The 55,859-nt window shown below is 70.5% G+C and carries 52 protein-coding genes and 1 riboswitch (1 of these 53 only partly in view); of the genes, 26 read left to right on the forward strand and 26 right to left on the reverse strand.

The genetic code is table 11. From position 1 onward, the window contains the following. Positions 1–170 precede the first annotated feature (170 nt). Both ABZW11_RS02240 and ABZW11_RS02245 read right to left on the reverse strand, forming a co-directional pair. The gene (locus tag ABZW11_RS02240; RefSeq protein WP_355411688.1) at positions 171–419 is read right to left on the reverse strand and encodes a hypothetical protein; all 249 of its coding nucleotides are present in this window, start codon (positions 417–419) and stop codon (positions 171–173) included. 77 nt (positions 420–496) lie between these two features. Next, positions 497–697: a hypothetical protein gene (locus ABZW11_RS02245; protein WP_355411690.1), complete on the reverse strand. Its 201-nt coding sequence runs from the start codon at positions 695–697 to the stop codon at positions 497–499. A gap of 215 nt (positions 698–912) precedes the next feature. On the opposite strand from ABZW11_RS02245, the gene ABZW11_RS02250 reads away from it, so the two are divergent. Beyond that, positions 913–2,145, forward strand: a complete 1,233-nt coding sequence (locus tag ABZW11_RS02250) for a hypothetical protein (protein WP_355411692.1) — start codon at positions 913–915, stop codon at positions 2,143–2,145. 280 nt (positions 2,146–2,425) lie between these two features. Here the strand turns inward: ABZW11_RS02250 and ABZW11_RS02255 are convergent, their stop codons facing one another. Continuing rightward, entirely contained in the window at positions 2,426–3,451 is a 1,026-nt protein-coding gene (locus ABZW11_RS02255) for a helix-turn-helix domain-containing protein (protein ID WP_355411694.1), read from the reverse strand. Between the two features lie 70 nt (positions 3,452–3,521). Here ABZW11_RS02255 and ABZW11_RS02260 point away from each other — a divergent pair, with 70 nt between their 5' ends. Beyond that, on the forward strand, positions 3,522–4,478 hold the full coding sequence (locus tag ABZW11_RS02260) for an NADP-dependent oxidoreductase (protein WP_355411696.1): 957 nt from the start codon (positions 3,522–3,524) through the stop codon (positions 4,476–4,478). Here the strand turns inward: ABZW11_RS02260 and ABZW11_RS02265 are convergent. Continuing rightward, positions 4,468–5,943 (reverse strand): serine/threonine-protein kinase, encoded by a 1,476-nt coding sequence (locus ABZW11_RS02265; protein ID WP_355411698.1) that lies wholly within the window; start codon positions 5,941–5,943, stop codon positions 4,468–4,470. The two genes, ABZW11_RS02260 and ABZW11_RS02265, sit on opposite strands and share 11 nt — an antisense overlap. Continuing rightward, positions 5,933–7,228 carry a DUF4407 domain-containing protein gene (locus ABZW11_RS02270; RefSeq protein WP_355411700.1) on the reverse strand — a complete coding sequence of 432 codons (1,296 nt, stop codon included), beginning with the start codon at positions 7,226–7,228 and terminating at the stop codon, positions 5,933–5,935. Before ABZW11_RS02270 ends, ABZW11_RS02265 begins: the two co-directional genes overlap by 11 nt. A 177-nt stretch (positions 7,229–7,405) precedes the next feature. On the opposite strand from ABZW11_RS02270, the gene ABZW11_RS02275 reads away from it, so the two are divergent. The 6 genes from ABZW11_RS02275 to ABZW11_RS02300 all read left to right on the forward strand — a co-directional run bounded on the left by ABZW11_RS02275 (position 7,406) and on the right by ABZW11_RS02300 (position 14,567). Beyond that, entirely contained in the window at positions 7,406–8,755 is a 1,350-nt protein-coding gene (locus ABZW11_RS02275; protein ID WP_355411702.1) for a hypothetical protein, read from the forward strand. Between the two features lie 14 nt (positions 8,756–8,769). Continuing rightward, positions 8,770–9,726: a hypothetical protein gene (locus ABZW11_RS02280; RefSeq protein WP_355411704.1), complete on the forward strand. Its 957-nt coding sequence runs from the start codon at positions 8,770–8,772 to the stop codon at positions 9,724–9,726. Continuing rightward, positions 9,726–11,807, forward strand: coding sequence for a hypothetical protein (locus ABZW11_RS02285; protein ID WP_355411706.1), 2,082 nt, complete (start codon positions 9,726–9,728; stop codon positions 11,805–11,807). Before ABZW11_RS02280 ends, ABZW11_RS02285 begins: the two co-directional genes overlap by 1 nt. Before the next feature lie 303 nt (positions 11,808–12,110). Next, positions 12,111–13,721 carry a DNA recombination protein RmuC gene (rmuC, locus tag ABZW11_RS02290; protein WP_355411707.1) on the forward strand — a complete coding sequence of 537 codons (1,611 nt, stop codon included), beginning with the start codon at positions 12,111–12,113 and terminating at the stop codon, positions 13,719–13,721. Positions 13,722–13,887: 166 nt separating this feature from the next. After that, on the forward strand, positions 13,888–14,145 hold the full coding sequence (locus tag ABZW11_RS02295; RefSeq protein ID WP_355411709.1) for a hypothetical protein: 258 nt from the start codon (positions 13,888–13,890) through the stop codon (positions 14,143–14,145). A gap of 137 nt (positions 14,146–14,282) precedes the next feature. Continuing rightward, a complete protein-coding gene (locus ABZW11_RS02300; RefSeq protein ID WP_355411711.1) occupies positions 14,283–14,567 on the forward strand; it encodes a hypothetical protein in 285 nt (94 codons plus the stop codon). Between the two features lie 325 nt (positions 14,568–14,892). Here the strand turns inward: ABZW11_RS02300 and ABZW11_RS02305 are convergent, their stop codons facing one another. Next, entirely contained in the window at positions 14,893–15,261 is a 369-nt protein-coding gene (locus tag ABZW11_RS02305) for a hypothetical protein (protein ID WP_355411713.1), read from the reverse strand. Between the two features lie 60 nt (positions 15,262–15,321). Here ABZW11_RS02305 and ABZW11_RS02310 point away from each other — a divergent pair, with 60 nt between their 5' ends. After that, on the forward strand, positions 15,322–16,050 hold the full coding sequence (locus ABZW11_RS02310; RefSeq protein ID WP_355411715.1) for an aminoglycoside phosphotransferase family protein: 729 nt from the start codon (positions 15,322–15,324) through the stop codon (positions 16,048–16,050). 90 nt (positions 16,051–16,140) lie between these two features. On the opposite strand, the gene ABZW11_RS02315 is transcribed toward ABZW11_RS02310, so the two are convergent. After that, positions 16,141–16,773 carry a TetR/AcrR family transcriptional regulator gene (locus tag ABZW11_RS02315; RefSeq protein WP_355411717.1) on the reverse strand — a complete coding sequence of 211 codons (633 nt, stop codon included), beginning with the start codon at positions 16,771–16,773 and terminating at the stop codon, positions 16,141–16,143. A 95-nt stretch (positions 16,774–16,868) separates the two neighbouring features. On the opposite strand from ABZW11_RS02315, the gene ABZW11_RS02320 reads away from it, so the two are divergent. The 3 genes from ABZW11_RS02320 to ABZW11_RS02330 are packed head-to-tail and all read left to right on the forward strand — an operon-like array spanning position 16,869 to position 20,174. Continuing rightward, the gene (locus tag ABZW11_RS02320) at positions 16,869–18,263 is read left to right on the forward strand and encodes an MFS transporter (protein WP_355411719.1); all 1,395 of its coding nucleotides are present in this window, start codon (positions 16,869–16,871) and stop codon (positions 18,261–18,263) included. Beyond that, positions 18,260–19,504, forward strand: a complete 1,245-nt coding sequence (locus tag ABZW11_RS02325) for an FAD-dependent monooxygenase (RefSeq protein WP_355411721.1) — start codon at positions 18,260–18,262, stop codon at positions 19,502–19,504. Before ABZW11_RS02320 ends, ABZW11_RS02325 begins: the two co-directional genes overlap by 4 nt. A 4-nt stretch (positions 19,505–19,508) precedes the next feature. Beyond that, positions 19,509–20,174 carry an AIM24 family protein gene (locus ABZW11_RS02330; RefSeq protein WP_345409575.1) on the forward strand — a complete coding sequence of 222 codons (666 nt, stop codon included), beginning with the start codon at positions 19,509–19,511 and terminating at the stop codon, positions 20,172–20,174. Here ABZW11_RS02330 and ABZW11_RS02335 read toward each other — a convergent pair. From ABZW11_RS02335 to ABZW11_RS02345, 3 genes are all read right to left on the reverse strand, one after another. Then, positions 20,171–21,202 carry a cellulose binding domain-containing protein gene (locus ABZW11_RS02335; protein ID WP_355411723.1) on the reverse strand — a complete coding sequence of 344 codons (1,032 nt, stop codon included), beginning with the start codon at positions 21,200–21,202 and terminating at the stop codon, positions 20,171–20,173. The genes ABZW11_RS02330 and ABZW11_RS02335 overlap by 4 nt on opposite strands. Before the next feature lie 108 nt (positions 21,203–21,310). Beyond that, entirely contained in the window at positions 21,311–22,150 is an 840-nt protein-coding gene (locus ABZW11_RS02340) for a universal stress protein (RefSeq protein ID WP_355411725.1), read from the reverse strand. A 9-nt stretch (positions 22,151–22,159) separates the two neighbouring features. Continuing rightward, a complete protein-coding gene (locus ABZW11_RS02345) occupies positions 22,160–22,510 on the reverse strand; it encodes a hypothetical protein (RefSeq protein WP_355411727.1) in 351 nt (116 codons plus the stop codon). 90 nt (positions 22,511–22,600) lie between these two features. Next, positions 22,601–22,713: riboswitch (TPP riboswitch) on the forward strand. Between ABZW11_RS02345 and thiC the strand changes: the two genes are divergently transcribed. Next, entirely contained in the window at positions 22,706–24,250 is a 1,545-nt protein-coding gene (thiC, locus tag ABZW11_RS02350; RefSeq protein ID WP_355411729.1) for a phosphomethylpyrimidine synthase ThiC, read from the forward strand. Its footprint overlaps the riboswitch before it by 8 nt. Before the next feature lie 7 nt (positions 24,251–24,257). On the opposite strand, the gene ABZW11_RS02355 is transcribed toward thiC, so the two are convergent. The 6 genes from ABZW11_RS02355 to ABZW11_RS02380 all read right to left on the reverse strand — a co-directional run bounded on the left by ABZW11_RS02355 (position 24,258) and on the right by ABZW11_RS02380 (position 29,147). Further along, entirely contained in the window at positions 24,258–25,109 is an 852-nt protein-coding gene (locus ABZW11_RS02355; protein ID WP_355411731.1) for an SDR family oxidoreductase, read from the reverse strand. A 40-nt stretch (positions 25,110–25,149) separates the two neighbouring features. After that, positions 25,150–26,109 (reverse strand): glycine betaine ABC transporter substrate-binding protein, encoded by a 960-nt coding sequence (locus tag ABZW11_RS02360; protein ID WP_355411733.1) that lies wholly within the window; start codon positions 26,107–26,109, stop codon positions 25,150–25,152. Further along, positions 26,106–26,882: an ABC transporter permease gene (locus tag ABZW11_RS02365; RefSeq protein ID WP_355411735.1), complete on the reverse strand. Its 777-nt coding sequence runs from the start codon at positions 26,880–26,882 to the stop codon at positions 26,106–26,108. Before ABZW11_RS02365 ends, ABZW11_RS02360 begins: the two co-directional genes overlap by 4 nt. Continuing rightward, positions 26,879–28,066 carry a betaine/proline/choline family ABC transporter ATP-binding protein gene (locus tag ABZW11_RS02370; RefSeq protein WP_355411737.1) on the reverse strand — a complete coding sequence of 396 codons (1,188 nt, stop codon included), beginning with the start codon at positions 28,064–28,066 and terminating at the stop codon, positions 26,879–26,881. Before ABZW11_RS02370 ends, ABZW11_RS02365 begins: the two co-directional genes overlap by 4 nt. Beyond that, positions 28,059–28,724 carry an ABC transporter permease gene (locus ABZW11_RS02375; RefSeq protein WP_355411739.1) on the reverse strand — a complete coding sequence of 222 codons (666 nt, stop codon included), beginning with the start codon at positions 28,722–28,724 and terminating at the stop codon, positions 28,059–28,061. The genes ABZW11_RS02370 and ABZW11_RS02375 overlap by 8 nt, the downstream gene beginning before the upstream one ends. A 255-nt stretch (positions 28,725–28,979) precedes the next feature. Then, entirely contained in the window at positions 28,980–29,147 is a 168-nt protein-coding gene (locus ABZW11_RS02380) for a hypothetical protein (RefSeq protein WP_355411741.1), read from the reverse strand. Positions 29,148–29,388: 241 nt separating this feature from the next. Between ABZW11_RS02380 and ABZW11_RS02385 the strand changes: the two genes are divergently transcribed. From ABZW11_RS02385 to ABZW11_RS02410, 6 genes are all read left to right on the forward strand, one after another. Then, on the forward strand, positions 29,389–30,798 hold the full coding sequence (locus tag ABZW11_RS02385) for an ATP-binding protein (protein ID WP_355411743.1): 1,410 nt from the start codon (positions 29,389–29,391) through the stop codon (positions 30,796–30,798). Beyond that, positions 30,795–31,457 (forward strand): response regulator transcription factor, encoded by a 663-nt coding sequence (locus tag ABZW11_RS02390; RefSeq protein WP_355411745.1) that lies wholly within the window; start codon positions 30,795–30,797, stop codon positions 31,455–31,457. The genes ABZW11_RS02385 and ABZW11_RS02390 overlap by 4 nt, the downstream gene beginning before the upstream one ends. 118 nt (positions 31,458–31,575) lie before the next feature. Beyond that, positions 31,576–32,121, forward strand: a complete 546-nt coding sequence (locus ABZW11_RS02395; protein ID WP_355412026.1) for a DUF4956 domain-containing protein — start codon at positions 31,576–31,578, stop codon at positions 32,119–32,121. Beyond that, entirely contained in the window at positions 32,121–33,092 is a 972-nt protein-coding gene (locus ABZW11_RS02400; RefSeq protein ID WP_355411747.1) for a polyphosphate polymerase domain-containing protein, read from the forward strand. The genes ABZW11_RS02395 and ABZW11_RS02400 overlap by 1 nt, the downstream gene beginning before the upstream one ends. A gap of 251 nt (positions 33,093–33,343) precedes the next feature. After that, positions 33,344–34,279: an alpha/beta fold hydrolase gene (locus tag ABZW11_RS02405; RefSeq protein ID WP_355411749.1), complete on the forward strand. Its 936-nt coding sequence runs from the start codon at positions 33,344–33,346 to the stop codon at positions 34,277–34,279. Between the two features lie 208 nt (positions 34,280–34,487). Next, positions 34,488–35,117, forward strand: coding sequence for a DUF6879 family protein (locus ABZW11_RS02410; protein WP_355411751.1), 630 nt, complete (start codon positions 34,488–34,490; stop codon positions 35,115–35,117). A 10-nt stretch (positions 35,118–35,127) separates the two neighbouring features. On the opposite strand, the gene ABZW11_RS02415 is transcribed toward ABZW11_RS02410, so the two are convergent. From ABZW11_RS02415 to ABZW11_RS02435, 5 genes are all read right to left on the reverse strand, one after another. Continuing rightward, complete coding sequence (locus ABZW11_RS02415; protein WP_355411753.1) at positions 35,128–36,351, reverse strand: acyl-CoA dehydrogenase family protein; 1,224 nt, start codon at positions 36,349–36,351, stop codon at positions 35,128–35,130. 69 nt (positions 36,352–36,420) lie between these two features. Continuing rightward, positions 36,421–37,275, reverse strand: a complete 855-nt coding sequence (locus ABZW11_RS02420; protein ID WP_355411755.1) for an oligopeptide/dipeptide ABC transporter ATP-binding protein — start codon at positions 37,273–37,275, stop codon at positions 36,421–36,423. A 188-nt stretch (positions 37,276–37,463) separates the two neighbouring features. Then, entirely contained in the window at positions 37,464–39,377 is a 1,914-nt protein-coding gene (locus ABZW11_RS02425; protein WP_355411757.1) for a dipeptide/oligopeptide/nickel ABC transporter permease/ATP-binding protein, read from the reverse strand. After that, positions 39,370–40,308, reverse strand: a complete 939-nt coding sequence (locus ABZW11_RS02430; protein WP_355411759.1) for an ABC transporter permease — start codon at positions 40,306–40,308, stop codon at positions 39,370–39,372. The genes ABZW11_RS02425 and ABZW11_RS02430 overlap by 8 nt, the downstream gene beginning before the upstream one ends. Continuing rightward, positions 40,305–41,930, reverse strand: coding sequence for an ABC transporter substrate-binding protein (locus ABZW11_RS02435; protein ID WP_355411761.1), 1,626 nt, complete (start codon positions 41,928–41,930; stop codon positions 40,305–40,307). Before ABZW11_RS02435 ends, ABZW11_RS02430 begins: the two co-directional genes overlap by 4 nt. Before the next feature lie 107 nt (positions 41,931–42,037). Here ABZW11_RS02435 and ABZW11_RS02440 point away from each other — a divergent pair, with 107 nt between their 5' ends. After that, on the forward strand, positions 42,038–42,715 hold the full coding sequence (locus ABZW11_RS02440) for a TetR family transcriptional regulator (RefSeq protein ID WP_355411763.1): 678 nt from the start codon (positions 42,038–42,040) through the stop codon (positions 42,713–42,715). An 8-nt stretch (positions 42,716–42,723) separates the two neighbouring features. Here the strand turns inward: ABZW11_RS02440 and ABZW11_RS02445 are convergent, their stop codons facing one another. Genes ABZW11_RS02445 through ABZW11_RS02460 form a run of 4 tightly spaced genes read right to left on the reverse strand, consistent with a single transcriptional unit; the run spans position 42,724 to position 47,475 of the window. Continuing rightward, on the reverse strand, positions 42,724–44,664 hold the full coding sequence (locus tag ABZW11_RS02445; protein ID WP_355411765.1) for a DUF6807 family protein: 1,941 nt from the start codon (positions 44,662–44,664) through the stop codon (positions 42,724–42,726). After that, complete coding sequence (locus ABZW11_RS02450) at positions 44,664–45,716, reverse strand: mandelate racemase/muconate lactonizing enzyme family protein (RefSeq protein ID WP_355411767.1); 1,053 nt, start codon at positions 45,714–45,716, stop codon at positions 44,664–44,666. Before ABZW11_RS02450 ends, ABZW11_RS02445 begins: the two co-directional genes overlap by 1 nt. Continuing rightward, a complete protein-coding gene (locus tag ABZW11_RS02455) occupies positions 45,713–46,585 on the reverse strand; it encodes a 5-dehydro-4-deoxyglucarate dehydratase (RefSeq protein WP_355411769.1) in 873 nt (290 codons plus the stop codon). The genes ABZW11_RS02450 and ABZW11_RS02455 overlap by 4 nt, the downstream gene beginning before the upstream one ends. Beyond that, positions 46,582–47,475, reverse strand: coding sequence for an NAD(P)-dependent oxidoreductase (locus ABZW11_RS02460; RefSeq protein WP_355411771.1), 894 nt, complete (start codon positions 47,473–47,475; stop codon positions 46,582–46,584). The genes ABZW11_RS02455 and ABZW11_RS02460 overlap by 4 nt, the downstream gene beginning before the upstream one ends. A 193-nt stretch (positions 47,476–47,668) precedes the next feature. On the opposite strand from ABZW11_RS02460, the gene ABZW11_RS02465 reads away from it, so the two are divergent. From ABZW11_RS02465 to ABZW11_RS02490, 6 genes are all read left to right on the forward strand, one after another. Further along, on the forward strand, positions 47,669–48,622 hold the full coding sequence (locus ABZW11_RS02465; protein ID WP_355411773.1) for a LacI family DNA-binding transcriptional regulator: 954 nt from the start codon (positions 47,669–47,671) through the stop codon (positions 48,620–48,622). A gap of 194 nt (positions 48,623–48,816) precedes the next feature. Further along, on the forward strand, positions 48,817–49,779 hold the full coding sequence (locus ABZW11_RS02470; RefSeq protein WP_355411775.1) for a sugar ABC transporter permease: 963 nt from the start codon (positions 48,817–48,819) through the stop codon (positions 49,777–49,779). Then, entirely contained in the window at positions 49,763–50,629 is an 867-nt protein-coding gene (locus ABZW11_RS02475; protein ID WP_345397181.1) for a carbohydrate ABC transporter permease, read from the forward strand. The genes ABZW11_RS02470 and ABZW11_RS02475 overlap by 17 nt, the downstream gene beginning before the upstream one ends. Positions 50,630–50,672: 43 nt before the next feature. Continuing rightward, the gene (locus tag ABZW11_RS02480) at positions 50,673–51,959 is read left to right on the forward strand and encodes an extracellular solute-binding protein (RefSeq protein WP_355411777.1); all 1,287 of its coding nucleotides are present in this window, start codon (positions 50,673–50,675) and stop codon (positions 51,957–51,959) included. Between the two features lie 9 nt (positions 51,960–51,968). Continuing rightward, positions 51,969–53,249 (forward strand): Gfo/Idh/MocA family oxidoreductase, encoded by a 1,281-nt coding sequence (locus ABZW11_RS02485; RefSeq protein ID WP_355411779.1) that lies wholly within the window; start codon positions 51,969–51,971, stop codon positions 53,247–53,249. A gap of 26 nt (positions 53,250–53,275) precedes the next feature. Beyond that, positions 53,276–54,340, forward strand: coding sequence for a hypothetical protein (locus tag ABZW11_RS02490; RefSeq protein ID WP_355411781.1), 1,065 nt, complete (start codon positions 53,276–53,278; stop codon positions 54,338–54,340). Here ABZW11_RS02490 and ABZW11_RS02495 read toward each other — a convergent pair. Then, a protein-coding gene (locus ABZW11_RS02495; RefSeq protein WP_355411783.1) for an ABC transporter substrate-binding protein crosses the window boundary here: on the reverse strand, positions 54,312–55,859 show its 3' portion. The gene runs 237 nt beyond the window's last position; 1,548 of the gene's 1,785 nt are visible here — the last part of the coding sequence; its start codon lies beyond the right edge, outside the window; its stop codon occupies positions 54,312–54,314. The two genes, ABZW11_RS02490 and ABZW11_RS02495, sit on opposite strands and share 29 nt — an antisense overlap.

The raw sequence follows: 55,859 nt of genomic DNA on the forward strand, positions 1-55,859 counted from the left end.
ACCAGAGCGGCTGCGAGTTCGGCCTGCTTGACGGCAGAGTCGACGTAGCGATTGAGCTCTTGGGCGCTGTTGGTGATGAGGGCTCTGGCTTTGGTCGCCTCAGGGAGGACATCGACGATGTCGCCCGATCAGAGACGCGCCAGGCCGTTGAGACCTGTTCGGATGGCGGTTCATCGGGCTTGGCCGGCGAGCAGGCGGCGCCACCACTCGTGTGCTTCCCCGCGGCGCCACCACTCAGCCGTCCAGGACAGGGGTGGCACGCCCTGGCGGGGAAGGGTGCGGCGGTGGATCTGGTAGACGCCGGCGCAGGAGACCAGTTCGTAGGCGGTCATCTGGCAGGAGCAGGTGTATGCGACGACCCGGCCGGGGCCGAGGCCCTGCACGATCCACCGCAGCGCCGTGCACCCGGGGCGCGGCACGGCCGGATGCGGTGAGATCCCCGGGCAGTCCTCGTCCGTGAGGACATCAGGCGGAGCGAGATCGACGGCGGACGCGGTCACCGCGTTGCCCGGACGATCCGGCGCTTCCGCTCGGCGATGCTCTCCTGCTCCGCGATGGCCTGGCACAACCCTGCCAGGTCGTCGGCGTCGACCGTGCGGTGCGCGCCCGCGTCCTCGACGGCCCGGGGGAACGGACGCTCGCGGGTCGCCCAGAACCGCCCGGCGTCGCTGCGCATGATCCGCCACCCGGCGAACACCGGACTAACGGCGGCTACAGCCCTATCGTGTGTCACAGGTCAGGACCACCATCCTGATCAAGGGGTCCGTACGGCGGTGCAAGCGCCTGCGGACCCCGGTTTCCGATCGCGTCACCTCCGATTACAACAGCGAGTAATACTTTGATCACAGGTGTGATCGGGGGACACTAAGGGTGGTCAGAACGTCCCCCAGGTCTGACAGCGAGGTGCCCACGATGGTGGCTGAAGTTCCTGCATGGGCCGTACGGCTGCGCGCCGAGCGCCGCAATCGACTCTGGAGCCAGAAGGACATGGCCCGACGCCTGGTCGAGGCCGCCGACGACGACGTACGAGCCCGGCTCCCCGCTCGGGAGAGCATCGTCCGCCGGATCAAGGCGTACGAGGCCGGGCACAACCAGCCCGACGACCCCTATCGCCTCTTGTACGCCCGCGCCTTCGACCTCACCGAGATTGAACTGTTCGAGCACCGCCAGAGCATCCTCGGATGCGACGGTGACGACGAGTGGAACGCCCTGGAGTTGACTCGTCGGGCCGCCGCGACTGAGGTTGGGAAGGGCACCGTCGATCAACTGGAGGCGACGGTTGATGACCTCGCCGTCGCTTACCACGAAACGCCGCCCCATGAGCTGCTGGTCCGCGTTCGTCGGCACCTCGATCATGTTTCCCGCCTCCTCGACGCCAAGAAGACGCTCACTGAGCATCGGCGGCTTCTCGTGGCTGGCGGCTGGCTCTCACTCCTCGCTGGGACCTGCCTCATCGACCTGCGGCAGTTCCCGGCCGCATCGGCGCGGCTGCGCACAGCTGCCCACTTCGCCAAGGAGACAGAGCATCGCGAGATAGGGGCATGGTGCCTGGAAACGGAGGCATGGCAGGTCCTCATCAATGGCGACTACCGACGTGCCTTGACGCTCTCTCAGGCAGCTCAGCGGCTGGCGCCCAGGGGGAGTTCGGCGTACATTCAGGCGACAGCGCAGGAGGGCCGGGTCTGGGCGCGCCTTGGCGCTGCCCGGGAGACCCATGACGCACTGAACCGGGTAGCTCGGCTCGTCGCACCTCTACCGGACCCTGACCGGCCCGAGCACCACTACCGCTACGACCCCGCCAAGTCCGACGCCTACATCGCGACGACGTTGTCCTGGCTCGGCGATTCGGCGGCGGAACCGTACGCACGTGATGTGCTCCTCCGGCAGGAGTCGGACCGCCCGAGGCGGCCCCGCAGAATTCTTGCCGCGCGGCTCGACCTAGCGCTCGCACTCTTGACCGCCGACCATCCCGACGAGGCCGCGCACATCACGTTCACCGCCCTCACCGACCAGCATCTCGTGCCGTCGCATCATTGGCGCGTGGCCGAGGTGGTCAAAGCCGTGGAACCCTGCCGTGTCCCAGAGTCCGTGGAACTGAGCGAGGCATACCGCGAGCTATGCCGCCGCGTTCACCAGCCGCTCTGACGTCCCCGGCGGTGAGAGGTCGGCGAAGCTCGGAACCGGCTCGAGGCCGACTACCAGTCCACTCGGGTACGTCTTCGAATCGCCCCCCACGCGTGAGCCCGTTCTTGGAAGTCGATGCCGCCATGCACATTGACGCCGGCGCGCGGGCTGTGGGTTCCCTACGTCGCTGTAGACGACGGTTGAGACGTCTTTCATGAAGTCGTGCGGCGGCGGACTCAGGACGCGCTTAAGTCGGTCTGATCACTCATCCGCGGTGACTGCAATCTGTAGTGTCCTCGCTTCACGACAAGGCCCGGAAGGTGCGGCGGTAGGTCGAGGGGGCGACGCCTGTTTCTGCGGCCAGGTGGCGGCGTAGCGAGGTGGCGGTGGCGAAGCCGACCTCGTGGGCGACTCGTTCCACGGGCAGGTCGGTGGATTCCAGCAGGTGGCGGGCTCGTCTCAGGCGTTGCTTGGTGAGCCAGCGGCCGGGGCTCATGCCGGTCTCCTGCTGGAAGCGGCGGGCGAAGGTGCGGGGGCTCATGGCGGCGTGGGTGGCCAGCTCCTTCAAGGACAGGGGCAGGTTCAGGTGGTGCAGGGCCCAGTCGCGGGTCGGGCCTGTGCCGGTTTCACCCCCCGGTGGGAGCGGGCGCTCGATGTACTGGGCCTGGCCGCCGTCCCGGTACGGGGGTACGACGCAGCGGCGGGCGACCTGGTTGGCGACCTCGCTGCCATGGTCCTTGCGTACCAGATGGAGGCAGATGTCCACGCCGCTCGCCGCCCCCGCCGAGGTCAGGATGTCGCCGTGGTCGACGAAGAGCACGCCGGCGTCCAGCTCCACCCGAGGGAACAGTGCCTGGAAGATGTCGGTGAGCGCCCAGTGGGTCGTGGCGCGGCGTCCGTCCAGGAGGCCGGCGGCGGCCAGCAGGAAGGCGCCGGTGCAGATGGAGACCAGGCGGGTGCCGGGGCGGACGCGGGACAGGGCCCTCAGGGCCAGCGGGTCGGGGGTGGCGGCGGAGGACGGCGTGATGCCGTACGGAGGGATGATCACGGTGTCCGCCCCGGCCAGCACTTCGGGGCCGTGGCCGGGGGTGATGGTCAGGTCCGCGTCGGTACGTACGGGGCGTCCGTCCACGCTCGCCGACACCACCTCGTAGCGGCCGTCGGCGGAGCCCAGGACCCGGTGCGGGATGCCCAGTTCGAACGGGTAGACGCCGTCGAGGGCGAGGACGACGACTTTGTGCGCGCCGGGCCGTGGGGGCGGGTCGAGTTCGGCCGCGCGATCGGCAAGGCCCAGGGGAATGTGCTGGGCGGCAAGGTCGAGGGGCATGGCAGGAATGTATCGGAAGATGACGTTCTTGCCATCGCCCTGACAAAGACCATAGGGCCAGGATCGGGGCATGACTTTGACGGACGCCCCCACGATGCTCGCCCTGCACCAGACGACCCTCGGCGGCCCTGACGTGCTGCGATTGACCGAGCTGCCGCGCCCCGAGCCGGGCCTCGGGGAGATCCTCGTCGCCGTGCACGCGGCCGGGCTCAACCCCACCGACGTCAAGCACCGCGCTACGAGCATCTTCCTGCCGCCCCCGCCGCTGACCCTGGGTTGGGACGTCTCCGGCACCGTGGCGGGGACCGGCCCCGGCGTCACGCTCTTCCAGCCGGGTGACGAGGTGTTCGGCATGCTGCCCTACCCGTACGGGGCCGGCTCCCACGCCGAGTACGTGACCGGTCCCACCCGCGCCTTCGTCCCCAAGCCCGGCGGGATCGACCACGTCCAGGCGGCCGCTCTGCCGCTGGCCGCGCTCACCGCCTGGCAGGCCCTGGTCGAGACCGCGAAGCTGGAAAAGGGGCAGCGGGTGCTGATCCACGCCGCGGCCGGCGGTGTCGGTCATCTCGCCGTACAGATCGCCAAGGAACGCGGAGCCCACGTCACCGGTACGGCGAGCGCCCCCAAGCATGCCTTCCTGCGCGAGCTCGGCGCGGACGCCTGCATCGACCACCGCTCCGAGGACTTCACGAAAACCGGCGAGCGCTACGACGTCGTCCTCGACGCCCTCGGCGGGAAGAACGCCACCCGTTCCGTGGGCGTGCTCCGCCCCGGCGGCGTCCTCGTCTCCCTGGTGCCGGGCGCCGAGGACACCCAGGCGGCGGCCGAGAAGGCGCAGGTCCGCGCCGTCACGCTGATCGTCGAGCACGACCAGGCCGGGATGCGCGCCATCGCCGACCTGGTCGACCGGGGCAGGCTCCGCGCCCACATCTCTGCCACCTTCCCCCTCGCCGAGGGTGCGCGGGCCCACGCTCTGGGGGAGACCGGCCGCACCACGGGCAAGCTGGTGATCACCGTCAGTTCGTGAGTCTGCTCCGGACGGCGGCGCGGGTGCTGTCGGGGAGGCGGGAGAGCAGGTGGTCGCGGGTGGAGCGGGGGCAGTGCGCGAGGACGTCCGCGATGGTGGCGGGCAGGAGCCGGTTCAGGGCGCGTACGGCGGGATCCTCCGGCATGGCGGCGACCACGAGACCTGTCTGGCGGGGATCGGCGGCGGCCATCGCGCCGAGGGCGGCGGCGGAGTTCCTGTCGTGCATGCCGCCGAGCACGCGCCCGCGGTGGCGGGCGTCCATCGCCAGGACCACGCCCGCGACCAGGGCGGGGTCGCGTACCTGATCCAGCAGCCGGCACGCGCGGCGGGGGAGCAGCATCTGCAGGATCTTGGCGCCCTTGGCCGGCTGCCGGCACATCTCCTCCACGGCGTCGGCCGTGAGGTCCTGCCACCGTTCGCCGAGCATCGCCGCGGCCTCGGCGGCGGGGAGCGCGAGCAGCTGCTCCCCCTGGTGCGCCATCGGCGGCCGGGCCCTCCGCACGACGAGACCCTCGCGATCGCGCCCGATCGCTCCGCCTTCGGGCGGTTTCCGCGGGCGAGGGGGTTGCTGAGGGTGAGGCGGTTTCTGCAGACGGGACGGTTCCTGAGAGTGGGGCGGTTCCTGCAGACGGGACGGTTCCTGAGGGCGGGGCGGTTTCCGTGGGCGAGGTGGCTGGAGGAGGTGGTTGAGGTCGTGGGCCAGTTCGGCGGCCTTCATGCGGGTGCCCGGCTTCTTGTCCAGCAGGCGGCTGATCGTCGGGCCGAGCCTGCCGGGCTCGCGCATGGGATCGGGCTCGGCGGTGAGTATCGCGAACTTGACCGCCTCGGCGTTGCTCCTGCGGAACGGCGGCCGGCCCTGCAGCGCCGTGTAGAGCGTGGCGCCGAGCGACCACAGATCGGCCGCCTCTCCGGCCGGGTCGCCGTGGAGCCGCTCGGGCGCCATGAAGTCGAGCGTTCCGACGAGCTGCCCGAGCCTGGTGAGCGAGGAGCGGCCCTCGATGGCGGCGATCCCGAAGTCCACGAGCACCACCTCGCCGGAGGCGGTGATGAGGATGTTGTCCGGTTTCACGTCGCGGTGGTACACCCCGACCGCGTGCGCCGCCGTCAGCGCGTCGAGCACCCGGGCCCCGATCCTGGCCGTTTCCAGCTCCGGCAGCGGCGCCCGGTCGATCAGCGCGCCGAGTGTGTCGCCGCGTACGTGGTCCATCACGATCCACGGCCCGTCCTGGGCGTCCAGGATGTCGTGCACCCTGACGATGCCGGGATGGATGATCCTGGCCAGTGCCTGCGCCTCCCGCCTGGCGCGCGCCGCCAGTTCGGGCGCGGGCCCCAGGTCGGGGCGGATCTGTTTGAGCGCCACCGTACGGTCCAGCGCGCTGTCCCTGGCCCGCCAGACCCGTCCCATGCCGCCCCTGCCCAGGGGCGCCTCGATGACGAACCGGCCGGCGACACGGTCACCAATCATCGTTCAGCCGCCCGGCGTGCTCGTAGCGCCCGCCGCCGGATCGGGTGTCGCGCAGGCCGCGCAGCGCGTCGTCCTCGAAGCTGCGTGTCCCGTGGCTCTCCGTGGGGTACGAGCCGGAGTCGTCGCGTTCGGGCGGCTCGTAGGAGGAGGTGGAGGAGGTGGAGGAGTAACGCCGTGTCTCGGCGGGCTCGTCGCGGATGTCGTCCAGCGCGTCGCGCAGCCGCTTCGCGTCCAGCCTCTCTTCGATCTTGTCGTATGACCCGGGCCGCTGCATCAGCTTGACCAGCACCGGCAGGCACTCGATGACCAGGATGAACAGGAAGAGCAGCAGGCGCGCCATGGTGAGCGAGGCGTTGTCCTGGGAGACCCGGCCGAGCGCCTCCAGCCGGAGCAGCAGGCCGTCGGAGTCGAGGTTCTCCACGACGAACTTGCCGCGGAGCTCGGCCTGCTGGGCGTTCAGGCGCTCCAGCTCGGCTCGCACCTTCGGCAGCTCCTCCTCCGCCGCCTCCAGCCGCCTGGCCCGCCCGGTGGCCTGGGTGTTGCCGAGCTGCTCGCGGCGCTGCTCGATCTGCCGCTCGACGTCGTCGACCCGGGTGGCGGCGCGACGGTAGGCCCGTTCGGCCGCCCGCGCCAGCGGTCCCGCGCCCTTCTTCGCGCATTTCGGCGGCCCCACGTAAAGCTGGCACTGCCATTCGTCGTAGAAGGTGTCCCGCTGTTTCACGGCCTCTTTGCGGGATTTCTCCAGCTCCTGGATCCGCTGGTCGGAGGCGGGGTCGAGGGCCGTCTCCCCTCGGGAGGCGATGACGGCTTCGAGCTCCGTCACCGTCGTCTCCAGGGTGGCGACGCGCCTGCCCGTCTCGCCGGTCTGCTGGGCGCGGGTGAAGGCGTCGAGGCGCTCCTGCTTGATGTCGAGGATGGTGGCGTCGATCTCCGGCTTGAAGATCTGCAGCACGAGCGGCGTGGAGATGACCGCGCCGAGGAGGAGCGCCAGGAGGACGCGGGGCAGCGCGAGCCAGAACCGCCGCCGGCCCCTGACCGGCAGTGAGGTGGCGAGCCAGCGGTCCAGGCCCAGGATGATCACGCCCCAGGCCAGGCCGATGGCGATGGCGAGCGGCAGGAAGACCTTGAGCGCCGAGGAGAGCGCGAACGTCATGGCCAGCGCGGCTAAGCAGGCAGTGGTGAGGATGGCCCCGCCGAGGCCGATGAACCTGGCGCGTTCGCCGTCGTATCTCTCCAGCACGTCCAGGCGGGCGCCGGACAGATTGATCAACCATCTACCGATCACACGCCGCTCCCTCGCGTCCCGCCGCTACCCTCTCGGCAGAGTACTTATTAGCATCAACAATCGGCAACGACGAGGTAACCAACCGCGTCTGACACTTTGACCGGCCACCGCCACACTCGAATAACCAGGAACGGGCGCAATATTGACAAATCTCCTCAAACTTCACATTTCCGCACTATGAGCGCGTCCATTCACGACCTCATCGCGTCGTTCGCGGAGCAGCTCACCGTCGTGGAGATCGACCTCGCCGGCATCAGGTTCTTCGAGGTCCGCGCGGACGAGATCGGCACCCCGTACGTCATCCGCAGGGCCGCCGCCAAGTGGTCCACCCTCACCGCCACCGGGGACGAGGTGGCGGACGCGGTGGGCGAGGTCGCCCGCGAGCTGATCTCCCCGGACGGCAGGGACGCGGTCGTCGTGCTGCCCGCAGCCGACGGCCCCGAGCAGGAGGCGAGCCTGAGGGCGATCACCGCGTGGTGCCCCGCCGCCCACGTCATGCGGCCGCCCGGGGTCAAGGCGGCCGACCTGCTGCGCGACCTGGTCGCCCGGGTTCCGCTGCGGCAGTCGTACGACCTGGTCGTGGCCAGGGAACGAGCCGTGGACGGGCGGCTGGAGCTGGCCGGGCAGCCGCTCTTCGCCGCGGGCACGCTGCCGGGGCAGGACGTCCACGTCGCCGTGACCTGCACCGACCCCGGCGGCATGCTCCTGGCGGTCTCGGCATGGGCGGGCCCGCTCGACCCCTCGGGCCTGGTCTCGGTCGACCACGCGCCGCTGCCCCCTGGCCGGCACACCCTCAGGGCGGTGCTGGAGGCACCCGGCCGGGTCGGTTTCCCCGGCGTCGCGGACCTGCGCCCGTACACCGGCTCCTGGGCGGAGGTGGTCGCCGGCCTGCCCGCGCGGCTGCGTCCCCCTTCCTCCCGCCCCGCCCACCTGATCTGCGCGATCGAGACCACCGGCGCCCAGGACGAGCTGGAGGCCCGCTGCCACTGGCCCGCGTACCTCATCGATCTGCTGGCCGACAGCCCCGCCCAGTTCTCGGTCATCAGCTACGGCACCCACGTCTTCGGCGAGCGCCACCCCACCCACGTCCCGCCTCGCGTGGCCCTCTGGGCCGGCACGGCGGCCCAGGCCAGGCTGGCGCTCGACTCGCTGCGTCCCACTCCGCCGACGTACCCGAACGCCGCCCAGGTGGAGGACGTCCTGGCCGAGCTGCGCGGCCTGCTGCCGCAGGACCGCGCCCGTACCGCGCTGCTCACGATCGGCGCGCGCCCGCCGCACCCCCGCAGGGTCGGCAGGGACCGCGTGCCGCCCTGCCCGCACCGGCACGACTGGCAGGCGCTGCTGCAGGAGCTGGAGCGGCGTCACGGCACCAGGTTCGCGGCGATCTGCGACGCCGCCTCGCCGGCCTGGGAGCGGCTCGGCTCGGCGGCGCTGTACCAGGTGGACGCGGTGGACGTCGAGGAGCTCGCCGCCCGCCTCGACCTGACGTCCGCCGGGGGCTCGCTCACCCTTCCCTTCGTCAGCTGAAATGAGGACCCCGCGTGACCGAGTCAGAACCGGCGCCCGACATCGCGATGTGGGGCGCCTCGGGTAGCGGCAAGACCGCCTTCCTCGCGGCGCTGAGCATCGCGCTGAACAGGGCAGGGACGAGCTGGAGGCTGGTCGGCGAGAACCAGGCGTCCGGCGCCGAGCTGATCAAACTCCGCAACAGGCTGCTGGACGATCGCATGTTCCCCGACTCGACCGAGTCCCTGACGTACTACAACTGGCTGCTGATCGGCCAGGCCGAGAGCCGGCGGCAGTGGTGGCGGCCGTGGCGGACCCTGCCGGGCCGGGCACCGCGGATCAGGCTCGACTTCCTGGATCCGCGCGGCGGCCTGTACGCCGAAGAGCAGGCGAGCGTCGACAAGGAGGCCCTGGTGGCCAGCCTGGTCAGGAGCCGCGGGCTGATCTACATGTTCGACCCCGACAGGGAGAGCCGGGTCGGCGACGCCTTCAAACACCTCGACCAGGCCCTGAACGAGGTCGCCGGGCAGATGCTGGTGGGCGACGAGTTCGCCGACGGCAAGCTGCCCCACTACATAGCCGTCTGCATCACGAAATATGACGACCCGCGGGTGCTGATGCTGGCCGACCGGTGGAAGCTCGCCGAGCCCGACGTCAACGACGAGCTGCGCATCCCGCGCGTGGACGAGGACCGGGCCAGGGAGTTCTTCCACCGGCTCTGCCGGCACGGACGCAGCCACAACGCGGAGATGATCGTCGATCTGATCGAGACCTACTTCCACAAGGACCGCGTGCGGTTCTTCGTGACCTCGTCGGTGGGGATGTACATCGACGAGCGCCGCCGCCGGTTCGACCCGGACGACTTCCTCAACGTCATCGACGATCCGCACAAGGGCCTCATGATCCGCGGCGCCGTCCGTCCCATCAACGTCATGGAGCCGGTGATCTGGCTCGGCGACATGCTGAGCTCGCGCTCGATGAGGAGCGGGTGATGGCGGTACGGCCGACCGCTCACTGGGCGGTCCTCGGCAAGACGCCGCAGAGCCTGGACGACTACGACGTGATCGGCTCCAGTACGGGAGCGCTGAGCAGGGCCGAGTTCTCCGACTGGCTCAAGTCGTTCGCCTCGGGCACCGTGGAGCCCAAGGCGCTGCCGCGGGTGGCGGCCAGCCCCTTCGACCGGGGCGGCGAGTCCTGGCTCGGCCTGTCGCTGCAGACGAAGCCGGAGTCCCAGGACGGCTTCCACCGGCCGTACACGATGACCTGGCACATCTGCCTGCGCTGGGAACAGGTCGCGAAGATCCCGCTCTCCTACCGCGCGCTGTACGAGGCGCTGCAGCGCAAGGACTTCTCCGGCGAGAGCCCGTTCCGGCTCAGCCTGCACGACTACGACCCGCCCAGGCTGGCCGCCGCGGCCAACGCCACCGCGCGCCGGGCGGCGGCGCTCCTGCTCACCGGCCGGCCCGTCTGCGTGGTCCGTGCCGAGCTCCCGCTGGAGCAGCGGCTCGACTTCCTCGACTGCGTCGCGGCGCTCCTCCCGTACGGCATGCGCAGCCGGCTCGCCGTCTCCACCTGGACCAACAGCGCCTCCAGGCATCGCATCCGGCTCTCCTTCGCCGAGGTCGCGCCCGCCCACGGCACCTGGGAGCTGCCGTGGGAGCGGGACGTCCCGCACGATCTCCCGGCCGAGGCCCGCCACTACGAGCAGGAGCTCGCGCAGTACGACGCCGACGGTCTCACCGGTCTGATCAGCCGCATGGCCGGCCTCGATCGCCCGCTCGACCTCGACAGCGCGGCCGACCGCGCCGAGGCCCTCATGCGCGTACGCGAGCACGCCGCGATCAGGCTGGCCTCCTCCGTGCGGCAGCTGCTCCCCGAGTCGCTGGCCGGCCTCGCCCGCGCCGACGAGGCGCGGCTGCACGAGCTCAACGGCCGGCTGTCGCAGGCTCTCGACCGCGTCACCGACGCCGACCGCCGGGCCTATCGCGTCATCGTCCAGCGGAACCTGACCCCGCTGCCCGACCGGCTGGCCGGCTCTCCCACCGCGGAGACCTTCTTCCGCATCCTCCTGAGCCTCCTGTACGGCCCCGTCCTCCGCCCTCAGGACATCGACGACCTCCGCGGCGACTTCAGCCCGCTCGGAGCCCTTCCCGGCCCGCTCGCCAAGGCGCTCAAGGCGGTGTCCGCCCGCTGCGAGCCCCTGGTCAAACTGCGGATCGCCTTCCTCACAGGCGACGGCGGGATGGTTCGGCGGGTCCTGTCGGGCCTGCCCGTCGAGGAGCTGCTGAACCTGATCGAGCGCTCCCACGAGCGCCACGTGCTGGACGGCGTCCTGCGCGAGCTGGACGGCCGCGGCGGCGGGAAGGACGTCGCCGAGCAGCTCCACCGCCACCGCTACCTGGTCAGGCCGATCTCCGCCTGCCTCGACGACGCGGGCCTGGAGCATCACCGCCGCATCCTGCGGCTCAGCCGGGGCCGCCTGCTCCTGCCCGGGGACGTCAAGGAGATCCTCGAGGCCCTGGACGAGCCGCCTCCCCAGACGTTCCTGCTCGCGATCATGGCGGAGAGCGGCCGGGGGACGGGCGCGGCGCTGCTGTCCGGGCTGGCCGCGCACGCCATGAGACAGCTGCGGCTGGACGGCCCGGTCAGGCGGGAGATCGAGGACGGACTCACCAGGATGACCGCCCCCGCGCTCACCCGCGCGCTGCGCGGCCCGCGCAGGCTCTTCGCCGGCCGGCCACTGGAGACGATGTCCTCCAGCACCGGCAAGATCCGCACATTCCAGGAGGCGATCCGCCGGCGCTTTCCCACCCCGCTCAGCGAGCACGACCTCGAAACGGTGCTCGACGGCCTCGGCCGCCCCATCCCCTTGGAGAAACTCCTCGCGATCATGACGCAGAGCGGCCCTGGAACGGCTCCCGCGCTGATCTACTGGCTCGCCAACCGCGCGCTCGACCAGCTGGGCCCACGCGTCGATCCGTCGCTCACCGACATCGCCCAGGGCCTGGAACGCATGACCGGCCCCCGGCACACCCTGCCCTTCATCCGGCGCTCCCCCAGAGGCCAGGCTTAAGAACCTCCGGCCGTCCTGTCCGTCCTGTCCCTCCTGCTCATGCGGTGCATGCGGTCAGGCCGCGGCAAGCCGCTCGCAATGCTGTCCACGAAAAATGCTGATAAGAGGGGCTATCGGCTTGAATTCAGCGGGCAGCAAGGCGCTCGCACCACAGTTCTCTCGTCAACCCCATGGGGCTCAAGAGTCCGACCGCGAGAGGACTTGATATGACCAACCACAACTCGGCGCGGGTCCCCACCCGCAGCCCCCGCACGCGGGTGGGCTGAGATGACCCTGTTCCATGTCGTACTGGCGATCGTTCTCATGCTGGTCAGCGCCACGATCACCTATCTGATCGCCCGTAGCCGCGTGGCGGACGAGCGCGTCGCGTTGAGGCTCGCCGAGGAGCAGCGAACCCAGGCGGCCGAGCAGTCGGCCGCGCTGCGCGCCGAACGGGACAAGCTCCAGAGACAGCTGGCCGACGTCAACCAGGCGTACACCACCGCGCTGACCGAGCGCAGGACGCTGGACGAGCGACTCGGCCGGCTCACCGCCGAGCTGGACGCGACTCGGATCAGCCTTCAGCGCAAGGCGGCCGATGCGGAGCGTCTGCGAGCGGAACTCCAGGCGGAGCAGGCGCGAGGAGCGGAAGCGGGCACCCGTCTCCGCGGCGGCGAACTCGCGATCACCGAGCTGCGGGCGAAGGAGTCGGTTCTGCGCTCGGAGATCCACGACCTGAAGACGCAGCTCGCCGAGTTGGCCATGCAGAAGCAGGCGCTGCTGGAGCAGGCCGCGACGGTGCAGGCGGTCCGCGCGGAGCTCGACCAGACCCGCCTGGACAACAACCGGCTCCTGGAGGAGACGCTGCGCGCGGCGACCAAGGAGATGTTGAAGCAGTCTCAGGCCGAGCTGGTCACCAAGGCCGAGGCGACCCTCAGCGCGGCCAGCAGGCCGGTCCATGAACAGCTGGCCGAGATGGACCGGCAACTCAAGGAGTTCTCCACGAGCCGGGTCGCCGCCGAAGCCTCGCTCAACCGGCAACTGCTCACCCTGACCGAGGAAGGACAGCGGACCAGGAAGGAAACCCGGGCGCTCGTCGAGGCGCTCAAGAAGCCGCAGGTGCGCGGGTCCTGGGGCGAGATGCATCTCAAGAGGGCCGTGGAACAGGCGGGCCTGGTCGAGCGGTGCGACTTCGACACCCAGGTCCACTTCGCCGACAGCGAGGGCGCACTCCGCCCTGACATGCTGATCCATCTGTCAGGGGGCAAGCACGTCGTCGTGGACTCGAAGGTGCCGATGGCCGCGTTCATGTCGGCGATCGAGGCCGTGGACGACACCGAGGCCGACAAGCACTGGGCCGATCATGCCCGGCAGTTGCGTCAGCACGTGGATGCGCTCGGGGGCAAGGAGTATTTCCGGAAGGTCCTTTCGCCGGAGTTCGTCGTGCTGTTCGTGCCCAGTGACGCCTTTCTCCAGCCGGCGCTGGAGAAGGAGCCGACGCTGCTCGAGTACGCGAGCGCCAAGAACGTCCTGATCGCGACGCCGACCTCGCTCATCGCCCTGCTCCGCACCGTGGCGTTCGCATGGACGCAGGCGGCGCTCCAGGACAATCTCAAGCAGGTCTACGAGCTCGGCCGCGAACTGTATGAGCGGCTCTCAACCATGGGTGATCATCTCAATGGCTTGGGCAAATCCCTCGACCGCTCGGTCAAGGCGTACAACGACACGGTCGGATCCATGGAAAGGCGGGTCATGGTGACCGCGCGGAAATTCCACACGCTCAAGGTCGTGGAAGGCCGGCTGGTCGAGCTCAAGGCGGTCGAGCAGAGTACGCGTCCGCTCGGCACCCCCGAACTCGGGGAATCGGCCAGTGCGGTGGCGGGTGTCCGGGCCATCCCGCCGGCGCCGGGCGCGGAGGACGGGCTCGCAGGTTGAGCGTCCCGTCATGCACGTCCCCGAGGCCGGCTTCCGTGAGCCGGCGTCGGGGTCTGCGGGTTTCTTATATGCACATTGACAATGCACGACAAATGCGTCGGTTCGCCCTGTAAGGTTCGCGTGGATCGGTACCAACCGGCGAGCGGACCACGCGGAGGCTCAGGGCATGGCGAAGTGCAACGGTTGTGGTCGTGACGTGTCGGAGGGCAGTCTCTGCGCCTTGTGCGCCGCGAAGATGGTCGCCTATCACGACGGAGATTACGACGACGAAAACGATCCCGCGGTAAAGCTCTACCGCGAAACGGCTGCCAAAATGAACGCGAAATCATCCTCCAACGGGTGCGCCCTCGTCGTGCTCGCCCTCACCTCCGCCTCCGCCGCCCTCGCGGCCGCGGGGATCGGCATCGAGCACTTCATCGGCTGATCAGCCAGGATCCCCAGGCGTTTCGGCGCAATTCGAGCAAGGCGCCGAGGTGGGATGGGCGTATGGTGACCAAGAGTGGATGATGCGTTACTCTCTGGCATGTGACCCCCGTACAAGCCACGACCTACACTCGCGACATGAGCGATGACGCGTTCGAGGTGCCGCTGGACGAGGCCGATGGCCATCTACCCGACGTCATCACCGCTGCGGCACAGCGACACACCATCGCGTACCTGACCGATCAAGGTCGCCGTGTCGCCGCCATCGTCCCTGCGGACGAGGCTTGGTACTGGACTCCCGGATGGCAGGCGGCTGAGGCTGAGGCCGATGCGGACATCCGGGAGGGCCGCACTCGTTCCTTCGACACCATGGACGATCTCTTCGCCGAGATAGACGCGGTCCGCGGAGAAGACGTCCCGTGAGATTCGATCGTACGGCCGCCTTTCTACGAGACGCGGCTCGGCTTCCTCCTGAGCACTACAGGATGTTCAGGGAGGCCGTCCACAAGCACTTCCTGCCGGCGATCGAGCAGGGGGCGCACACAGGCCGTGGCCCCTGGCCTGCACGCTTGCGCATTCATAAGCTCACTGACACCCACGTCTACTCCTTGACGTGGAACTTCGCTTCGCCGGACGGCAGAGCGACCTTCGAGTTCGGGACCACTGACGACGGGGAAACGTTCGTCCTCTGGCGCCGGATCGGCGATCACTCCATCTATGACCGGCCCTGAAGCGCGTTCATCTTCGGTCAGGAGGCGGTGAAGCCGGTTCTTGCGGTGTGGCAGAAGTCGCGGAAGCGCCTCAGCCAGTCGGTCGAGGCGGAGTAGTTCAGGCTGAGGTCGTCGCGGTGGAACTCGTTCGTGTCGGGTTCTGTGGTGGTGGAGCCGTCCAGCATGACCCGGGCTTCGTCGGGGAGGCTCGCCAGGTACGTGTCCAGGAATGTGGCGATCCGGTGGGCCTGGTCGGCCGTCAGGTCCACGGCGATGTTGTAGCCCAACAGGTCGGCCGTCTCCTCGTCGAGTACGCCGGAGTTCTCCAGCAGTTCCAGGGTCGGGCGCCAGTTCCACGCGTTGACCTGAAGCGAGGTGCCGTCCGGGGTTTCGAGGGTCCAGGACACCGGCTCAGCCTACGGAAAACCTGGCGACGTGTCGTCGATCTCGTGGGGAGAATGGCCCGCGTGGACGGGATCGAGGTCGTCGTCGCTCATCGGGAGCGGGCGACCTTGCGTGTCGGGGACGTGTTCCTGAAGGTCGATGCCGATCAGGAGCGGGCCGATGTCGAGGTCGAGGCGATGGCCTGGGCGCCCGTTCCCACTCCGGAGATTCTGTGGCGGCGGCCGCCGGTGCTCGCGCTCGCCGCGCTGCCCGGGAGAGCGCTTGGCCGGCTCAGTGAGCCGTCGGAGGCGTCGTCGATGGCTTGGGTCGCGGCGGGGGCCGCCGTACGGAAGGTGCATGAGGCGCCGCTGCCGTCGTGGGGTGGGCGGAGTCTCGACGACGTCGTGCGGGAGCTCGACGCCGAGTGCGAGTGGCTGGTCGCGAACGGGGTGGTCGGTGCCGACGTGGTCGCGCGCAACCGCCGCGTCGCCGAGGCCGCGTTGCGGCCGTCGGCGCCGGTGTTCGTCCACGGTGATCTGCAGATCTCCCACGTGTTCGTCGAGGACGACGAGGTCACGGGCGTGATCGACTGGTCGGAGGCGGGTTCGGGTGACGCGATGTTCGACCTCGCCGTCTTGACGCTCAACCACGAGGACCGGCTCGCCGACGTCATCGCGGGTTACGGCGCAGACGTCGATGTCGACGCGATCCGCGGGTGGTGGTCGGTGCGCAGCCTGCGGGCGGTGCACTGGTTGATCGAGCACGGCTTCGACCCTGCCCCAGAGCTCGCGGTGCTGCATTCCCGCGAATGAGGGCAAACCCATGCCTCTGCGGTGAGCACACTCCCGCAGGTGAGGGCAGGCCCGTGCCTCTGTGGCGGGCACAGTCCCGCAGGTGAGCCCTCAGGCGGGGCGGTAGGCGCGCAGGAAGGTGCGGACGCCTTCCTCGATCAGGGGGCGGACGCGGGTGTCCTCCGCCGCGTTCGCCGAGCCCAGCCGGCTCAGCGCGACCCCGAACGTCAGCGCGATGAAGTGGTCGGCGGCGAGCCGGGCGTCGGGGACGGACAGGAGGCCGGCGCGGCCCAGAGCCGCGAGGCGTTCGCCCAGCGCGTCGTCGGGGGCGTAGGAGATGGGCTGGTCGGCGCGGTCGGGCAGGTGGCCGGACTCGGTCACGACGAGGCGTTGCAGGGTGGTGTACTCGGCGGAGTCGAGCATGTCGGTCGCTATCCGCATCGCGAACGCCACCAATGCGTCCTCCAGCTCGTCCGGCCGGGCGAGGCCGGTGAGGGTGGCGTCGAGGGTGTGCTGGACGGCGGTCACGAGTGACTGGCCGATGGCCTCGACGACGGCCCGCAGCAGGGTCTGCTTGTCGCCGAAGTAGTCGTAGACCGTGCGCGTGGACACGCCGGCCTTGGCGGCGATGGCCCCGATGCTGGAACGGTCGAAGCCGTCGGTGAGGAACAGCTCCCTGGCCGCCGCGAGGATGGCGGCCCGCTTGTGCGGGGAGCCCTCACGCAGGGTCTTCGTGGTCTGCATGGTGCCGATCGTAGCCGAACTACACTGGTCGTTGTAGCATCGTCTACACTGCACGTTGTAGTGTAGCGAGCATCATCCACGGGGGAAGGACGTTCATGACGCAGACCTTGGCACCGCCGAACCGCATCGGCAGACCCGCCGTCGCCGCGCTCGGCACGCTGGCCGTCGCGACCAGCGTGCTGGAGTCGGTGATGGCGCCGGCACTCCCGCTCCTCCAGCGCGAGCTGGACGTCAGCCCCGCCGTCGCGGCCCTGCTGCCCATCACCACGCTGATCGCCGGCGCGCTCATCACCCCCGTCGCCGGCAAGCTGGGCGACCGTTACGGCGCGAAGCTGGTGCTGATGCGGCTGATGGCGGTGGTCGCCGCGGGCGGGCTGGTCTCCGCGCTGGCGCCGAACCTGCCGGTGTTGCTGGTGGGGCAGGTGCTACAGGGCGCGATGATGGGCATGCTGCCGCTGTCGTTCATCCTGGTCCGCAAATACCTGCCGCCGGGGGACGCGCAGGTGGCGATCGGGCTGGTCACGGGGCTGTTCATCGGCGGTGGCATGGTCGGGACGCTCATCGCCGGGCCGCTGGCGGAGGGGTTGTCCCGGCATGCGATGTTCGGGCTGCCGACGCTGGTGATCATCGCGGCCACGGTGGCCGTGGCCAGGATGATGCCGCGCGACCCGGCGGGACGGCCCGGCGCGGGCGTCGACTGGCCCGGCCTCGCCCTGCTGAGCGGCACGATGCTCTCCTTGATGGCCGGCCTGGCGATCCTGCCCAAGATCGGCGCGCGGCCGGTCGTCGTCGTCGCGGTGGTCATGGTCACGATCGCGTTCGGGACGGCGTTCGTGCTGGTCGAGCGCAGGGCGGCGGCGCCGATGGTGGACCTCGCGATGCTGACCGCGCCCGGCATGTGGACGTCCTGCGTGACGACGCTGGTCGTGTGCGTGGGATCGGCGTCCGCGACGTACCTGGTGCCGCAGCTCTTCGGGGTGTCGGGCGACGGTTACGGCTTCGGCGTGAGCGCCACCGCGACCGGCCTGCTCCTGCTGCCCAGCCTCATCACCTCGGCCGCGAGCGGCCCGATCGCCGGGTTCGCGGTGCGGCGGTACGGCTCGCGTCCCGTGGCGGTGGCCGGGATCGCCGTCACGGCGGCCACGCTGCTCCTCCTCGCCGCCGCGCACGCCGAGCTCTGGCAGCTCGTCGTCGGCAAGGCGGTGATCGCCCTGGCCGCGGGCGTCTGCGTCACGGCCCTGCTCACCGGTACGACCGGCGCCGTCGCCCAGGCGGACACCGGGATCGCCACCGGCCTCGTCCTGGTGGCCAGGGTCGTCGGGGCGGCGGTCGGCATCCAGGCGAGTGCCGGGCTGCTCACCGCCGGCACCGACCCGGTGTCCGGCGTGCCGGGGGAGTCGGGCTTCGTGCTCGGGTTCGTCCTCGCGGGCGTCGTGACCGCCACGTCCCTCCTTGTCCACACGTTCAAGCGAAAGGAAGTCCAGGCATGACATCGAAGCGTGAGGTACTGATCTCCGGCGGCGGCATCGCGGGCCCGGCGCTCGCGTACTGGCTCGGCCGCTACGGCTTCGCCGTCACCCTCGTCGAGAAGGCCGCCGGGCTGCGCGGCGGCGGTTACCCGATCGACGTGCGCGGCACCGCCCTTGAGGTGGTGCGCCGCATGGGGATCCTGCCGCGGCTGCGCGCGGCGCACGTGGACATGCACAAGTTCACGTTCCTCGACGCCGCGGGCGACGAGGTGGCGGTGATCGATCCGCGGCTCATCGACGGCAGCGTGGCGGGCCAGGACCTGGAGGTACGCCGCGGCGACCTCGCCGAGGCACTCCACGCGGCCGTCGGCGACGACGTGGAGTTCGTGTTCGGCGACTCCATCGCGACCATGACCGAGACCGGGCAGGGCGTGGACGTCACGTTCGCGAGCGGCAGGCGGCGGACGTACGAGGTGGTGATCGGCGCGGACGGGCTGCACTCGCGCACCAGGGAGTCCGTGTTCGGCCCCGAGGATCGCTTCCACCGCTACCTCGGCCACTGCTTCGCCGGGTTCACCATGCCGAACATCCTCGGGCTCGCTCACGAGGGGGTGCTGTGGAGCACGCCGGGCCGGGCCGCCGTCCTCTACGCGGCGGACGACGGCGACGAGGTGCACGGGTTCCTGACCTTCGCGCGTACGGACCCGCCGTCCGGCGCCTTCCGCGACCCCGCCGCGCAGCGTGACCTGGTGGCCGCGACCTTCGCGGACGCCGGCTGGCGGGTGCCCGACCTGGTGGCGGCCATGCGGGAGGCGGACGACCTGTTCTTCGACGCGGTCAGCCAGATCCGCATGCCGGCCTGGTCGGTCGGGCGGGTGGCGCTGGTGGGCGACGCGGCGTACGCGCCGTCGTTCCTGACCGGGCAGGGCACCAGCCTCGCGCTGGTCGGAGCGTACATGCTGGCCCGTTCGCTGGCCGTGCACCCGGGGCACGAGGAGGCGTTCGCCGCCTACGAGCGGGACACCCGCGCGTTCGTCACCCTCAACCAGGCGCACGTGGACGGCGGCGGCAGCGTGATGTTCCCCGCGACGCAGGAGGCGATGGACCGGCGCGACGCGATGCTGCGCGACCTCACCGCCGACCCCGTCCCGATGGAGCGACCGGCCCACTCGGCGCTCACCCTGCCCGACGTCGCGGGGGAACCGGCGGACGGCGGCGGCCGTTGGTCCTTCCATACGGTGCCCGCAGGCGAAAGGTCATGAGGACGTGCGCAGTTCGGTGTTCGGCAATCTCGGCTCCCAGCAGCTGCCTCCGGGGTTCGCCCTGGAGAACGGCAAGATGCTGCGCGTCCAGCTCCCCGACGACGTGCTGGCCAAGCAGGGGTCGATGGTCGCCTTCCAGGGGGAGATGGACTTCGACTACGAGGGCGGCGGGCTCGGGAAGCTGTTCAAGAAGGCCGTCACGGGCGAGGGCGCCGCGCTGATGCGCGTGCGCGGCCAGGGCCTGCTCTACCTGGCCGACAACGCCGACGACATCCACCTGTTCTACCTGGAGAACGAGGGCATCACGGTCAACGGCCGCAACCTGCTGGCCTTCCAGCCGCAGCTGTCCTGGGACATCAAGCGGGTCCAGGGCGCGGGCATGGCGGCCGGCGGGCTGTTCAACACGACGATCACCGGCACGGGGTGGGTGGCGGTGACCACCCACGGCACGCCGGTGCTGCTCGACGCGGCGCGCATGCCGACGTTCGCGGACGGGCAGTCGGCCGTGTGCTGGAGCACCTCCCTGCAGGTCGGGGTCAACCGGACGATGAAGGTGGGCGCGCTGATCGGCCGGGGGAGCGGTGAGGCGATGCAGCTCGCGTTCAGGGGTCAGGGGTTCGTGCTGGTGCAGGCCAGCGAGGGGGCCCCGGTGATCAAGGCCCAGTCCTAGATCGTGCAGGTGGGCGTCGGGGCGGTGCCGGCCCCGGTGGACGAGCCGAGGAAGCCGAACGTGGTAGACGCACCCGGCGCCAGCGAGCCGTTCCATGCCGCGTTCCGCACGGTCACCGACGAGCCGTTCGCGCTCAGCGTGCCGCCCCAGAGCTGGGTGACGCGCTGACCGTCGGCGTACGTCCAGCTCACCGTCCAGCCGCTCATCGGCGCGGTGCCGGTGTTGGTGACGGTCACCTCGCCCTGGAAGCCGCCCTGCCACTGCCCCGTCGTCTTGTACGCGGCCGCGCAGTCACCGGCCGGTACGGTGGGCGTGACGGTGGGGGTCGGGGTGCCCGCGAGTGCCTCGACCAGGGCCGGGTACCACGTGTCGGACATCTTCTGGTCACCGGCGGCGTTCGGGTGCACCCCGTCGTAGGTGTCGGTGGCGGTGCTGAAGCCCGTCCACTGGTCGACCACGGTGATCGGCGACTGGTCGGTGGAGGTCGCGGCGGCCCAGGCGGGGATGGCGTTGTTGAGGGCCACGGTGCGCCGGCCGCAGTCGGGGCAGGGGGCCGGGTTCATCGGGATGATCTCAGCGACCAGGATCCGCATGTTCGGGTTGCTCGCCCGCATCTGGTTCACCAGCGTGGTGAACGCGCCGAGGATCGTCGCAGGCGCGATGTTGCTCCACACGTCGTTGGTGCCCAGATGCATGAGCACGACGTCGGGCCGGGTGGCCGAGAGCCAGCCGGGCAGCATGTTCTGGTTCGCGATGTTGGTGGCGAGATAGCCGCCGTGGCCCTCGTTGTCGCCGTCGTGCGCCACCCCGCAGCCCTGCGGCGGCAGCGTGCCGACGAAGTCGATGTTCGTGTGGCCGGTGCTCTGCAGCCGGTTCCACAACAGGGCCCGCCAGCAGCCGGGGGAGCCGGTGATCGAGTCGCCGAGCGGCATGATGCGTACGGCCGCGGCCTCGGCCGGCGTCGTCGCGAACAGCACGGCCGCGATCACGGTCACCATTCCCGCCAGCACGGCGCCGATTGCGCGCATCGTCCGATCTCCCGTCGTCAGTCTGCGCAGATCGTAAGGAGCGGCAAGCGGAACGGGGAAGCTGAAGATCAGGCCCGCGGGCGTGACCTGCGGGGACGCATGTAACTTTCAGGCGGCGGCGCGCACCACCGCCAGCGGGCAGGGCGCGTGGTGCAGCATGGCGTGGCTGATGGATCCGATGAGCATGCCGGCGAGCTGCCCGTGCCCGCGCGAGCCCACCACCAGCAGCTCGGCCCCTGCCGCCGCCTCCTTCAGTACGTCCACGGGATGCCCGTGCACGATCTCGGCGACCGCCTCGACGCGGGGATGCCGGGCGCGGTACGGCGACAGCGCCTCGTGCAGCGCCCGCAGGTGGCCCTGCTCGCCCGCGGGGTCGGCCGGGCCGAAGCCGCCCGGCTGGGGCCAGGCCCACGCCTGGACCACCCGCAGCCGCGCCCCGCGCAGCTCGGCCTCGGCGAAGGCGAACTCCAGGGCCCGCTCGGCGCACGCGGACAGGTCGGTGCCCGCCACCACCTCGCCGGGCGTGGCGGGGCGGTCGCGGACGAGGACGACGTTCGTCTCGGCGTGCGCGACGACCCCGTACGCGACCGAGCCGACCAGCAGCCCGCGCACGCCGCCGATGCCGCTGCTGCCGACGACCAGCAGCTCGGCTGCGGCGGCGGCCTTGACCAGGGCCGCGCGGGGATCGCCGGGGAGCAGGACGGTCTCCATGCGCACCTGGGGCCGCTCGCGCAGCGCACGGTCCTTGGCGGAGGTGAGCACGGTCCGCGCACCCTCACGCATCCACCGCGCCACCTCGGCGTAATGGACGGGCTGGTCCTCCTCGCACACCCACCTGGGCACGACGTGCGCGACGGTCAGCGGCACCTGGCGCAGCACGGCCTCGGTGGCGGCCCAGCCGGCCGCCTCCAGGCCGGCACGGGAGCCGTCCACACCTACAATGATCAACTCGGCTCCTCAGGACGCGGTGTAGCACTCCACCTCGGCGCGGCGGAACGACAGTCCCTTGGCCTCGGAGTCGCGGACGCACGCGCGCTCCGCCTTGCTGAGCTTGAGCGTGCCGCAGACGGTCACGCCGGAGTAGGTACGGCAGTCGAGCGACGGATCGGTACGGCCGACGCGATAGAGCTCTCTGACGTTCGCGCGGCACTTGGCCTTACCGGTATCGGAGTAGCGGCACTGGGCCAGCAGGGTGTCGAACTGCTCCTGGCTGACCTCGTGCTGTTGCATGCCGTCCCCGGCGGCGGCGGTGGCGCCGGATGCGGCCATCACGACGAGTAGTCCTGCGACAGCGGCGATTCTCATCATGTTTCCCCTGATGGGGTCCGTACCGCTGAGAAGACCGGCCAAACCTCTTCGCCCTGGTTTGGGAGCGCGCCCCGCGTGGGTACGATCACCGCCGTCCAACGCGGGAGCCCGGTGGAGACCGGGCTGAGAGGACGGCTGCCAGCCGCCGACCGCCAGAACCTGCTCCGGGTAATGCCGGCGAAGGGAGTTTGCGCGATGACCGACGCGCGCTTTTCCAAGATCTACAGCGGCGAGCTGCGGGTGCCGATGCGGCGGGTGAACCTGTCGAACGGCACGGCGGTGACGCTGTACGACACCTCGGGCCCGTACACCGACCCCTCCTACGAGCCCGACCTGCGGCGGGGCCTGCCGCGCCGCCGGGCCGAGTGGATCGAGGAGCGGCGGGCCGCCGGGCGCCCGGTCACCCAGGTCGGCTGCGCGCGGCGCGGGCTGGTGACCAAGGAGATGGAGTTCATCGCGGTCCGCGAGGGCGTCACGCCGGAGTTCGTACGGGACGAGGTCGCGGCCGGCCGGGCCATCATCCCCGCGAACGTCAACCACCCCGAGACCGAGCCCATGATCATCGGCCGCAACTTCCTCGTGAAGATCAACGCCAACATCGGCAACTCCGCGGTCACCTCCTCCATCGAGGAGGAGGTGGAGAAGATGACCTGGGCCACCCGCTGGGGCGCCGACACGATCATGGACCTGTCCACCGGCGACGACATCCACGAGACCCGCGAGTGGATCCTGCGCAACTCCCCGGTCCCGGTCGGCACCGTGCCGATCTACCAGGCGCTGGAGAAGGTCAAGGGCCGGCCGGAGGAGCTGTCGTGGGAGGTCTTCCGCGACACCCTGATCGAGCAGTGCGAGCAGGGCGTGGACTACGTGACCGTGCACGCGGGCGTGCGGCTCGCGCACGTGCCGCTCACCGTCCGCCGCAAGACCGGCATCGTCTCGCGCGGCGGCTCGATCATGGCCGCCTGGTGCCTGGCGCACCACCGCGAGAGCTTCCTGTACGAGAACTTCGCCGAGATGTGCGAGATCCTGGCCCGCTACGACGTGTCGTTCTCGCTCGGCGACGGCCTGCGGCCCGGCTCGATCGCCGACGCCAACGACGAGGCCCAGTTCGCCGAGCTGCGCACGCTGGGCGAGCTGACCGTGATCGCGCGCGAGCACGACGTGCAGGTCATGATCGAGGGTCCTGGCCACGTGCCCATGCACAAGATCAAGGAGAACGTCGACCTGCAGCGCGAGCTGTGCGACGACGCTCCCTTCTACACTCTCGGCCCGCTCGTCACCGACGTCGCGCCCGGCTACGACCACATCACCTCGGGCATCGGGGCCGCCATGATCGGCTGGTTCGGCACCGCCATGCTCTGCTACGTCACCCCCAAGGAGCACCTCGGCCTGCCGGACAAGGACGACGTGAAGACCGGCGTGATCACGTACAAGATCGCCGCGCACGCCGCCGACCTGGCCAAGGGGCACCCGAAGGCGCAGGAGTGGGACGACGCGCTGTCCGACGCGCGCTTCGAGTTCCGCTGGGAGGACCAGTTCGACCTCTCGCTCGACCCCGACACGGCCCGCGCCTTCCACGACGAGACACTGCCCGCCGCGCCCGCCAAGACCGCGCACTTCTGCTCGATGTGCGGCCCCAAGTTCTGCTCGATGCGGATCAGCCACGACATCAGGCAGGCCGGTTTCGAGGAGAAGTCCGCCGAGTTCCGGCGCCTCGGCGGCACGATCTACGTGGAGTGACGGGCCGCTAGCCCGGCAGGGTTTCGCCGCCGATCGGGGCCAGCACCTCGCCCGTGTAGTACGAGGACAGCCGGTCGGAGGCGAAGAACACGTACGAGGGGGCGATCTCGTCCGGATGGGCGGGTCGCCCCATCGGCACCTGCTGGCCGAACTTCTCCACCTTCTCCTCCGGCATCGTGGCCGGGATGAGCGGCGTCCACACCGGGCCAGGCGCCACCGCGTTGACCCGGATGCCCCGCTCGACCAGGTTCTGGGCCATGGAGTAGGTGAAGGCGTTGATCGCGCCCTTCGTGGCGGCGTAGTCGATGAGCGACTTGTTGCCGCGCAGCCCGTTGATCGACGAGGTGTTGATGATGGCCGCGCCCTCGCGCAGGTGCGGGAGCGCGGCCTTCATGATGCGGAAGTAGCTGTGGATGTTGACGGCGAAGGTGTGCTCCCACTGCTCGTCGTCCAGCTCCTCGAGGCCGCTCACCGGCTGCTGGTAGGCCACGTTGTTGACCAGCACGTCCAGGCCGCCCAGCTCGGAGACGGCCTGCTCGACGACCGACGCGCAGTGCGCACGGTCGGCCAGGTCGCCCGGCAGCGTCACGCAGCGCCGCCCGGTCTCCTCGACCAGCTTGCGGGTGTGCGCGGCGTCCTCGTGCTCGCTCAGGTACGCGATCGCGACGTCCGCGCCCTCCTTGGCGAACGCCACGGCGACCGCCCGGCCGATGCCCGAGTCGCCGCCCGTGATGAGGGCCTTCTTGCCGGCGAGCAGGTCGCGTCCGACGTAGTCGCGCATCTCGTCGCGCGGCTCAGGGGCCATCTCGCCGGTCTTGCCCGGGTACGGCTGGTTCTGCGGTGGTGGTGTGTGCGACATGCCTTGCGGGCTGCCCGTGGTCAGGTGAGGTTAACGCCCGTCATCGGACGAATCCCTCCGACCTGAGCCAGTCGCGGGCCACCAGCGCGGGCATGCCGCCGTCCACGTCCACCTGCGCGTTCAGGTCCCGCATGACGTCGTCGGTCAGTTTCGCGCTGATCGGCGCGAAGATCTTCGCGATCTCCGGATGCGCGTCGGCGAGTTGTTCGCGCATCGTCACCGCCGCGTTGTACTGCGGGAAGAAGTGCCGGTCGTCCTCCAGCAGCACCAGGTCGAGCGCCTTGACCCGGCCGTCCGTGGTGGTCATCATGCCGAACGTGCACTGGCCGCTGGCGACCGAGTTGTAGAGCACGCCGACCGACACCCTGCGCACGTTCGCCCTCGGCACCTCCTCGCCGTACGTCAGGCCGTAGCCCTTGAGCATGCCGAGGAAGCCGTCGTCGCGGCCGAACGTCTCGTGGTCCACGCAGAAGGTGCGCTGCGCCACCGGCACCTTGGGGATGTCGGAGATCTTCGACAGGTCCCACTTCTCGGCCGACGCCCGGGTGACGCCGATGGCGTAGCTGTTGTTCAGCGGGGCGGGCGGCAGCCACACGATGCCGTTCCTGCGCAGGTCGAGGTCGCGTACGGCCTCGTACTGCGCCTCCGCCCCCTGGATGGGCTTCTGCTGTCCCAGGTAGGTGATCCAGCCGGTGCCGGTGTACTCCCACATGAGGTCGGCGTCGCCGCGGATGAGCGAGGCGCGGGCGTTCACGCTGCCCTGGACGTTCGTCCTGTCCTCCACGTCCGCGCCCGCCGCGGTGAGGGCGAGCACGGCGATCTTGCCGAGCACGAGCTGCTCGGTGAACTCCTTCGACGTCACCCGTACGCGCTGCCCTTCGAGCCCCGGCACCGGGCGGATGCCGCCCGGCTCCACCGGCGGCACGAACGACGACGCCGGCCGCAGCCCGCAGGCCACGACGCAGACCATGACCGCCACGGCCGCCAGGAACGCCCTCATGAGAGCCCCTTCGGCGACAGCAGCCGCTGCGCCAGGCCCGCCGCCCAGTCGATGAGCAGCGCCAGCACCGCGATCAGCACGCAGCCGGTGACCAGGATCAGGTTGCGCTGCGTGCTCACCCCCGCGGTGATCAGGTCGCCCAGTCCGCCCGAGCCGATGAACGCCGCGATGCCCGCCGTGCCCACGTTCAGCACCAGCGTCGTACGGATGCCCGAGAGGATCACCGGCACCGCCATCGGCAGCTCGACCTTGAACAGAACCCCCGACGCCGACATGCCGATGCCGCGCCCCGCGTCCACCAGGCGCGGGTCCACCTGCTCCAGGCCCACCATCGTGTTGCGCAGCGTCGGCAGCAGGCTGTAGGCGAACAGCGCGGCCACCGCCGTCCAGAAGCCGATCTGGAACACCACCGCGAGCAGCACCACCAGGCCCACCGCGGGGGTGGCCTGGCCCAGGTTCACCAGCGACAGCACCACCGGCGTGGCCCTGCGCAGCCCGCGCCTGGTCAGCAGCACGCCCAGCGGCAGCGCCACCAGCAGCACCAGCACGGTCGAGAAGAACACCAGCTGGATGTGCTCCCACGTGCGGCGCATCAGGAACGTCAGGTTGAGCGAGCCGCGCTCGATGCTGTCGAGCGGCACGACCTGCGTGTAAACGATCATCGCGGCGGCTACGGCGAGGTAGCACAGCGGGGGCAGGATCGCGTGCCACGACCGTCCGATGCGCGGCTCAGGAGTGGTCGCCTCCCTGCCGGCGGCGCTTTCGACCGTCATAGGGCACCGCTCCTGCGGTGGCGGCGCTCGCGTTCGCGCGCCTTGATCGTCTGGATCGCGTTCTGCACCGTGCTCAGTGACAGCGCCCCCGCGTACGAGCGCCGCCTGCCCTCCACCGGCACCACATCGGTGTCGGCGTTGAGCAACGCCTCCAGGGCGTCCTGCAAGGTCATGCGGTGGTGGATGGTGCCGGTGACCGGGTCGCCCGCCGTACCGACCGGGCCTGTGCGGCCTTCGAGGTCGGCCTGGCTCACCCAGCGCAGCGGGCGGCGCATCCCGTCGGTGATCAGCGCGTAGCCGCGGCCGTCGCGCTCGATCTCGCGCAGCAGCTCCGCGCAGTCACGGTCCTCCGAGAAGTACGGCACCTGGTCCAGCTCGATGTCGCCCACCTTCGTCAGCCGCAGCAGGCGCATCGACGAGCCGGCGCCCAGGAACTGCTCGACGTAGTCGCTGGCCGGGTTCGTGAGGATCTCGGCAGGGCGGGCGTACTGCACGATGTGGCCGGGCCGCTGCATGATCGCGATGTGGTCGCCGATCTTGAGCGCCTCGTCCACGTCGTGCGTGACGAAGACGATGGTCTTGGCCAGGTCGTCCTGGAGGCGGAGCAGCTCGTCCTGGAGGCGTTCGCGGGTGATGGGGTCGAGCGCGCCGAACGGCTCGTCCATCAGCAGCACCGGCGGGTCGGCGGCCAGCGCCCTGGCCACGCCCACGCGCTGCTGCTGGCCGCCCGACAGGCGGCGCGGATAGCTGTCGCGGAACGCCTCAGGCTCCAGCCCCACCAGCGTGAGCAGCTCGTCCACCCGCTCGGCGATGCGCGCGCGGTCCCAGCCGAGCATCTTCGGCACCTGGGCGATGTTCGCCGCCACCGTCATGTGGGGGAACAGGCCGGCCTGCTGGATCACGTACCCGATGTGGCGGCGCAGCCGGTCGGGGTCGATCTCGCGGGAGTTCTGTCCGTTGATGATGATGTCGCCCGAGGTGGGCTCGATCAGCCGGTTGATCATGCGCATCGTGGTCGTCTTGCCGCAGCCCGACGGGCCCAGCAGGACCACGATCTCGCCCGCCTGGATGTCGAGGTCCAGCTCCTGTACGGCGGGCTCGCCGCCGCCGGGGAACGACTTGGTCACTTTGCGCAGCTCGATCGGCACGCCGCCGGTCGTCGCGGGCCGCTGCAGGTCAGCCACGGGCACCTCCGGTCGCGGGCCGCCGGCTCGGCGTGGTCAGCCGGCCGATGAGCACGAAGACGCCGTCGAAGATCAGCGCCAGGATCGCCACGCCGATCGTGCCCGTCAGCGTGGCGTTGACCGCGTTCGCGCCGCCGAGCCTGGCCAGGCCGGAGAAGATCTGCTCGCCGAGCCCCGGGCCCGACACGAACGCGGCGACCGCGCCGATGCCCATCGCGAGCTGCGTGGCCACCCGGATGCCGGTCAGGATCACCGGCCAGGCCAGCGGCAGCTCCACCCTGGCCAGTGACCTGCGGCGGCTCATCCCGATGCCGCGGGCGGCGTCCACCAGCAGGGGATCCACGCCCTGCAGGCCGACGACGGTGTTACGGACGATGGGCAGCAGCGCGTACAGGACGATCGCCGTCACGGCGGGGGCCACGCCCAGGCCGAGCGGCGGGATCAGCAGGCCCAGCATGGCCAGCGACGGCACCGTGAACAGCACCCCCGCCGCCGCTATCGCGAAGGCCGACGGTCTGGCGCGGCGGTAGGTGGCCACGCCGATGAGCACGCCGAGGACGGCCGCCACCAGGACACACTGGGCGACCATGCTGGCGTGCTGCAACGTCTCGAAGACGATGAGATCCCATCGGTCTTCGACGTACTCCCACAAGGTCATCTCTTACCCCGTAACCGGGGCTCCGCGCCTCAAACGCCCCATCTGTCACTTTGTTCCCAACAATGGGGCGGGGAGGGTTGCGTCTTGACCCGGCGCTTTCCCGCTTCAGATGAGAGGTTTCTCATCTGGGCCTCAGCGTGGTCTCCTCGAAGGGCGGCAGGGTCGGGGCATGAGACATCGGGGCACGGTGATCCTCCTCGTTCTGGGGGCCGCGGCGGTGGGGTTCATGTCGGTGGGGCTGGTGCGGGCCGCTGATCAGGGGGCCGACCTGGGCGGGCCCATCGTCGTCACGCCCGAGCCCCCGGGGTCGCCGACCTCGTCGACGCGGTCCTCCGCACCGTCGCCATCGCCCTCCTCCTCCTCCTCCTCGCCGTCGGGCTCCTCGCCGTCCACGGCCTCCCCGTCCACAGCCTCTCCGTCCACAGCCTCTCCGTCCGCGGGGTCGCCGTCCGCGGGGTCTCCGTCCGTCAGGGACGGCACGCCCGATGCGGAGCCACGGGCGGGCGAGCGGGCCGCCGCCGAGCGCAGGTCCAGGGCCGAGCCGGTCGCGCCGCCTCCGCCGCGGCGCGGAGGCGGCGGTTTCGCCGATGACGACGACGGGGGCGATGATGACGACGGCAACGATGCCGGTGATGATGCCGGTGACGACTGACGAGGAGGCCACATGCGGGTGAGCGCCCGTGCCCGGATCGTGGGCTGGATGCTCGCCGTCGTCGGCCTCGCACTCTCCGTCGCGATCTTCGCCACCTGGACCATCCTGCTCGCCCGGCTCGACGACCGCATGACCCACGAGCTCGGCAATGAGGTAGACAAGCTGCGCCGCTACGCCGCCACCGCCCTCGACCAGCAGACCGGGCGCAAGGTCACCGACGTGCGCGATCTGCTGACCGGCTACCTCGCGGTCAACGCGCCCGACCGCTGGGAGACGTTCTTCAGCATCGTCGACGGCCGCGCCGACCGCGCCACCTCCGTGCCGCCGCCGGTCCCGCTCGACGGCGACGCGGACCTGGTCGCCGACATGGCCGAGGCCACGCGCGTCGAGCGCGACGAGGTCGAGACCAGCCGGGGAACGGTCCAATACGCGGTCATCCCGGTCACCGTGTCGGGCGACGCCCGTCAGGGGCACTTCGTCGTGGCCATCTTCTACGACATGCACCGCGACGAGATCGTCGACGCCGTACGCGTGCTCGGGCTGTCCGCGCTCGCGGCCATGGCGCTGGCCGGGGCGGCCGGCTGGCTCGTGGCCGGGCAGGTGCTCGCACCGCTCCGGCTGGTCAGGCAGACCGCCGAGCAGATCAGCGACTCCACCGACCTGACCCGCAGGCTCGACGTGCCCGGCGACGACGACGTGGCGGCGGTCGCGGCGACGTTCAACCACATGCTCGACCGGCTGGAGCAGGCGTTCGTGGTCCAGCGGCACTTCATGGACGACGCCGGACACGAGCTGCGCACCCCCATCACCGTCATCCGCGGCCACCTCGAGCTGATGGGCGACGACCCCGCCGACCGCGCCGAGACCCTCGCCCTCGTCACCGACGAGCTCGACCGCATGAACCGCATCGTCGACGACCTGCTCACCCTCGCCAAGGCCGAGCAGCCCGGCTTCCTCGCGCTCGACAACGTCGAGCTGGCCGATCTCACGGTCAGCGTCGTCGCCAAGGCCCGCGCGCTCGGCGCCCGCACCTGGCGGGTCGACGAGGTCGCCGAGGCCAAGCTGCCCGCCGACCGGCAGCGGCTCACCCAGGCGCTCATGCAGCTCGTCGCCAACGCCGTGCGCCACACCGCCGACGGCGACCTCATCGCCGTGGGCTCCGCGGTCCGCGACGGCCGCGTCGAGCTGTGGGTACGCGACAGCGGGCCCGGCGTCCCGACCGCCGAGCGCGAGCGCATCTTCGGCCGGTTCGTGCGCGGGGCCGGCCGCACCGGCGCGCACGACGGGGCCGGGCTGGGCCTCGCGATCGTGCGCTCCATCGCCCAGGCCCACGGCGGCCACGTCCGGGTGATCGACGCCCCCGGCGGTGGCGCCTGCTTTGTCATGTCCCTGCCGATGTGGGAGTTGTGGAGGCTCGGGTGAACCGCATCTTGATCGCCGAGGACGAAGCCAGGATCGCCGCCTTCGTGGAGAAGGGGCTGCGGGCCAACGGCTTCGTGACGGCCGTGGTGGGCGACGGGGTGGCGGCGTACGATCTGGCCGCTGCGGGCGGGTTCGACCTGCTCATCCTCGACATCGGGCTGCCGCGCAGCGACGGGTTCACCGTGCTGCGGCGTCTGCGCGAGGCCATGGTGACCATCCCCGTGATCATCCTGACCGCGCGCGACAGCGTCAGCGACACCGTGGCCGGGCTGGAGGGCGGGGCCGACGACTACATCGCCAAGCCCTTCGCCTTCGAGGAACTGCTGGCCCGGGTGCGGTTGCGGCTGCGCGCCGACCGTACACCTGAGGTGACCGTGCTGCGGGTGTCGGACTTGTCGCTCGATCTGCGGACGCGGCGGGTGTACGTGGGGGACCGGGCGGTCGACCTGTCGACCCGCGAGTTCGCGCTGGCCGAGATCTTCTGCCGCCACCCCGACCAGGTCCTCACCCGCGAGCAACTGCTGAGCCACGTGTGGGGCTTCGACTTCGACCCCGGCTCCAACGTCGTGGACGTCTACGTCCGCTACCTTCGCCGCAAGATCGGCCCCGAACGCATCGAAACGGTCCGCGGCGCCGGCTACCGCATGCGAGTCGCCTGACCGCAGCACAGCTGGATGAGAGTCGCCTCATCATCGCCTCACTTTCACCTCACCCCCGCCTACCAAGCTGTTCACCAGGAAGCCAACGAAAGGAGCAGCCTTGGCAGCCGGACTGGCGATGGACCTCGTGGCGATCCTCGTGCTCGCCTATGGGCTCTACTACCGCCGACACCACCGCCGCGACCTGCTGTTCGCCTACATCGCCCTCAATGTGGGCATCTTCGCCGTCGTGTCCCTGCTGCTGGTCCAGCGGGTGGACATCGCGGTCGGGTTCGGCCTGTTCGGGGTGCTGTCCATCATCCGACTGCGGTCGAGTGAGATCACCCAGCAGGAGATCGCCTACTACTTCATCGCGATCGTGCTGGGCCTGGTCAACGGCATCGCCGGCGCGTCATGGCCGTTGACCGCCCTCCTGCTGAACGCCGTGCTCCTCACCGTCATCTACGTCGGCGACCACCCCCAGGTCCTCGGCCGCACCCGCCATCAGGTCGTCACCCTCGACGTCGTCCACACCGACCCCGACCTGCTCCGTGCCGACCTGGAGAGCCGGCTGCGGGCGAAGGTGCTGCAGTGGGAGGTGACGCAGGTGGACTACGTACGCGACGTGACGGTGGTCGACGTCCGCTTCGCCGCCACCCCGCCCGTCCGCGTAGGAGCCCGCTGATGCCGACCATCCACCGAGCGCCCCTCACCGCCTGCGGTCCCACCCCCAACCTGCCGTCCACCGGGTGCCGCATGCCTGCGGCCCGTGGTCTGTCGCCCGGCGATCGGGGCCTGCCGTTCGTGAGCCTCGCATCCGCGTCGGAGCACGGCCGGTCCGCAGACGACACGCAGGTCCACGTACGGCGGGGGGAGGGGTTCGTCGGGCGGCCCTACGCCGACGCGTTGCTCGCCGGGGTCGCGGCCCGGTTGCCGGGCATGCAGCTGGACGACGTCCCCCAGCTCATGAGCCGGGTCGACCGCAAATACATCGTGACGGCCGCCACCATGTCCCACCTGGCCGCCGAGCTGGGCGACCGGTTCCAGGTGCTGCGCATCGACGGCCGCCGCCAGTTCCGCTACACCTCCACCTACTACGACACCCCCGACCTGCTCACCTACCATCACCACCGGCAGGAGCGCCGGCGCCGGTTCAAGCTCCGTACCAGGACCTACCTCGACGGTGGCGGCCAGTGGCTGGAGCTCAAGCTGAGCGGCGCCAGGGGCAGCACCGACAAACATCGCATCCCGTACGACGGCGCTCCCGGGCAGCCGCTCACCGAGGAGGCGCTCGACTTCGCCCGCGACACGCTACTCAAGGAGCTGCACCTCGTCGCACCCGAGCCGCTGCGACCGGTGCTGGCCACCGACTACAGACGGGTCACCCTCATCGACCAGTCGGGTGGCGCCCGCCTCACCTGCGACACCGGCCTGGTGTGCCGTGACGGCCACCGCCGCGCCCCCGCCCGTGGCGACATGGTCCTGCTGGAGTCGAAGTCGGTGGACGGCCGCGCGCTGGCCGACAAGGTGCTTCGCGGCCTCGGGGTGCGCCCGGTCAGCGTGAGCAAATACTGCCTGGCCGTCGCCGCCCTGCGCGCCCAACCCGCCAACCGCTGGCACCCCGTCCTCCACCGCTACCTCCTCCCCGCCGGATGACGCTGGCGCCGGGTGGGTGCGTCAGCCGCCAGAGGGGTCGTGGCGGTGCAGACGAGGGCCACGGGCCAAGGGGATGGGGCGGTAGGGGGGCTTGTCCCCCTTGCGAGCTACGTGCAGTGTCCACCGTGTGGTGACGACCGGCAGGGGGTCGGATCCCTAGCGTTTGGGGTGTCGGGGGCGAGCCGACTAAGCGGCCGCCGGCACCGTCGGTCGGTCAGGCCGGCGGACTGAGACTCGCTTGGGAGGATGACATGATCCGGACGTTCAAGGCAGCCGCCGTGATCACCCTGTGCACCGCCGTCGGCGTGGGAGTCGCCGCCGGGCCGGCCGCCGCTGCCGAGGAGTGGGACCCGTTCGCGAACACCAACGTGGCGAGCTGGGATCCGTTCTCCGGGGGAAAGCGCGTCGCGGACCCGTTCGTCGGCACCAAGAAGATCAAGGTAGCGGGGAAGTCGGTGAACGTGTCGTGCTCGGGACGGCCGGTCAAGGGGCACAAGCCGGTCATCGTGCTGCTGGCGGGCATGGGTGACGGGCTGGACAAGCTGGCCAAGCTGCAGAAGACGCTGAGCGAGAAGAACCGGGTCTGCTCGTACGACCGGCTCGGCGAGGGCGCGAGCGACAAGCCGTCTGGGAAGCAGACCTTCGCCGGCACGGGCAAGATCCTGACCGGGGTGCTCGACCGGGTCGCGGGCCGGCAGCCGGTCGTGCTGGCCGGGCACTCGCTGGGCGGGCTCATCGCCGCCCGGTACGCCCCCGAGCACCGCGACCGGGTCAAGGGCCTGGTGCTGCTGGACGCCACCCCTTCCACCATGCTGCGCGACGTCAAGGAGGCGATCCCGGCGTCGGCCAAGGGCCCGGCCGCCGAGCTGCGGGCGCAGAACCTCGCGGTCTTCCAGGGGCAGAACCCCGAGATGCTGGTCGTCCCCGACGGCAAGGTGCGCTACGCCGGGAACATCCCGGTCGAGGTGATCAAGCACGGTAAGCCGTACCTCGCGGCGCTCCCGACGTACGGGCCGAAGCTGGAGCGGGCGTGGACCGCCGGCCAGCGCAGGTGGCTCGCCCTGTCCCGGCAGAGCCGCCTGACCGTGGCCAAGAAGAGCGAGCACTACATCTACGTCGACCAGCCCGAGGTCGCCGTCAAGGCCATCCAGACCGTCGCCGCCAAGGCCGCCCGCCACGGCCGCTGACCTGGCCGGAGGTGTGGCGTTCGGGGGGTAGGAAGCACGGCCGCTGCCGGGGGTGGGTGTGGGAAGCTCGACAAGGGGGCTTCGTGGTGATAAGCAGGGACTTGACCTGCGGAGATGAGCGAATGTCTGCGAAAGTGGTGACCGGGTCCTGGCGTGATGTCCGGTTGTTCGGTGGGCAGGCTGCTTGCGTAACAAGGGATATTTTCTCATGCTTGAGCGCATTCATGAGATACCGGGCGTCTTGCTGAGTGCGGATGAATATCTCGACGACTTCTGGCCTAATTTCCGGAAGATTGATGACGTGTTTTGGAAGCTGGAGCGCATCCAAAGCTTTCGGGAGGCCGGAGAGCCGAGCTGGGTCGCGATGATGGAGGGCGACTGGGACCGTTCGCTCAAGCTCATCGACGACAAACCCATCGGGGTGTTCGACAGCCGGGGCGGGTTGATGCGGGAGTGCGAGCGCCCGGCCGAGAACTTCCTGCGCCGCCGCATCAGGATCGTGGAGCAGCCGGTCACGCCGTACCTGCAGTGGGAGATGCACGTGCTGGCGCTGCGGGTGGCGACCGTCGAGCAGGTGCGGGTGCTCGACGCGGGCGAGGTGGCCGAGCTGGAGGGCGGGCGGCGGCTGCCGGAGCTGGTGGTGCTGGGGACCGTGGTGATGTACGAGGTGACGTACGACGAGGCAGGGACGCACAGCGGGGCGCGGCGGATCGACGACCGGGAAGTGATCGAGGCCTGCCACGGCGAGCTGGACAAGCTGTTCGCGGCGGGTGAGGACTTCCGGGCCTTCTACGACCGGGAGATCGTGCCGTTGCCGGCGCCCCGGGTGAGCGTCTGAAGGAGAGGGCCTACAACGGCAGGTCACCGGTGGCGGCCGACGTGGAGCCGGTGGCCTGGTAGGCGGCGATGGTGCGTTCCGCGATGCGCATCTGGTGGATCTCGTCGGCCCCGTCGGCGAAGCGGGCCCACCGGGCGTGCTGGAACATGTGGGCCAGCGGCGTGTCCGTGGAGTAGCCGAGCGCGCCGTGCACCTGGATCGCGCGGTCGATGATGCGGTTGAGGCTGTTGGCGACGAAGTGCTTGGCCATGGAGACCTCCGTACGGAAGTCCTCGCCCTTGTCGATCTTCGAAGCGGCGTGCAGGACCATCAGCTTGCACTGATACAGCTCCATCGCCGAGTCGGCGATCATCCACTGGATGCCCTGCTTCTCGGCCAGCAGCGAGCCGTGGCTGTAGCGGTTGAGCGCGCGGTCCACCATCATGTCGAGGGCCGTCTCGGCCTGCGAGATCCAGCGCATGCAATGGGCCAGCCGGGCCGGGCCGAGCCGGTACTGTCCGAGCCGGTGCCCGTTGCCCCGCCCGCCGAGGATGGCGCTGGAGGGCACGCGCAGGTCCTTGATGACGATCTCGCTGTGACCGGTGGAGCCGTGCATGGTCTCCACCTCGCGGACGTCGTTCCAGCCCGGGTTGGGCAGGTCGATGAGGAACGCGGTGTTGGCGCCCCGTGACCCCTCCGGGACGTCCTTCTCGGTACGGGCGATGAGGATCGCGAAGTTGGCCCGCCGCGCGTTCGAGATGAACCACTTGTGACCGTTGATGATCCATTCGTCCCCGTCCTGCACGGCCTCCGTACGGATCAGCGTCGGGTCGGAACCGGCCACCTCCGGCTCGGTCATGGCGAAGCAGGACATCTGCCTGCCTTCCAGGAGTGGCCGGAGGTACTTCTCCTTCTGCTCGTCGTTCGCCCAGTGCAGGAGCGTGTGCATGTTGCCCTCGTCGGGGGCCTGGCAGTTGAGCACCCACGGGCCGATGCGGGTCTTGGCCGCCTCGGACTGCACCATGGCCAGCTCGACGTGCCCGAGCCCCATGCCGCCCCACTCCTCGGGCATGTGCGGCAGCCACAGCCCCTGCTCCTGGGCGAGCGAGCGCAGGTGGAAGATCGTGCGCAGGTACGCGTCGCGGTCCCCCTCCTGCACCTCGTCCATGGCGGGGATGACCGTGCCCTGGATGAACGCGCGGACCCGCTTGCGGATCTCCTCGTGCTCGGGGGCGAGGGTGAAGTCGATGGCCATGCGGTCGTACCTCTCAGTGTTCTCAGTGTTCCCAGCGTTCCCGGTGTTCTCAAGATTCTCGGTGTGTGATCAGTCGGGGAAGTGGCAGGCCAGCCAGTGGTCCTCGCCGATCCGCCGGATCTGGGGCTCCTCCTGCGCGCACCGCGCCGCCGCTCGCGGGCAGCGGGTACGGAAGCGGCACCCCGTCGGCGGGCTGACCGGCGACGGCGGCTCGCCGCTGATCAACGTGTCGGCGGGCGGCAGGTCGAGGCCGCCGCCCGGGATGGAGGCGATCAGGGCTTTCGTGTACGGGTGCGCCGGGCGGCCGATCAGGTCGGCGCTGTTTGCCAGCTCGCACACCTTGCCCAGGTACATCACCAGGATCCGGTCGCTGACGTTCTTCACCACGGCCAGGTCGTGGGCGATGAAGACGAGCGTGAGCCGGTAACGCTCCTTGAGGTCCTCCAGGAGTCCCAGGATCTGCGCCTGCACGGAGACGTCGAGCGCCGACACCGGTTCGTCGCAGATCACCACCTCGGGGTCGAGGACGAGCGCCCTGGCGATCGAGACGCGCTGGCACTGCCCGCCGGAGAACTCGTGCGGCCTGCGGACCGCCGCCGTCTCCGGGTCCAGGCCGACGGCCTCCAGGACCTCGTCCACACGGTCGCCCGGCAGGTTCCAGACGCGGGGGCCCTCGCCGACGATGTCGCGGACGCGGCGGCGTGGGTTGAGCGAGGAGATCGGGTCCTGGAAAATCATTTGGAGGCGCCTGCGGGTCCTGCGCAGGGCCTCGCCGCGCAGCTCGGTCAGCTCCACCCCGTCGAGCCGTACGGAGCCCGAGCGCGGCGGCGGGAGCTGGACGAGCGCGCGGGCGGCGCTGGACTTGCCGCAGCCCGACTCGCCCACGATGCCCAGGGTCTCGCCGCGCGCCAGGTCGAAGCTCACACCGGAAACGGCGCGCACAGTGCGACCTCGGCCGGCGGGAAACTCCACCACCAGATCCTCCACCCGCAACAACATGTCGTCACGGGGCCGAAGGTGCGCGTTTCCACTACCGGCCATCGGGGGCTCGCCTCTTTTCGGAGTTGAGGGGGAGGAGCACGTCGCCATGGGGGCGATGGCGTGCGTTTCCACTACCGGCCACTGGGCTCGACCCTTTCCGTGAGTTCGGTGGACTCCTGGGGGCGGGGGTGCCAGCAGGCGTAGGCGTGGTGGTGGTCGGTGAGGAGTGGGGGTGGTTCGTCGGCGCAGCGGGCGGTCGCGTACGGGCAGCGGGCGCGGAAGGCGCAGCCCTGTGGCAAGCCGACCAGATCCGGCGGGCGGCCGGGGATGACGCGGAGGCGGTGGTGGACGGGGTCCGTCAGGCGGGGCGCGGCCTGGAGGAGGGCCTCGGTGTACGGCATGCGGGGCCGCGCGAACACCTCGGCGGCGGGCCCGCGCTCGACGACCCGCCCCGCGTACATGACGATGACCTCGTCGGCCCACCGGGCGACGACGGACAGGTCGTGGCTGACCAGCACTACCGCCATGTCCCGCTCCTCGCGCAGCCGGTGCAGCAGCCGCAGCACCTGGTCCTGGATGGTGACGTCGAGCGCGGTGGTGGGCTCGTCGGCGAACAGCACGTCGGGCCGGCACGACAGCGCCATCGCGATCGTGACCCGCTGCCGCATGCCGCCCGAGAGCTGGTGCGGGTAGCGGCGCAGCATGCGGGCGGGGTCGGGGATGCCGACGGAGGCGAGCAGGCGGACGGCCTCGTCGCGGGCCTCGCGCCGGCTCATCCGCAGGTGCACCCGGAGCGGCTCGGTGACCTGGGTGCCGATCGTGCGGACGGGATTGAGCGCGGTCATGGGGTCCTGGAACACGGTGCCGAGCCGCAGCCCGAGCACGGACCGCATCTCGGCGGGCCCGTACGCGGTGAGGTCGTCGCCGGACAGCAGGACGTGGCCGCCGCGTACGGCGGTGCCCGGCAGCAGGCCGAGGACGGACCGGATCAGCATGGACTTGCCCGATCCCGACTCGCCGACGATGGCCAGCGTCCTGCCGCGGTCGAGGGCGAAGGAGACGCCGTCCACGGCCTTGACCAGGCCGCGCGGGGTGACGAGGTGCGTGCGCAGCTCATCGACCTGGAGCAGCGCGTCACCTACGGGAGCGATGGGGGCGGGGGCGGCGATCTCGGGAGCCTGGCGCACCGGCTCCAGGCCGCTCTCGCGGACGTCCGTCAGCGAGCGCAACCGGTCACCGACCAGGTTGAACGAGAGCACGGTCAGGAACATCACCACGGAAGGGGCCAGCACCACGTGCGGCGCGGTCTCCATCAGCGTGCGGCCCTCGTTGATGAGCCCGCCCCAGGTGGGCGTGGGCGCCTGGACGGACAGGCCGAGGAAGGCCAGGCTGCCTTCGGCGACGACGACCACGGCCATGCCGATGAACGCGTACGAGGCGGCGGGCACGGCCACGTTCGGCACGATCTCCCGCCACAGGATGCGCCGGTCGCGGGTGCCGAGCACGCGCGCGGCCAGCACGAACTCCCGCTCCGCGAACGTCAGCGTGGCCCCCCTGATGAGCCGCACCCACGAGGGGATGCCCAAGACGCCGAGCACGATGAGCACGTTCCGCAGGCTCGCCCCGGCGAAGGCGACCACGGCCAGCGCGAACACCAGGGCGGGGAACGCCTGCGCCACGTCGTTGACCGCCATGATGACCGCGTCGGCGGCCCTGCGGCGGTAGCCGGCCAGAATGCCGAGCGGCGCGCCGATGCCCAGGCCGAGCAGGACGGCGCCGACGCCCACGCCGAGCGAGACGCGGGCGCCGTACACGACCCTGCTGAGCACGTCACGGCCGAGCCCGTCGGTGCCGAACGGGTGCGCCGCGCTGGGCCCCGACTGCGGCGGCCCGGCCAGCGTCTCGTCGTAGCGGGCGAGCGGCAGCAGGTCGGCGAGCACGGCGGCGAGCAGCACGAGCCCGATCCAGCAGGCCGCCGGCCAGAAGGCGGGTCCGAGCCGCCTACCGAGCCGCCCACCGAGCCGCCCACCCAGCCGGCTACGCACGCCGGATCCTGGGGTCGACGGCGGCGTACACCAGGTCCACCGCGAAGTTGACGAGCACGTAGCCGACCGAGATCAGCACGACGCCTCCCTGAACCGTCAGGTAGTCGCGGGAAAAGATGGAGTCGACGATGAGCCGCCCGACGCCGGGCAGGCCGAACAGGGTCTCGATGATCACCGTGCCGCCGATGAGCGCGCCCAGGTTGAGCCCGACGGCGGTGATGAGGGTGATCGCGGAGGGGCGCAGCGCGTGCCGCCACAGGATGCGGCGCGGCGACAGGCCCCGGGCCCGCGCGAGCGTGATGTAGTCCTCCTGGAGGGTGGCGATCAGGTCCGTACGCAGCAGACGGGCGTACACCGCCATCTGCCCGCAGCCGAGCGTCACCGCGGGCAGGATCACGGAGGTGAGGTTCCATCCGAGGTCGAGCGAGATCGGCGTCCACCCGGTCGCGGGCAGCACCCGCCAGGTGACCGCGAACAGCAGGATCAGCAGCACCCCGAGCACGAACACGGGCGTGGACAGCAGCGCGAAGCTGAGCGCGGTGAGCGCCTGGTCGAGGGCGCGACCGGCGCGGCGGGCGGCGGCCACGCCGACGGGAACGGCGAGGCCGAGCGCGATGAGCTGCGCGGCGACGAGCAGCTCCAGCGTGACGGGCAGCCGCTCGGCCAGCTCGGCGGCGACGGGCATCCTGGTGATGTACGAGGTGCCGAAGTCGCCGGTGGCGAGCCCGCCCAGCCAGTCGGCGTAGCGCACCAGCAGCGGCTGGTCGAGCCCGAGCTCCTGGCGGAGCTGGGTGCGGGCCTCCTCGGTCGCCGACAGGCCGAGGATCTGCGTGACCGGGTCCCCGGGCAGCAGGTTGAGCAGCACGAACGACAGGAAGGTCACCACGACCAGCACCACCGCGAGCCGGACCAGCCGGTGGAGGACGATCACCGCTCGCTGACCCAGAGCTGGCCGAACGGGTGGTACGGGATGGGCGAGCCGGTCAGCGGCAGGCCCTTCTCACCGTCGGGCAGCAGGTGCTCGCCGATGCCGCGCACCTTGGTCCGCGCCACGATGGCGCCGGTGTCGAGGTGGTCGATGAACACGTACGGCACCAGCTCGCGCAGGCGTTCCTGGACGGTGGCGTACGCCTGCTTGCGCACGGCCTCGTCGGCGACGGCTCTGCCCCGGTCGAAGGCGGCGCTCAGCTTGTCGTCCTTGAGCCTGGTCATGTTGAGCGAGACCTCGCCGACGGGCTTGGCGTAGCCCTGGTGCATCCAGATGTACTCGCCGTCGGGGTCCTGGGCGGAGAACTGGGTCCAGACGGTGGCCGCGTAGTTGCCGGTGATCGCCCGGTTGATCAGGTCGGCCTGGTCGGCCTGCTTGATCGTGACGTCGATGCCGGCCTTGCGCCACATGTCCTGGGCCAGCTCGACGCCCTGCATGGTGTTGGGGTCGGGGGTGGAGATCAGCTCGAAGCGGATCGGGCCCTTCTCCGCCTCGACCTCCTTGACCAGGGCGGCGGCCTTGGCGGGGTCGTAGCCGGGGTAGCCGCCCTCGGTGTACCACATGGAGTCCTTCGACCAGGGGCCGTCGGCGGGCTGGGTCAGGCCGCCGCGCAGGGTGGAGATGACGGTCTCGCGGTCGGTGGCGTGGGCCAGCGCCCTGCGCACCCGTACGTCGTCGAGCGGCGCGACGGCGGTGTTGAGCAGGAACATGTACTCGGCCACCGCCATGCCCCGCGCCCGGTGCACGGTGTAGGTGTCCTTCAAGGCGCCGAACTTGGTGAGGTCCTCGTCGCGTGAGGTGCCCATGGCGTCCACGCCGCCCGCTTCGAGGGTCTGCGCGCGGGTCTGCGTGTCGGGCAGGACGCGGAACTCGATCTCGTCGAGGTACGGCAGGCCCTGCCGCCAGTAGCGGGGGTTGCGGGTGACGACCATGCGGTTGTCGGGGACGTACTCCTTGAAGATGAACGGCCCGGTGCCCACCGGTTTGAGGCTGGCCGCCTTGGGGTCGCTGAGCGAGGCGGGCGGGACCATCATGCCGGTCTGGGTGGACAGGTAGTAGGGGAAGGCCACCCAGGGCTGGTTCAGCACCACTTTGACGGTCATGGGGTCGGCCAGCTCGAACGACTTGATCGGTACGAACACCGCGGCCGTCAGCGGGGACGCCTTCTGCGCCTCCAGGTTGGCCTTGACGATGTCGCCGGTCAGCGACATGCCGTCGGAGAACGAGATGCCCGATCTCACCTTGATCGTCCACTCGTCGTACGTCTTGTTCGGCGTGACCGACTCGGCCAGGTACGGCTTCCAGTCGCCGTCGTCGGCCACGCTCACCAGCGGCTCGATGATGGTGCCGGCCATGCTGTAGCTCTGCGCCGCGAACTGGTCGGTGACCGGGTTGAACCCGTTGGCGTCGGCGCTGAGTGCGTAGACCAGGCGTCCGCCCTGGGTCGGCCCGGTCGCGGCGGGCTCCCCTCCGGGTGGTTCTCCTGCGACCGGCCGTTGCCCGCTGCAGGCCATGAGCAGCGTCGCGGCCAGCAGCAGTGCGGCCGGCGTCCTCCAGCGTCTCATCCACGCCTCCTCCCGGCTGATCCCCCGAGAGCAATTTCACCGATAGTACTATCGGTGAAATTCCGCACAAGACCCGCGAGAGAATCGTTACTGGAGGGAGGGGATCGATGACGAGCACGCCGCTCACCAGGAGCGAGGCCAAAGACCTGACCAGGCGCAAGCTCATCCGCGCCGCCTTGACCATCCTCGACGAGGAGGGCGAGGCGGGCCTGACCACGGTCAAGGTCGCCAAGGCCGCCGGCATCGCGCAGTCCAGCTTCTACGTGCACTTCAAGGACATGCAGGAGCTGCTCAGGGTGCTGGCGGAAGAGGGCGGCGAGCGGTTGCGCGCCTCCATGCGCGAGGCCCGCCGCAGGGCCCGCGAGGCTCCCGGCGATCTCGAACGTCACCGCGAGACGTTCCGCATCCCGCTCGAAGCCATCTGCCGCCATCCTGAGCTGCTGCGCATCCAGCTGCGGGCCCGCCACGACCCCTCGTCATCGCTGCGCGACTTCGCCCGCGAGACGGCGGCCGCCTACCGCGACCATCACGCCGCCGACCTGGCCGCGCTCGGCTACACCGCCGACGACGAGCGCGACAGGCGGCGGCTTGAGATGATCGCCGAGGGCATCAACGCGGCCACCAACGCCCTGGCGATGGGTCACCTGGAGGGCCGCTACCCCGACCTCGACGAGGCCGCCGACATCCTGACGGCCCTGTCCCGCGGCGCCCTCCGCCTCCTCCGGCACACCTCCGGCAGGACTGCGCCGGGTGGGGGCTCCGGCGAGGTGCCGCCGGAGCCCTGAGGTGATCGTCAGAAGGTGACGGCGGACGCCAGCTCCCCAGCCTCGTCCGCCGTCAGCCGGCCGTCCGCCACGACCGTGACCACCCGCCGCGACAGCGTGTGCTCGAAGGTCAGCGGCGTGTCCCAGGCCAGCGCCTGACCCACCCCCGGATAATCCGCCACCCGGACGAACCACGGGTCCCCGTCGGCCTGCACGAAGACCAGCGTCCAGTCGCGTCCGTCGGGCGTGGTGCCCGACATGGCCACCCACGGCTGCCGGCTGCCGTGCACGGCCTGCTCGTCGCCGGGCAGCGTGACCCGGTCGACGGAGGTGCCGGGCGCCCGCCAGAAGAAGCCGCCGTACCCGGCGCCGGTCCGGCCCTTGGTGGCCGAGCTCTCGATCGTGAGCGGCGTCCCGGTGAGGTTGGTGAGCGTGAACGCGAAGTCCAGAGCCCACGCCTCAGAACGCGCCTCGCCCAGCGGCCGGGCGGCCACCGTGCGCTCCTCGCGGACCAGCGGCCCGCCGGGCCCCGCCCACTCCAGCAGCTCGGTGAAGCCGCCGTCGTCCAGCCGGGTGAAGGCCAGGTGCCGCTGGGTGCCGTGGTCGTCGAGCCAGGTCGGCCCCTGGTCCCTGACGTACGTGCGCCCGCCCCAGAAGTTGGCCCCGCCGAGGTCGGAGATCGCCACCCCGGCCCCCAGGTGGTGCACGTGGTCGTCGGGCCTGACCTGGGTGACCTCCACGCCGCCGAGCGTACGGACGCCGTGCAGGTAGGGGCGCGGCGAGTCGGTGGCGGGCAGGTCGGGACGCCAGTCGTAGGCGGCCACCTCGGCGCCCGACACCAGCAGCGTCACCCGCGTCCACGGCGCGTCCAGCTCGGAGTAGAGCGCCAGCTCGTCGGCGCTGCGCCGGGTCAGCTCGACCACGCCGGGCAGGACCCGGCCGGCCACCTCGCCGTCGGCGTCCCTGAGGACGAGCTGGTGCCGTTCGGGGATCGGCACCGGCTCGGGCGAGAGCCTGATCGCGTCCACCACCTGGGTGAACCGCTCGGTCGCGGCCAGCGGCGCCAGCAGCTCGGCGCCGGTGCGGACGTGGTCGACGAGGTTCTCCAGCAGCCCCGTGCGGCCGTGCACGGTCGTGGTGACCGAGCCGTCGACCGGCTCCACCTTGAGCCGGTCGTTGGTGTACGTCAGCGTCGCCCGCCCCCGGTCACCGTGCACCACCAGGTAAGGCTCGTGCCGCGGCACCGACTCGGGCGCGCACAGCGTGACCGCGATGGTGATCACGAGCCCGTCCTCCAGCCGGATCCGTACGCAGGAGGTGTCGTCGGACTCGATGGGGTGGGCGTGGTAGAGCTCGGTCTCGATCCCGGCGATGGGGGCGTCCACGAGGGCCAGCGCGGTGGCGGTGGCGTGCGCGAACGGGTTGGTCAGCGCGCCGTCCATCACGTCCACGCCGTTCAGCCGGCGCCGCCCCGACCAGGGGGCGCGGGTGAAGTACGTGGAGGGCCGCTCCCACGCGCCGGACCCGCCGATGCCGCGCACCCGGCCGAGCGAGCCGCCCGCGATCAGCCGCCGCAGGGCGGGCACGGCGGCCGAGCCGAGCGACTGGAAGCCGACCTGGCAGGCCAGCCCGGTCTCGGCGACGACCTCGGCGATCCTGCGCTGCTCCTCGATGCTCGGCGCGGGCGGCTTCTCCAGCAGCACGTGCGAGCCGCCGCGCAGCGCGGTGATCGCGAGGTCGGCGTGGGTGTTGATGGGCGTGCAGATGATCGTGAACTCCGCGCCGGTCTTGGCGATCAGCTCGCCCAGGTCGGACGACTGGAGCGGGGTACAGAAGTCCACCTCGACCGGCTGCAGGTCGCACACGCCCGCCAGCTCGACCAGCCCGCGCGCGGTCAGGTCGCGCAGGATGCCGAGGTGGTGGCGGCCGTGCCCGTTGGCTCCCGCGAGGACGACCTTGGCCGGCGCCATCACGACCACCTCAGCCCGAGCCCGGCGTGCCCGCCGGCGCGCAGCACGCCGTCCGACACCGCCACCGGGTACGGCTCCGCCAGCAGCCCCAGCCGGGCGAAGGAGGCGTCCTCGACGTCCTCCACCATGACCGGCAGCGGCAGCGCCAGCGCGAGCTGCCCCGACACCTCGCTCAGCAGGTGCGGATAGACCGGCACGTCGTAGGTGCGCGCCAGCTCGGCGATGCGCAGGAAGGGCGTGATGCCGCCGACCCGCACCACGTTCGGCTGCACCACGTCGCACGCCCCGGCGGCCAGCAGGTCGCGGAAGCCGTAGGTGGTGTAGACGTTCTCTCCGACGGCGATCGGCACGTCGATCGAGCGGCGCAGCTCCACGTGGGCGGCCACGTCGTCGGCGGGCAGCGGCTCCTCGATCCAGTGCGGGCCGAACTCGCGCAGCGCGGCCATCGCGCGCCGGGCCCTGTGCAGGTCCCAGCGCTGGTTGGCGTCGATCATCAGCAGCCGGTCGGGGCCGATCACCTCGCGGACGGCGGCCACCCTGGCGACGTCCTCGGCCAGGTCGGGGCGGCCCACCTTGATCTTGACGCCGCGGAAGCCGGCCGCCACCCAGCGCCTGGCCTGCTCGGCCAGCTCCTCCGTCGGGTAGTGCAGGTTGACGCCGCTGCCGTAGACCGGCACCTCATCGCGCCGCCGCCCGAGCACGTCGGGCAGCGCCGCCTCGCCGCAGCGCAGGTCCCACAGCGCGAGGTCCACGCCGGCCAGCGCGACCGTGGTGACGCCGCCGGGGCCCGCCTCGCGCAGGTGCCGCCAGAGCAGGTCCCACACCACCTCGGGGTGGGCGGGCGCGCCGATCAGCGCCTCCCGGATGTCGTGGTCGAGCAGCGCCTTGACGGCGTGCGCGCCGATCTGCGGCGTCCACGAGAACCCGGTGCCGGTGCGCCCGTCCTTGAGCGTCACGTGGGTGACGATCACGTGGTTGTACGGCACGTCCGCGCCCCAGGGGCGGGGCAGGGGAGCCGTGCGCAGCTCGGTACGCAGCTCCGCGATCGTCATGACGCCACCCGGTCCAGCCCGATCTTGATCAGCTCGGCCAGCTCGGCGAGGTGCTCGTCGGTCACGTCGACCAGCGGCGGGCGTACACCGCCGACGTCGAGGCCGCGCAGCCGTACGCCGGCCTTGACCAGCGACACCGGGTAGCCGGGCACCTTGCCGCGCAGCCGGACGAGCGGCGCGTAGAACGCGGTGAGCAGCCGCTCGTCGCCGTTCAGGTACGCCAGCGCGATCTCCGGCGCGAACGCGAACACCGCGCTGGAGTACAGGTGCACGCCGATGCCCCGGTAGGCGGGCATGGTCAGCTCGGCCGTCGGCAGCCCGTTGAAGAACAGGAAGCCGGGGTGGCTCTCGCGGACCGCGAGCACGATGCGCTGCATGCGGTCGATGTCGCCGACGCCGTCCTTGAGCCCGATCACGCCGGGGATCTCCGCCAGCCTGACCACGGTCTCGGGTTCGAGCACGACCGAGCCGCGCTGGTAGATGATCACCGGCAGCACCTCGGCCACGGCCCGCACGTACGCCTCGAAGCCGTGCCCCGGGCCCTGCGCCAGGTAGGGCGGCATGAGCAGCAGCCCGTCGGCGCCCGCGTCACGAGCGGCCCGCGCCTGGTTCAGCGCCGCGCCGATCGGCCCGCCCGCGCCCGCGAACACCGGCGCGCGGCCCGCCACGACCTCGGTGCTCACCCGCACCACCCGGGCGTGCTCGTCCTCCGACAACGCGGAGAACTCGCCGGTGCCGCAGGCCGCGAACACGCCGCCTGGCCCGTGCTCCATGCCCTTGCGCACGTGCTCGGCCAGCACGTCCTCGGCCAGCGCGCCGCCGGCGTCGAAGGGGGTCACGGGGAAGAACAGCACACCGCTGAGTTTCATTCGGTCTCATCCTTGAGTTCGGTACGCCAGCTTCGCTTGGGCTGCCAGCCGAGCAGGCGCTCTGCCTTGGCGGTCGAGAAGGCGGGGGTGGTGCCGGTGAGCCCGTCGGCGAAGCCCTCGGTGCCGGGCACCACCTGGGGGAGCAGGTCGGCCAGCGGCTTCCTGGCCAGCGCGTCGGCGGCGCCGGCGAAGAACACCTCGCCGTTCGGCAGCTCGGGCAGCGCCTCGGCGAGCACGGCGATCATCTCGGCGGCGTCGCGGGAGTCGATGTAGTTGAACAGCGACACCCCGCCCAGCTCGGGCCGGTCGAGCCGCTCGCGTACGGTGTGGCCGGACTGCGTGGGCGCGCCCGCCCACTCCTCGGGCGGGATCACGAAGCACGGGCGCACGGCGGCCATCTTGGTCGTGCCCGCCGCCGCGAACGCCTTCATCGTCTGCTCGGCGGTCACCTTGGACAGGTTGTAGGCGTTCCAAGGGAGGACCGGGTGCTCCTCGTCGATGGGGAGGTAGCGGGGCGCCCAGCCGCCAGGGGCGCCGTACCCCATGACGGTGGGGCTGCTGGCCACCACCACGCCCGCCACGCCGAGGGCCACCGACGCCTCGCACACGTTGAACGCGAGCTGCGTGTTGACCTTGAAGATCACCGACTCGGGAAGGCTGAACGGCGTGGCGATGGCGGCCAGATGGATCACCGTCTCGGGACGGAACCGCGCCATCACCTCGAACGTCTCTCCCGTGTCGGTGAGGTCGGCCGGTAACGAGGCGGCTGCCTCCGCGGGTGTCCCTGGGGTCCTGTCGACCCCGATGACCTCGTGCCCGGCCGCCGCGAGCGTGGTGACCACGCTGCGGCCGAGGCGTCCTGCGCTTCCGGTGACGAGGACTCTGCTCACCGTGTGGGGCTCCTTCAAGACTGCAAACAGTTGCACTAAACCTTTGTGTCAGGAAGGGTGAGGCGTCAAGAGGGGATTTCGTCACCGGGCGTCTAGCTGCGGCTTCCCTCCCAGCGTTCCCGTACCAGCCGCGTGGCAAGCGCTTTCACTGGTCTAGCGGGCCCTGCAAGCGGTTGCGTTAGGGTGAGCGACTGTGACAGTGACGATTCGCGATGTGGCCCGGGCGTCCGGCGTCCACGTGTCGACGGTCTCCCGGACGTTCTCCGCGCCGCACATGGTCAACGCGGCCACCCGCACCAGGGTGCTGACGGTGGCCGAAGAGCTGGGCTACCGGCCCAACCGGGCGGCCAGGGCGCTGACGACCGGGCGTACGCACAACCTCGGGCTGATCGTGGCCGACATCGCCAACCCGTTCTTCCCCCCGCTGATCAAGGCCGCGCACGCGGCGGCCAGGCAGCGCGACTACCACCTGTTCGTGGCCGACACCGACGAGGAGCCGGCCGTGGAGGAGGAGCTGGTCCAGGCGTTCTCCAAGCAGGTGGACGGCGTGGTGCTGTGCAGCCCGCGCTCGTCCAACAAGGCGCTCGAACGCTTGGCGGAGCGGGTGCCGTTCGTGGTGATCAACCGGCGGCTGCGCGGCGCGGCCACCGTGCTCATGGACGTCGGACACGGCGCCAGGCTGGCGGTCGAGCACCTCGCCGGGCTAGGGCACCGCAAGGTCGCGCTGGTGTCGGGCCCCGCGGGGTCGTGGACGAGCGCGGAGATCCGTACGGCGGCCGAGCAGGTGCCGGACGTCGAGCTGATCGTCATCGGCCCCAACGCGCCCACCGAGCGGGGCGGGTTCGCGGCGGCGGCGCGGGTGCGCGACTCCGGCGTGACCGGCGTGCTGGCCTACAACGACCTGGTGGCCATCGGGCTCATCGAGGGCCTCGGCGACCTCGGGCTGTCCGTGCCGCAGGACGTCAGCGTGGTGGGGATCGACGATATCGTGCCGGGACGGCTCAACCGGCCGAAGCTCACCACGGTGGCCATGCCGACCGCCGCGGCCGGGCGGCTCGCGGTCGATCTGCTCATCCAGGAGGTGAGCGCCACGACCTCGCTGGAGACCCGGCTCGTGATCAGGGACTCCACTGCGGCTCCCCGGTGACGTCGGGCCTGCAAACGGTTGTACTAAACCGTAACGAAATTCGTCAGACTTCTGCGATGGACAAGCGTGCTACCTGGGGAAACGCCGAAAAGATATATCGGTAACGGCTATGTAACGCCTGCAAAGGGTTGACGTAACTTTCCCATCAGCTATAGGAAAGCGCTATCCGTTCACTACTCGCCGGAAGGTCCGTGATGACTGAAGTTTCGGTGGCGGTGAAACCCCGGCGGGCGGCGCCTGATGCTCCGCGCGGTGGGCACCGCTCCACGAAACGGTCCCGTCGGGAGGCACGGGCCGCCTACCTCTTCCTGGCCCCCTGGTTCGCCGGCCTGCTCGTCATCACGATCGGCCCGATCCTCGCCTCCCTGTACCTGTCGTTCACCGACTACAACCTCCTCGAAGAGGCCAAGTGGGTCGGGTTCGACAACTACGTCAAGATGTTCACCGAGGACCCGAGGTTCCTGAACTCGCTGAAGGTGACCACCATCTACGTGGTCGTCTCGGTCCCGCTGCAACTGGCCTTCGCCCTCGCGCTGGCCCTCGTGCTCGACCGCGGCCTGCGCGGCCTGTCGATCTACCGCTCGATCTTCTACCTGCCCTCGCTGCTCGGCGGCAGCGTCGCGATCGCGATCCTGTGGCGCAAGGTGTTCGGCGCCGACGGCCTGGTGAACGCGGTGCTCGCGCTCTTCGGCATCGAGGGCCCCGGCTGGGTGGGCGACCCGGACACGGCGCTGTCGACGCTGATCCTCCTGCACGTGTGGACCTTCGGCGCTCCGATGATCATCTTCCTGGCCGGTCTGCGGCAGATCCCGAGCAGCTACTACGAGGCCGCCGCCGTGGACGGCGCCGGGCCGCTGCGCCAGTTCAAGTCGATCACGGTGCCGCTGCTGACGCCCATCATCTTCTTCAACCTGGTGCTGGAGCTCATCAAGTCGTTCCAGTCGTTCACGCAGGCGTTCATCGTCAGCGGCGGCAAGGGCGGCCCCGCCGACTCCACCCTGTTCTACACGCTCTACCTCTACCTCAACGGCTTCAAGAACTACGACATGGGCTACGCCGCCGCGATGGCCTGGGTCCTGCTGCTGATCATCGCCGGGCTGACCGGGGTGAACTTCCTCGCTTCCAAGTATTGGGTCTTCTATGGCGACACCAAGTAGGCCGACCCCGGTCCTGTTCCGCCCCTTCCGCGGCGGGCCGGTCGTCAAGCACATCCTGCTGATCGGCTTCGGCCTGATCATGCTCTATCCGCTGTTCTGGATGATCTCCAGCTCGCTCAAGCCGGAGGAGCTGATCTTCCGGGAGCCCGGCCTGTGGCCGAGCACGGTCACGCTGGAGAACTACACCGAGGGCTGGTACGCGCTCAAGCACCCCTTCGGCTATTACCTGTGGAACTCCGCGGTGGTCACCGTGCTGTCGGTGGTGGCGAACCTGGTGGCCTGCTCACTGGCCGCCTACGCCTTCGCCCGGCTGAACTTCCCGCTGAAGAAGCTCTGGTTCGCGCTCATGCTGGGCACGATCATGCTGCCGGCGCACGTGACGATCGTGCCGCAGTACATCATGTTCTCGAAGCTCGACATGATCAACACGATCTGGCCGCTGATCATGCCGAAGGTGCTGGCCACCGACGCGTTCTTCATCTTCCTGATGGTGCAGTTCATCCGCACCCTGCCGAGGGAGCTGGACGAGGCGGCCGAGATCGACGGGGCCGGCTATTGGCGCATCTTCATCAGGGTCGTCATGCCGCTGTGCATGCCCGCGCTGGCCACGACGGCGATCTTCACCTTCATCTGGACCTGGAACGATTTCCTCAGCCAGCTCTTGTATCTCAACAACCCCGACAACTTCACCGTACCGGTAGCGTTGCGCACGTTCCTGGACGCCAGTAGCGACTCGTCGTGGGGCCCGATGTTCGCCATGTCGATCATCGCCCTCGGTCCTATCTTCGGGTTCTTCCTGGCGGGCCAGAAATACCTGATCCGTGGTGTCGCCACCACGGGACTGAAGTAGTTCCTCCACCCCCCAACAGCGAACACCCATAGGAGGTAGAGCCGTGAGCTCTGGCAAGAAGATGTGGTCGGCGGCGCTGCTCGCCACCGCTGTGCTGGCGGTCACCGCGGCCTGCGGCAGTGGAAGCGACGGCGGTGAGGCCGCCGATGGCAAGGTCAAGCTGCGCTTCTCCTATTGGGGCAGTGACGCGCGGCAGAAGATGACCGAAGAGGCGATCAAGAAGTTCGAGGCGAAGAACCCCACCATCGACGTGGAGGGCGAGTTCTCCGACTGGGCCTCCTACTACGAGACGCTGTCCACCAAGGTCGCCGGCAGCGACGCTCCCGACGTCATCAGCCTGGAGATCCGCGGCCTGCGCGAGTACGCCGACCGCGGCACGCTCGCCGACCTCGCCAGCAAGGTCAACACCGCCGACATCGACGGCAAGGTGCTGGCCACCGGCGCGATCGACGGCAAGCAGTACGCCATCCCCACCGGTGTGAACGCCTTCTCCCTGATGGTCAACCCCGGCCTGGTCAAGGAGGCCAAGGCCGAGATGCCGGACGACACCAAGTGGACCTGGCAGGACTACGTCGAGCTGTCGGCCAAGATCACCTCGGGCAGCGGCGGCAAGATCACCGGTACGCAGCTGAGCTGGAACCCCGCGTACCTGCAGATCTACGCCGCGCAGAAGGGTGAGCCCTTCTACCAGGGCAACAAGCTCGGTCTGTCGCCCCAGACCATCAAGGACTGGTGGAAGATCATGCAGGACCTGATCTCCACGAAGGGCGCGCCCGAGGCGGCCAAGAGCGCCGAGATCGGCGCCACCAGCATCGACCAGTCGCTGCTCGGCACCAACACCGGCGCGATGGGCATGTGGTGGAGCAACCAGCTCGGCGCGGCGGCGAAGGCGTCCGGCCAGGAGCTGGAGCTGCTGCGGATGCCGAAGTTGGAGGGCGCGACGACCGGCGGCATGTTCCTGCAGCCCGCCATGTTCTACGCCGCCTCCTCCAAGTCCGAGCACGCCGCCGAGGCCGCCAAGTTCATCGACTTCATGGTCAACGACCCCGAGGCGGGCGCGATCATCCTCAGCGACCGCGGCCTGCCGGCCAGCTCGAAGGTGCTGGCGGCGGTCAGGGACAAGCTGCCCGACGCCGACAAGAAGACGCTGGCCTTCCTCGACGAGGCCAAGGGCGAGCTGACCGACCCGCCCGCCGCTCCGCCCAAGGGCGCGAGCGCCATGGAGGACATCCTGACGCGCTACTCGGAGGAGGTCATGTTCGGCCGCATGACCCCCGATGACGCCGCGCAGAAGTTCATCACGGAGGCCAACGCCTCCATCGCCGGCTGAAGGAGAGTCATGAAGTACGCGTTCGTCGGGCTCGGGCACCGCGCGCAGATGTACGTCGACGCGCTGCTCGGGGAATGGCGCGACGCCGGCACCATCGTCGCCCTGTGCGACAGCAACCGGACCCGCATGGACTACTACGTCGAGCGGATCGGCCGGCAGGTGCCGTGCTTCGCCCCCGATGAGTTCGGCAAGGTGCTCGAGCTCGCCGACGCGGTCATCGTCACCACCGTCGACGCCGCGCACGCCACGTACGTGTGCGCGGCGCTCGACGCGGGACGTGACGTCATCGTGGAGAAGCCGCTCACCATCGACGCCGACGGCTGCGCGGCCATCGCCGCGGCCGCCGAGCGCAGCAGCGGCAAGCTGATCGTGACCTTCAACTACCGCTACTCGCCGCGCAACTCCGCGGTGCGCCGCCTGCTGCAGCGGGGCGCGATCGGCGAGGTCACGTCCGTGCACTTCGAGTGGACGCTGGACACCATCCACGGCGCCGACTACTTCCGCCGCTGGCACCGCGACAGGGTCAACTCGGGCGGCCTGCTGGTGCACAAGTCCACCCACCACTTCGACCTGGTCAACTGGTGGCTGGGCGCGGCGCCCGAGATGGTCTTCGCGCAGACCGGGCTGCGCTTCTACGGCGCCGAGAACGCCGGGAAGCGCGGGCTCGGCGAGCGGCCCGGGCGCGCCCACGGGGCGCCGGGGCTGGGCAGCGACCCGTTCCTGCTCGACATCTCCGCCGACGAGCGGCTCAAGCGGCTCTACCTCGACGCCGAGCACGAGGACGGCTACCTGCGCGACCAGGACGTCTTCGGCGAGGGCATCACGATCGACGACAACATGTCGGTCATGGTCCGCTACACCAACCGGGCCGTCATGACGTACTCGCTGCACGCCCACGCGCCGTGGGAGGGCTACCGGGTGGCCTTCAACGGCACGGCGGGCCGGCTGGAGCTGGACGTGGTGGAGCGCGAGTGGACGCCCGTGCACGCCGCGATCGACCCGAGCGCCGCCTCCAAAGAGCACGCCACCGGCTCTTCCGAGCGGCTGCTGCTGCGCCCCCACTGGGCGCCGCCGGAGGAGATCCCGATCGAGAACGGCGCGGGCGGCCACGGCGGCGGCGACCGCCTGCTGCTCAACGACGTCTTCCGCGGCCCTGGGGACGACCCGCTGGCCCGGCAGGCCGGCTACCGCGACGGCATCCGCAGCGTGCTGACCGGCCACGCCGCCAACGTCTCCGCCAGGACCGGCGCCCCGGTCCTGCTCGGGGACGAGGGGACCCGTGTTCTCTGAGCCGGCCCGCATCGACGAGGCGACCGGTGTTCTCTGAGCTGGCGCCCATCGCCGCCGCGCAGCGCGGGCTCTACCCGGCCTTGCCGGGGCCCGAGCTGCGCGCGGCGGCCCGCGACGCCATCGGCGTGCTCGACCTCACGGCGGACGACGTCCGCGTCGAGCGCACCTGGACGTCGGGCGACCTGTACGGCGAGGAGCTGTCCTGGTCGGTGGGCTTCGGTCCGCGCACGCGGGCGTACCTGCTGCGCCCGGCGAAGGCGGAAGGCCCGCTGCCCGGGGTCGTGGCGCTGCACTGCCACGCCGGCATGAAGTGGGCGGGCAAGGACAAGATCGCCGACGGCCCCGAGGAACCGGCCCCCGAGGTACGCCGCCTGCGCGACGAGCTCTACGGCGGCCGTGCCTTCGCCGGCGAGCTGGCCAGGCGCGGCTTCGCGGTGCTGGCCCACGATGTGTTCGTGTGGGGCAGCCGCCGCTTCCCGCTGGAGCTCCCCGAGGCGGACGGGCTCAGCCAGGCCGCCCGCTACGACCTGGCCGCCCGCGACCACGAGCACGTGGTGGCCAAGCACTGCGCCGCGCTCGGCACCTCGTTCACCGGCGTCGTCGCTGGCGAGGACCTCGCGGCGGCGGCCTACCTGCGCTCGCGCCCCGACGTGACCGAGGTCGGCTGCGCCGGCCTGTCGGGCGGCGGGCTGCGGGCCGCGCTGCTCGGCGCGTTCGACCCGGAGATGCGCGCGGTCGTGGTCGCCGCGATGGCCTCCTCCTTCCGCGACATGCTCGGCGGGCACGTCGAGAAGCACACCTGGTTGTTGTGGCCGCCGGGCCTGCCGCGCCTCGGCGACTACCCCGACCTGGTGGCCGCCCGCGCGCCCGCGCCGCTCATGGTCCAGTACGCCATGCGCGACCGCCTCTTCCCCGAGCAGGGCATCAGGCGGGCGCACGCCATCATCGCCGGGCGCTACCGCGACGCGCCCGGCGCGTACGAGGCCGTCTTCGCCGACGTGCCGCACAGCTTCGACGTGCCCATGCAGGAGCGGGCCTTCGACTGGCTGGCCGCCAACCTCGCTAGTTCCCCTGCTTCCACGTCGCGATGAGCTTGTCGTAGTCCACCGTCTCCGGCTTGCCCCGCTCGTCGGCCAGCTTCGGCGCGGGCGCGCCCGGCTGGTCGAACCAGTACTGGGCCGGCTGCTCCGGGTTCAGCTTGGGCGCGCACTGGCCGCCGTAGCCCTCCTGCTCGCGCGAGAGCCGCTCAAGGCGGGCCATGATGTCGTCCTGCTGCTTGGCCAGGTTGTCCATCGACTGCTGCGGCGTGGTCTCGCCGGTCACCGCCGTCGCCACGTTCTGCCACCACAGCTGCGCCAGCTTCGGGTAGTCGGGGACGTTCGTGCCGGTCGGCGTCCACTGCACGCGGGCCGGTGAGCCGTAGAACTCGATCAGGCCGCCGTACTTGTCGGCGTTGTCGGCGAAGTAGTCGCTCTTGATGTCCGACTCACGGATGAACGTCAGCCCGACGATCGACTTCTTCAGCGACACCGTCTTCGAGGTGACGAACTGCGCGTACAGCCAGGCCGCGGCGCGGCGGTCCTGCGGGGTGCTCTTCAGCAGCGTCCAGGAGCCGGCGTCCTGGTAGCCCAGCTTGTGGCCGTCCTTCCAGTACGCCCCGTGCGGGCTCGGCGCGATGCGCCACTTCGGCGTGCCGTCCTCGTTGACCACCGGCAGGCCCGGCTTGGTCATGTCGGCGGTGAACGAGGTGTACCAGAAGATCTGCTGGGCGACGTTGCCCTGGGCCGGCACCGGGCCCGCCTCGCTGAAGTTCATGCCGGCCGCCTCGCGCGGCGCGTACTTCTTCAGCCAGTCCACGTACTTGGTGAGCGCGTAGACGGCGGCAGGGCCGTTGGTGTCGCCGCCCCGGGTGACCGAGGAGCCGACCGGGCGGCAGTTCTCCACCCGGATGCCCCAGTCGTCCACCGGCAGGCCGTTGGGGATGCCGGGGTCGCCGTTGCCCGCCATCGACAGCCACGCGTCGGTGAAGCGCCAGCCCAGCGACGGGTCCTTGCGGCCGTAGTCCATGTGGCCGTAGACCTTCTGGCCGTCGATCGTGCCGTCGCCGTTGACCTTGGTGGTGAAGAACTCGGCGATGTCCTCGTAGGCCGCCCAGTTGACCGGGACGCCCAGGTCGTAGCCGTAGGCGTCCTTGAACTGCTTCTTGATCGCCGGGTCGGTGAACCAGTCGTAGCGGAACCAGTAGAGGTTGGCGAACTGCTGGTCGGGCAGCTGGTAGATCTTCTTGTCCGGGCCGGTCGTGAAGCTGATGCCGATGAAGTCGTCGAGGTCGAGCGTGGGGGAGGTGACGGTCCTGCCCTCGCCGGCCATGTAGTCCGACAGCGGCACCACGTAGTCGCCGCGCGAGTGGGTGCCGATCAGGTCGGAGTCGTTGACGTAGGCGTCGTAGATGTTCTGGTCACCCTGGATCTGGGTCTGCAGCTTCTCGACGACGTCGCCCTCCTGGATCAGGTCGTGTTTGATCCGGATGCCGGTGATCTCGGTGAACGCCTTCGCGAGCCGGCGCGACTCGTACTCGTGGGTGGTGATCGTCTCGGAGACCACGTTGAT

Source organism: Nonomuraea sp. NPDC004580 (assembly GCF_040609855.1).
Taxonomy (GTDB): Bacteria; Actinomycetota; Actinomycetes; order Streptosporangiales; family Streptosporangiaceae; genus Nonomuraea; species Nonomuraea salmonea.

What these genes read in the sequence shown, in the direction of transcription:
- ABZW11_RS02415 (WP_355411753.1), bottom strand. Translation starts at nt 36,351, where the DNA reads ATGGCCATCGACTTCACCCTCGCCCCCGAGCACGAGGAGATCCGCAAG.
- ABZW11_RS02470 (WP_355411775.1), top strand. Translation starts at nt 48,817, where the DNA reads ATGACTGAAGTTTCGGTGGCGGTGAAACCCCGGCGGGCGGCGCCTGAT.
- ABZW11_RS02265 (WP_355411698.1), bottom strand. Translation starts at nt 5,943, where the DNA reads ATGATTGGTGACCGTGTCGCCGGCCGGTTCGTCATCGAGGCGCCCCTG.
- ABZW11_RS02255 (WP_355411694.1), bottom strand. Translation starts at nt 3,451, where the DNA reads ATGCCCCTCGACCTTGCCGCCCAGCACATTCCCCTGGGCCTTGCCGAT.
- ABZW11_RS02260 (WP_355411696.1), top strand. Translation starts at nt 3,522, where the DNA reads ATGACTTTGACGGACGCCCCCACGATGCTCGCCCTGCACCAGACGACC.
- ABZW11_RS02375 (WP_355411739.1), bottom strand. Translation starts at nt 28,724, where the DNA reads ATGACCTTGTGGGAGTACGTCGAAGACCGATGGGATCTCATCGTCTTC.
- ABZW11_RS02320 (WP_355411719.1), top strand. Translation starts at nt 16,869, where the DNA reads ATGACGCAGACCTTGGCACCGCCGAACCGCATCGGCAGACCCGCCGTC.
- ABZW11_RS02485 (WP_355411779.1), top strand. Translation starts at nt 51,969, where the DNA reads ATGAAGTACGCGTTCGTCGGGCTCGGGCACCGCGCGCAGATGTACGTC.
- ABZW11_RS02440 (WP_355411763.1), top strand. Translation starts at nt 42,038, where the DNA reads ATGACGAGCACGCCGCTCACCAGGAGCGAGGCCAAAGACCTGACCAGG.
- ABZW11_RS02475 (WP_345397181.1), top strand. Translation starts at nt 49,763, where the DNA reads ATGGCGACACCAAGTAGGCCGACCCCGGTCCTGTTCCGCCCCTTCCGC.
- ABZW11_RS02335 (WP_355411723.1), bottom strand. Translation starts at nt 21,202, where the DNA reads ATGCGCGCAATCGGCGCCGTGCTGGCGGGAATGGTGACCGTGATCGCG.
- ABZW11_RS02450 (WP_355411767.1), bottom strand. Translation starts at nt 45,716, where the DNA reads ATGACGATCGCGGAGCTGCGTACCGAGCTGCGCACGGCTCCCCTGCCC.
- ABZW11_RS02455 (WP_355411769.1), bottom strand. Translation starts at nt 46,585, where the DNA reads ATGAAACTCAGCGGTGTGCTGTTCTTCCCCGTGACCCCCTTCGACGCC.
- rmuC (WP_355411707.1), top strand. Translation starts at nt 12,111, where the DNA reads ATGCTGGTCAGCGCCACGATCACCTATCTGATCGCCCGTAGCCGCGTG.
- ABZW11_RS02275 (WP_355411702.1), top strand. Translation starts at nt 7,406, where the DNA reads ATGAGCGCGTCCATTCACGACCTCATCGCGTCGTTCGCGGAGCAGCTC.
- ABZW11_RS02410 (WP_355411751.1), top strand. Translation starts at nt 34,488, where the DNA reads ATGCTTGAGCGCATTCATGAGATACCGGGCGTCTTGCTGAGTGCGGAT.
- ABZW11_RS02445 (WP_355411765.1), bottom strand. Translation starts at nt 44,664, where the DNA reads ATGGCGCCGGCCAAGGTCGTCCTCGCGGGAGCCAACGGGCACGGCCGC.
- ABZW11_RS02400 (WP_355411747.1), top strand. Translation starts at nt 32,121, where the DNA reads ATGCCGACCATCCACCGAGCGCCCCTCACCGCCTGCGGTCCCACCCCC.
- ABZW11_RS02355 (WP_355411731.1), bottom strand. Translation starts at nt 25,109, where the DNA reads ATGTCGCACACACCACCACCGCAGAACCAGCCGTACCCGGGCAAGACC.
- ABZW11_RS02385 (WP_355411743.1), top strand. Translation starts at nt 29,389, where the DNA reads ATGCGGGTGAGCGCCCGTGCCCGGATCGTGGGCTGGATGCTCGCCGTC.
- ABZW11_RS02360 (WP_355411733.1), bottom strand. Translation starts at nt 26,109, where the DNA reads ATGAGGGCGTTCCTGGCGGCCGTGGCGGTCATGGTCTGCGTCGTGGCC.
- ABZW11_RS02365 (WP_355411735.1), bottom strand. Translation starts at nt 26,882, where the DNA reads ATGACGGTCGAAAGCGCCGCCGGCAGGGAGGCGACCACTCCTGAGCCG.
- ABZW11_RS02250 (WP_355411692.1), top strand. Translation starts at nt 913, where the DNA reads ATGGTGGCTGAAGTTCCTGCATGGGCCGTACGGCTGCGCGCCGAGCGC.
- ABZW11_RS02315 (WP_355411717.1), bottom strand. Translation starts at nt 16,773, where the DNA reads ATGCAGACCACGAAGACCCTGCGTGAGGGCTCCCCGCACAAGCGGGCC.
- ABZW11_RS02405 (WP_355411749.1), top strand. Translation starts at nt 33,344, where the DNA reads ATGATCCGGACGTTCAAGGCAGCCGCCGTGATCACCCTGTGCACCGCC.
- thiC (WP_355411729.1), top strand. Translation starts at nt 22,706, where the DNA reads ATGACCGACGCGCGCTTTTCCAAGATCTACAGCGGCGAGCTGCGGGTG.
- ABZW11_RS02345 (WP_355411727.1), bottom strand. Translation starts at nt 22,510, where the DNA reads ATGATGAGAATCGCCGCTGTCGCAGGACTACTCGTCGTGATGGCCGCA.
- ABZW11_RS02395 (WP_355412026.1), top strand. Translation starts at nt 31,576, where the DNA reads ATGGACCTCGTGGCGATCCTCGTGCTCGCCTATGGGCTCTACTACCGC.
- ABZW11_RS02300 (WP_355411711.1), top strand. Translation starts at nt 14,283, where the DNA reads ATGAGCGATGACGCGTTCGAGGTGCCGCTGGACGAGGCCGATGGCCAT.
- ABZW11_RS02435 (WP_355411761.1), bottom strand. Translation starts at nt 41,930, where the DNA reads ATGAGACGCTGGAGGACGCCGGCCGCACTGCTGCTGGCCGCGACGCTG.
- ABZW11_RS02295 (WP_355411709.1), top strand. Translation starts at nt 13,888, where the DNA reads ATGGCGAAGTGCAACGGTTGTGGTCGTGACGTGTCGGAGGGCAGTCTC.
- ABZW11_RS02325 (WP_355411721.1), top strand. Translation starts at nt 18,260, where the DNA reads ATGACATCGAAGCGTGAGGTACTGATCTCCGGCGGCGGCATCGCGGGC.
- ABZW11_RS02285 (WP_355411706.1), top strand. Translation starts at nt 9,726, where the DNA reads ATGGCGGTACGGCCGACCGCTCACTGGGCGGTCCTCGGCAAGACGCCG.